Genomic DNA, 57,255 nt, shown 5'->3' with positions numbered 1-57,255 from the left:
CTTGAGCACATGTTCCAGATGGGCGAAGAAATCCTCCTCGGTGGCGCGCTTGATCGGGTAGCGCGCATCCAGCTCCTTGAGCGCGGCGCTCAGGGCCGTGCCGTCGGCGATCCTGACGTGCTCCCAACCGCCGTACTGGTCGGTCAGCGCCTTCTCGGCGGCCTTGCGCTCGGGGCTGGCGCCGCTGTCGACCAGATAGCCGCCGTAGGAGTTCACCTGGATCACCCCGCCGTGCTCGGCCAGCACCTTCAGCCGCGCGTCGTCGATATTGCGCGGATGGTCGAACACCGCACGCGCGCCGCTGTGCGAGAGCACGATCGGCACCGGCGAGAGCGCAATCAACTGATCGAACACCGCATCGGAGGCGTGCGATTGGTCGATCACGATGCCCAGCGCCTGCGCCTGCTGCACCAGTTGCTTGCCGGCTGGGCTCAGGCCCTTCCATTCCGGCCCCTTCGGGTCGGTGGCCGAGTCGGCGAACTCGTTGTTGAGAAAATGCACGGTGCTCATCAGGCGCAGGCCTTGCGCGTAGTAGAAGCGCAGCAGCGTCGGGTCGGCCACCAACGGGCTGGCGTTTTCCATGCTGATGTACACCACGCGCTTGCCAGCGACCTTGATGCGCGCCGCATCGGCCGGCGTAGTGGCCAGTGCAAAGCGCTGCGGTTGCGCGGCCAGCAGCGTGTGGATCTTCAACAGCCGCTGCAGACCGGCATCGCGATCGTCCAGGTGCGCGGCCGCACTGCGATTGCCCTGCCCGGTGTAGACCGCCCAGAAGCCGCCATCCAGCGCGCCTTCGACCATGCGCGGGTAATCCACCTGCGACAGCCGGTTGCCGGCATGCGCCTGCAGCACATCGAAGTCGGGGCGCTCCAGGTTGGCCGGCGTGTCCAGATGCGAATCCAGCGTGACCAGGCGCTGTTGCAATGCGGTGGCGCGCGCCAGTTCGGCCTTGGAAAACTCCAGCGCGTGTGCGGGCAGCGCAGCGGCCAGCAACAACGAGACAGACAGCGAAAGCGAGCGCAGATGCATGCGATCTCACAGGCAGTGGGGGGTGAGCCGATCATAGCGGCTCGCTGCACGCGCGCTGCGCCTCGCGTGGGACGCTGTAGCGCTGTCACTCCAACCGGCGCGATTGCGTGAGCGATGTACGCGTTGCGAGGCCGGTTCTACGGCGATACCCAAGGAGCGACCACGCGCAACGGTGCCGAGATACGCACCGCCATGCCGGCAACAACGGCGCGACCGGCCGCTTGTCATTGCGCATCGGTTTGATACGCCTTGGAGCCCAGCGCGCGTGGACCGCCACGCATGCCGCATCCCTCAGTCGTCCAGTTCTGCCAGACGCGCACGCACGCTTTCCACATCGATGTGCTCGCGTACATGCGGCCACTGCCGCGCCCATACCGAGCGGAACACGATCCACGCACCGAACACGCCCAGACAGGTCGACCCCAGCGCCAGCAGCAATGGGTGCAGCGGCGAGCCGTCGCCAGTCTGGAACAAATACATGAAGGCGCCGGAAAACAGCAGCCATACGCCGAACACCGGCCAATTGCTGGCCAGCAGGCTGGCATTGGGCCGTTCGATCTGCCGCAGCAGCCGGCGCAAGGTCTTGCGTTCGTCTTCGTCGCTGGACGTCATCGGCTGCCGGCTCCTGGTTGCATGACTGCGTTGATCCACTGCTTGCCGGCGATGGCATCGCGCCGAGGAAGACGCTGCCTGCAACGCGGCAGACCGCGTCCGCCGCCGCGACGCGCTGCTACATCACGCGGCAGAACACCGCCTTCAGATAGCGCGATTCCTGCACGTGCGCCATGAACGGGTGGTCCGGGCCGGCACCGGCCACCTTCAGGATCTGGATGGTGCGCCCGGAGAAATACGACGCACGCCGCAGCATGTCCAGGAACTCCTGCTCGGCGACCAGACCGGTGCAGGAGAACGTGGCAAACAGGCCGCCGGGCTTGACCACGCCCAGGGCCAACTTATTCATGTCCAGATACTTCTTCAGTGCCGGAATCACCTGCTCGCGGTCGCGGGTCATCTTGGCCGGATCCAGGATCACCACATCGAACTGGTCGCCGCGATTGGCCGCATCGCGCAGCCACGGAAAGATATCGGCCTGCACGAACTTGGGCCGCACGTTGTTGAGCTTGGCGTTGCCCTTGGCGATGGCAATCACGTCTTCGTCGATGTCCACGCCCAGCACTTCGGACGCGCCGCGCGCGGCTGCATACACGGCAAAGCCGCCGGTGTTGCAGCACAGGTCCAGCACGGTCTTGCCTTCCACCTGCTCGCTCAGCCACTGCCGGTTGTCGCGCTGATCGGCGAAGAAACCGGTCTTGTGCGCACCGGCCGGGTCGGCGCGGAACTTGATGCCGTGCTCGGTGATCACCGCCGCTTCGGTGGTGGTGTTGCTGTGGAAATCGAAACTCTCCTGCTTTTGCACGTGTTCGTCGGCAAAGCTGTGGAAGCGGCAGCCCGGGAACTGCTCGCGCAGCGCCTCGTAGATCCATTCGCGGTGACGGAACATGCCGGCAGCGAAGAACTCCACCACCACCAGGTCGCCGTAGCGGTCCACCACCAGGCCGGACAGGCCGTCGCCTTCGCTATGCACCACGCGCCAGGCATCGGACACCGCGTCGAGCTTGAGCCAGTCGCGGCGCAGGCTCACTGCGGCTGCGATCTTGCGCGAGAACCAGCCCGCATCCACCGGCACCGACTGGTCGGTTTCCAGGATGCGCACGGCAATGCGCGAATGCCCGTTGTAGAAGCCGCGGCCGATCCACTCCCCGTCCACGCCGACCACATCGACGATGGTGCCGGGTTTGGGCTTGGCGGCGGGCTTTTCCACCAGCTTCTGGAAGATCCACGGGTGGCTGGAGCGCCACGCATTCTTGAGTCGGACGACGGGGACAGGAGTATTCATTGACCTATTGTATCCGGCTGGATTGACGTGCCCGGCCCCTGCCCGCAGAATCGGCGCCAGAAGGGGAGTAGCTCCCAGCGTTGTCGCCGTCATTACGAGTCCTGTCCGTCAGGCGCTCCGGTGCAACGGCAACCGGCCCAGCCGGTTGCGAGCGAGACCTTCGCCGCGCAGGCGAAGGTCCGTTACCCGGAATCCACGACTTCCGTGTCACAAGACCTCAGCCCGCCGGCTGTCCAGGTCGTTTTCACTTTTCGGGATTCTTATGCAAACCATTGGCAATGTCTGGCTATGGGGTGGCTTCGCGGTGGTGGTGATCGCCGCGCTGCTGGTTGATCTGGTACTGATGCGCCACGGCGGCGCCCACAAGGTCACCTTCAAGGAAGCCACCTGGTGGAGCATCGGCTGGGTGCTGCTGGCTTTGGCCTTCAATGCCGGGCTGTGGTGGTACCTGCAGGGCAGCGTGGGCGACGCCCAGGCCGATCAGATCGGGCTGCAATTCCTCACCGGCTACCTGGTGGAAAAATCCCTGGCGGTCGACAACATCTTCGTGTTCCTGATGGTGATGACCTACTTCGGCGTGCCGGAGGAACAGCGCCAGCGCGTGCTGATCATCGGTGTGCTGGGCGCCATCGTGCTGCGCGCGATCATGATTTTCGCCGGCTCGATGTTGCTGGCCAAGTTCCATTGGCTGCTGTACGTGTTCGGCGCGTTCCTGCTGCTGACCGGTATCAAGATGTGGTTCTCCGCCGGCAAGGAGCCGGATCTGGAAACCAACCCGGTGTTGCGCTGGATGCGCAGCCATCTGCGCCTGAGCCCGCAGTATCACGGCAACCTGCTCAGCGTGATCAAGGATGGCAAACGCTGGTTTACCCCGCTGTTTGTGGTGTTGATCCTGATCGCGGTGATCGATGTGATCTTCGCGGTGGACAGCATCCCGGCGATCTTTGCGATCACCACCGACCCGTTCATCGTGCTCACCTCCAACGTGTTCGCGGTGCTGGGCCTGCGCGCGATGTTCTTCCTGCTGGCCGGCATGGCAGATCGCTTCCACCTGCTGCCCTATGGCCTGGCGGTGATCCTGGTGTTCATCGGCACCAAGATGATGATCATCGATCTCTACAAGATCCCGGTGCTGGTCTCGCTGGCGGTGGTGGTCACGATCCTGGTTGCCACCATCGTGCTGAGCCTGCTGCGCCCGCCCAAGCCGGCCGGGCACTGACCGGCCGGGATTCGGGATTCGGGATTCGGGGTTGTGATTGGCTGCAGGTGGTGGTGCAAGGGATGCCGCGGTTTCGCTTCGGCTCTAGCCACTGGGGCCGGTCGTGGTCTTCGGCCGTGATCGGTTGGCTCTGCCGCCCACTGCGCAGCTCGGCTGCAGCGCACCACAGGCGGTACCGGAACATCGGGACCGCGCCCTGGTTGCCATCCCATCTATCTGCGCTGCGTTATTTGCCGCCGCGGCCTGCCTGCCGGGCTTCGTATCAGCCCGGCAGGCGGCAGGATTGTCCCGCCGCCGGATCCGGTTATCCCGCGCAAACAGGGCTTGCAAAGGCAAAACCACGCCGCCATCCGGGAATGCATGACAACGCATTCCCTCGCCCCCGATTCCACCAACCAGAGCCACCTGGACCGTTCCCGGGTGCTGCGTGCCTTCAATCTCAGCCTGGCCGCCGTGGTGCTGCTGGTGGCGGTATTCACCGCCCAGGGCATGTTCGACTGGCGCGCCTGGGCAGTGGCGCCGCTGCAGGCCGACGGCCTGCTCGGCATCCTCACCGCACCGCTGCTGCATGGCTCGCTGGCGCACCTCGGCGCCAACGCCGCCGCGTTGTTGATCCTGGGCACGCTGGCCGGCAGCGTGTACCCGCGCGCCACTGTCATGGCGCTGCCGCTGTTATGGCTGGGATCGGGCCTGGGCGCATGGTTGCTGGGTGAGCCCGGCAGCCGGCATCTGGGTGCCAGCGGCGTCACCCACGGCCTGATGTTTCTGGTGTTCGTGCTCGGCTTACTACGTCGCGACCGCCCGGCGATCGCCACCAGCATGATCGCCTTCCTGTTCTACGGCGGCATGTTGGTGACCATCCTGCCGCATGAAGCAGGCGTGTCCTGGCAATCGCATCTGGGCGGTGCGGTGGCCGGGTTGATCGCGGCCCTGCTGCTGCGCCTGCGCGATCCGCAACAGGCCAAGCCGCGCTACAGCTGGGAAGACGAGGATGAAGATACGGCCTGGGAAGTGAGCAACCCCGAACACGCGATGCTGGAACCCCCACCGCCGCGTCAGGTACCGGTGCTCTGGCAACGCCAGGAAGATGGCTCGGAAAATGTGGTGCTGCACTTTCCGCCGCGCGAACGGCCACCGGGAACGTAAGCACGCGCGTGTGCGCGGTGGGGTGTCATCGGGAACGCCTCCTCGCGCGTTCCTACAAACCGCCTACACGTTTAACGCTCTGCACGTTCGTTCAACGCGCGCCGCGCCAGGCCCGGGTCATCGGCAAAGAACGCATCGATGCCGGCGGCCAGATACGCCTTCAACTCGACCAGCGCGCCGGCGTCGTTGCGCTCGGTCACTGCGCCGCTGCTGCGGTTGTTGGCGGCCAGGAAATAATTTTCCGGACGGAACGTATACGGCTGCACCTGCAGCCCGGCCGCATGTGCGTCGTGCACCAGGCTGGTGGGCGTGCCCAAGCGTTGCTGCGCATCCAGCGGGATGATGCTGCGAATGTCGGGGCCGATCGCATCGGCATACGTGGCGACCTGCTGCAGACCGTCGGGTGTGATCATCTGCCCATAGGTCTTCGGCGCACCTTCGGTGCCGGCATCGGGCAGCGCCATCTGCGCAGCACCGAGCAACTGCAGCAGACGGATGTTGCTGGTGCGCCCGATCTTGCTGCGCAAGTAGCGCAGATTGTTGGTCTCGAACGATTGGATGATGACCGGCGCGGTTTGTGTGTAGGCATGCGCATGCAAGGTGGCCAATACCTTGTCTTCCATCGGCAGGCCAAGCGCCTTGAAGTAACTCGGGTGCTTGATCTCCGGTATCAGCCCGATGGGACGCCCAGTCGCTGCCGATTCTGCGGCAACGAAATCGATGATCTCGTCGAACGTAACGATCTGGAATTGCCCGTCCCAACGCGTGCCGCGCAGCTGCGGCAACCGCTCGCGCGCACGTAGCGTCTTCAACTCGGCCAGGCTGAAATCTTCGGTAAACCAGCCTTCCATCGCCTGTCCGTCGATGGTCTTGCGCGTCTTGCGCGCAGCGAACTCCGGGTGGCTGGCCACATCGGTAGTGCCACCGATCTCGTTCTCATGCCGTGCGATGAGCACGCCATCCTTGGTCGACACCAGATCCGGCTCGACAAAATCGGCGCCATCGACAATGGCTTTGGCGTACGAGGCCAACGTGTGTTCCGGGCGCAGCGCACTGGCACCACGGTGCGCAAAGATCTGCACCGTCTTGGCCAGCGGTGCTTCGGCAACTGCAGGGCCGCTCATGCCAACTATCATCGCTCCCGCCAACCAGATACGACCGAACTGCATCATGCATCTCTCCAACGAAAAACAGTTACCGAATCGACACATGGCCGCCAGGCGAGTCTGGTCGATAAGCGGCGCGGGAGGCACGACTGTACATCCCGCTGACGCCGCATCGTCCGCACCCGCCGTAAAATCACTCGCGACGTCTTGTTGGCCAGCCTAAAACTGTCTACGTCGATCTAAACCGGAAATCGGTAAGCAACCGCAAGACCGGCTCTTACGATTCCCCAATCCCCAATCCCGATTCCCGATTTCCGTCCTCAGAACTTGGCATCCAAGGTCAAAAACACCTGCCGCGGCGCGCTGGCATGGAACGCCAGCTGACGCCCGTTCGGGTCGGTGTTGGCGAACGCGGTGAGGTTGGAGGCGTAGCGCTTGTCGGTGAGATTGGTGACGTTGAGCGAGAGTTTGAGCGCCTGCAGCACGCCGACCTGGCCAAACGCGTACCCGGCGCCGGCATCGAACGAGGTGTAGCCGCCAAAGCCTTGATCGTTGGTGTAGGTGTAATACCGCTGGCCGGTGTACTTGCCACGCAGGTTGATGTTCCAGTTTGCGTAGTTGAAGGCGATTTCGCTGGCGAACATGCGCTTGGGCGTATCCACCGTGGTCTTGCCGGCGGTGGGGATGGTCACGCCGTTCTGCACGTAGTTGTCGTCATAGGTGGAGCGATTGATCGACGCCGAGTTGTACCACTGCAGGTAGCTGGTCGGCTTCCAGATCACCGTCAGTTCGCCACCGCGGCTGCTCACCGAGCCCACGTTGAAGAAGCGCGTGGTGCAGGCCGGCGTGGTGCCCTGCTGGATGCTGGCGCAGGGGTTGAGCGAGAGCAGGCGGTTGTCGAAGGTGACGTCGTAACCGACCAGCGACGCTTCGAAACGGTCGCGTACGAAGCGATAGCCTGCTTCCAGCGTGCGCGATTTTTCCGGCTCCAATGCGCCGACGCTGGCATCGAACGATGCCTGGGTCACCAGCAACGGGCCACCGGCGCCGCCACCCTGGAACGCAGCGATGTTTTCCGCGTACGAGGCGAACACTTCCTGGCCTTCGGCGAGGCGATAGCCCAAGCCGATCTGCGGCAACACCGATTCGCTGGCCTTGAGCGAGCCGGTCGCCACCGGCGCTTCCACCGCCACGCCCGGCGTCTCGCGTGCGGTCATTTCGGTGCTCGGGCTCTTGATGCCCAGATCCAGGCTCAGGCGCTCATCGAGAAACTTGAAGTTGCCCTGTACATAGAACTGGCGGGTGGTGATGACGTAGTTCTGCGAGAACAGGCGACGGTTGGGGTTCTGCAGGAACTTGTCGTCGCTGACCGGGCCATCGATCCAGTAGAAGTTGCGCTCCACATCATGGTGATTGCGCTCGTACCACAGGCCGGCTTCCAGATGATGCGGACCCAGGTCCCAACCGAGCGAGGCGATGCCGCCAGTGCGGTTGATCCAGTAATTGGTGCTGCGGATGGAGATTGGCAATGCCTGCGGCGTGCCTGGATTGGACGCCTGTCCCGGCGACCACCAGTGGCCCTGGCCCTTGTTTTCATGGTGGTAGACCTGCGTGTGCAGGCTAATCGCATCGTTAGGCTGGAAGTCGCCGGCCACATAGAACAGGTCGTCGTCGCGCAACGCGCGGCTCTGGTAATACGCATCGTCGATGTTGTCGACACCGCCGCTGAAACCGCAACGCGCTGCGTTGCGCGTGGCTGGCGCGCAATACGCTGCGGCCAGTGCGCGGTTCCAGTCCGGTGCGTACAGATTCCAGTCCCAGCCCAGGCCACGCGCCATGCCGCTCTTGGACAGGTACGCATAGTCCGCCTGTGAGGTGCGCGAGGTATCGGCAAATGCGGTCAGCTTGCCACCGTCGAACTGGTACACACCCTTGGCGTTGAACTGCCGCGTGGTGGTCGGCGATTCCGGGCGTGCCCACATGTCGGCTTGGGCGTTGATGCCCGACAGATACGCCGAAAACCCATTGTAATCGCCGGTATCCACACGCAGGAAGGTACGGCGATTGGCATCGGAGCCCACCGTCTGCGACACCTGCCCGCCAAACACGCTGGACGGATCGGCCGAGTAATACTGGATGGTGCCGCCCAGGTTGCTGGTAGAGGCAGTGCCCAATGCACCGATGCCAGAAGCCAGCTCCACGCCGCCGAAGTTTTCCGCGATCAATGCGCGGCTGATGTTGAGACCGTTGTAGTTGCCATAGGCGTTGTCGCCCAGCGGCAGACCGTCGAGCGTATAGCCCAGGCGCGTACCGTTGAAGCCGCGCAGGCTGATCGTCTGCGACTCTTCGTTGGCACCGAAGGCATCATTGGATTGCACGTTCACGCCCGGCATGCGGTTGAGCAGCTTCTGGATGCTGGTGCCTGGCGGCAGCACCGGAATGTCCTGCTGGGTGATGCGCTGCACCTGGCGCGTTTCGCCCTGGCCAATCACCGACACCGCATCGAGTTGCTGCACGGTCGCACCGGTATCGGCTGACCCGTCGAGGTCGGCAGCGTAGGCGGCAGGCGCGAACACGAGCGCGGCGAGAACGGCGGCACTTAACTGATGGGTCTTGGGCATGAGCGGCGTTGGGGACGAGTCAAAAGATGACGGCAAGCGTGCGACAGTTGTCTTGCGTCGATGCGACAGAAAAATGACAGTGCGGCGACAACCCTTTCGCATCCCTCGCCGTCATTGCGTTGCGCTGGCATGCAGGTGTCATCTATGCGTCGTAATCTGCGAGCTCTTCCATTCGTGTTGGTTGAGGGTGTGTCCATGTCGCAACACAGTGCAGGTCTTTCTCGCGCAACACTGACGGGCGTGGCCATCGCCGCCTTGCTGGTCGGCAGCGGCGCTGCCGGTGCGCGACAAAGCGCGGCGCCAGCCGGCTCGGTGATCGCAACCGACGCGCATGGATACCTGGAAAAGAGCGAACTGCCCGACAGCCTGCAGCTGGTGCCACCGCCACCGCAGGATGGCAGCACCGCGCTCGCCAACGACGAGGCAGTTTCCAAGGCCATGCTGGCTCTGCGCGGCACGCCGCGCTGGGAGCTGGCCGCGCAGGACGCAGTGCTGCGCTTTCCGGCCGCGGCCACGCATTTCAGCTGCGCGCTCGGTATACAGATCGACCAGACCAGCACCCCGCATCTGATGCGCCTGCTCGAGCGCAGCCTGCGCGATGCCAGCACCGCCACCAGCGCCGCCAAGGCGCGCTATCAGCGTCCACGCCCGTTCATGCGCAACGCGCAACCGACGTGCAGCCCGGACGATGACGCAGCCCTGCGCAAGAACGGCTCTTACCCCTCTGGCCACACCGCCATCGGCTGGACCTGGGGCCTGATCCTGTCGGAAATCGCCCCCGCCCACCGCGACGCCCTGCTCGCCCGCGGCCGCGCCTTCGGCGATAGCCGCCTGGTCTGCAACGTGCACTGGCAGAGCGATGTCACCCAGGGCCGCATGGTGGGCGCCGCCACGGTCGCCGCCTTGCACGGCAATCCCGCATTTGAAAAAGACCTGGCCGCCGCACGCCGCGAAATTGAGAAGGCGCAGGCAAAGCGGCCAACGGCATCTGCGATGGCTGCGTGTGATGCGGAAAGCCAAGCGCTGAAGACGGTGTTGCCTGGCGTGATGTAGCGCAGCAGACGTCGACGGCTGGTGCGCCTGTGGCACTTGCGCGATATCCGACAGATGCCGCCTGCAGCACTCCCAATGCAGGTGGCGTGCTAAGCGAGTGCGCACTTGTGTCGCGCGCCGACTCTGAGAACCTCAGCGCGTATCAACGCGCTGAGCACCACCGCATCACTTGCCGATACAAAAACTCGAAAAGATCTTGCCGAGCAAATCATCGGCGCTGATCTTTCCGGTGATCTCGCCGAGTGCTTCGTGTGCCAGGCGCAGCTCTTCGGCGGCCAGTTCGAGTTGTTCGAAACCCAGTTCCAGATCGGCGGCGTCCACGTGTTGTTCGGCGCGACGCAGTGTCTCGACGTGGCGGGTGCGGGCAGAAAATTCGCCATCGACGCTGTCCACGCCATCGCCGAGCGCAAGGTCGCGCAGTCTGTTGTGCAACTGATCGAGTCCTTGCCCGGTCACCGCCGACACTGCGATCGCATTGGCATCAAGGGGCGCGGCATCGCTGAGCAGATCGTATTTGTTGTGGATCCACAGATGCCGTGGCACGGCATCGATGGCGTCGCCGATCGCCTCGCGAGCCGCCTGCGGGTCGCGTGCATCCAGCACCACCAATGCCAGATCGGCGCGCTCCAATTCGGCGCGGGCGCGACGCATACCTTCGCGTTCGATCGCATCGCCGCCGTCGCGCAGGCCTGCGGTATCGACCAGGGTCAACTCGAAGCCGTCGAGCTGGATCGCTTCGTGCAAGGTGTCGCGGGTGGTGCCGGCGACATCGGTGACGATCGCGCGGTCGCTACCGGCCAGTGCATTGAGCAACGAACTCTTGCCGGCATTGGGCGGGCCGATCAACACCGCATGCAGGCCGTCGCGCAACTTACGTCCGCGTTCGGCATCGCGCAGCAACTGGGCGAGCAAGTTGCGCGCCTGGGTCAAGCCGTCGCGTACCTGGTTGCCGCCCAAGGTATCGAGCGGCTCGTCGGCAAAGTCGATGGCCGCCTCGACATGGATACGCAAGCGGGTCAGGTTGTCCGCCACCGCATCGACACGTCGCGAAAATACGCCATCCAACGCACGCCGCGCGGCGCGTGCTGCACGCAGATCGCCGGCCGCGATCAAGTCGGCGATGGCTTCGGCCTGCGCAAGATCGAGTTTGCCATTGAGAAACGCACGTTCGCTGAATTCGCCGGCACGTGCCTGGCGCGCGCCCAATTCGACGCAACGGGCAACCAGCTGCCGCAACAGCACCGGACTGCCATGGCCTTGCAGCTCGACGACATCGTCGCCGGTAAAGCTGTGCGGCGCGTTGAACCACAGTGCGATGCCGTCATCGATCACCGCGCCCTGCGCGTCGCGGAAGCGCGCGTAGTGCGCATGCCGCGGCTGCAGACGCGCGACACCTAATTGCGCTGCGATCTGCACCGACTGCGGCCCGGACAAACGCACGATACCCACGCCACCGATTCCGGCAGCACTGGCGATGGCAACGATGGTCGAGGTGAAAGACGACATGGGCGTGGCTCTAACGTGGATTGAAAGACAAGTGGAGTTTAAGCGGCGCGGCCACCGGCGCCGACCTGCCTGTTCGCGGTTTTTTTTTGGATCACCTCCCCGCTCCGGCAATCGCGGTGTCCTGGCGTGTGCATGCAGGATCTTGTCAGCTACCTTGCGTCATAGCGATTGCAGCTGCGCGCGCGCCTGCGCCGCACCACTTCCCTGTGGCTGCAATTCCAGATACGTCGAATAGGCCTTGCGCGCCTTGTCCCGATCGCCGGCCTTTGCATACGCGTCGCCGAGATTGAGATAGGCCACCGCGCGCGACGGATCAATCTTCAAGGTGTTTTCCAGCCAGCGCGCCGATTCGGCGAAGCGCCCCTGACGGTAATACACAAAGCCCAGGTTATTGGCCGCCAGCGCAAAATCCGGACGTCGCTTGAGCGCTTCGGCAAATTGCTCGGCCGCATCGGCGTAGCGCTTTTCCTTGTACAGCTGCAGACCGCGTTCGTTGGCCAGTTGTGCGCGTTGGCGGTCGCTGCTGTTCACTGCCGTGGGCAATACCAGCGTGGCCTCGCCACCTTGCAGGGTTTTCACCGTCACCGGCGCTGCAGTCGCTACCGCACCGGCTACGGCCGGCGCAGGGCGCGCGGCATCCATGCGTCCGTTGAGCGCAATCGCATCGGCCGACAGCTGCGCGGTATCTGCAGTGAGAAATTCTTCGCCGCTGGGAACATGGAACACGAACTCGCCGCCTTGCGAACCCGGCAGGCTGCCGAATGCCGGTGTCTGCGCCGAGACTGCCGACACCGCAGGCGCGATATACGCGGCCAGTTCGGTTCCGGTGATCAAACCATCGCCATTGAGGTCGCCCTTGCCTGCCAATGCCTGCAGCAACACCCAGGTGAACACCGAATGCCCATTGGGCCCACTATCGGCCACCTGTTGATCGGCGCCACCGGCGGTGAGCATCTGGCGTGCAATGCGCCGTGCGTTCTCGCGCAAATACGCGCTGGAAGTCGGCCCGCCGCGTGTCAATCCCAAGCCGCTGTAGCACGCATCCATCACGAACAACACGTGTTTGGCTTGCAGGCTTTCGGCAATGTTCTGCAGATCGCTCATCGCGATCGCATCGCTGGCCAGATGTTGCGGATCCGAATCGACCGGAATGATGTAGCCCAGGTCGCGTCCAGAGGCGAGCCGGCGCGTGGCGCCGTGCCCGGCGAAGAAGACGAACACGCGGTCGTTGGTCTGCGCACGGCCTTCGCCGAGGCGGTCATGGAATGCGGCAAGGATAGTGTTGCGCGTTGCCTCGCCGTTCTTGAGCACGATCACCTGCGAGGACGGAAATCCCAGCGGCCCGGTCAAGGTACTGGCGATCGCCTGCGCATCGTTGGCCGCGTATTCCAGCTTGGGCCAATGCGCGTAGTCGTCGATACCGATCACGATCGCCCACGATTTCGCGTAGCCGGTGGTCACCGTGGCATCGGCCGCCGCGCTGGGTGCACGCGCCACTGAAAAGTCGCGGCCATTCCAGCCAGCGAACTGGTAGCCGTCGGCGATGAGACGATCGAGAATCTGCGGTAGCGCTTTCACCGCGCGGTCGTGAATATCATGGAACAGCACGATGCCGCGCCGTTCCTTGTTGACCTGGTCGAGCACGCGCTGCACGATCGATTCGGGCACCGGGTCGGCCCAGTCCAGCGAATCGATGTTCCACATGATCGATTTCAGCCCGGCTTCGCCCAGGAGCTGCAGCCCCTCCGCATTGCGCGCGCCATACGGAAACCGGAACAGCGGCGCACGTTTGTCGTCCACCGCGCGCAGCAGGGTATCGGTATCGAGCACCTGGCTGCGCAGCGCATCGCCGGTGGTCTTGGACAACTGCGCATGGGTCAGGCTGTGATTGCCCACCGCATAACCTTCCTCCATCAGCGTGTGGCTGATCTTGGACAAGGGCGCCAGCTTCGGTTTGCCATCGGCATCCAGGCTGCCGAGATTCCGCCCCACTTCGAAGAACACTCCAGGCACGTCGTAGCGTTTGAGGATCGCCACGATCTCTTCGGTATAGGCCTTGTGCGGGCCGTCGTCGAAAGTCAGCACCACCGTCTTGGGCGGCAGATCGCGTCCGAACACTTCGCTGTCGCTATCGCGCGCCGAAAATGGGTAAGGCTCCACCACACCGTGGTCGCGCAGGATGGTCTCGCGCGTGTACAACGTGCGCAGATGCGCCACGTAGTCGTCCCACTTTTCGCGCTTGGGCACGATCGCCCGGCTACGATCGAAGCGACTGAAGATCTGCGTCAGTTCCTTGTTGTAAGTGCGCTCTATCTCGTCCAGTGCCTCCAGATCCTCACCGATGCGCTGGTGCAGTTTCACCGCTGGCAATGCAGAGTCGCGGCCGATGCGCGCATGCAGATCGCGCAACACCTCGCCAAACGCCAGGCGGTCTGCATCGAAGAGATCCGGCGCCGATTCCACTTCGTCCAGCACTGCGGCAATCGTTGCGAACCGACTTGCATCCTTGGACGTCAGAACGGTGTCGAATGCTGCGGCGATGCGTTCGCGCTGCTCGAGATTTTCATGGAACAACTGCTGTCCCACGCTGCTGGAGGTGGCGCGATCGCGCGGCGTCTGTTTGTTCTCATCGGCCAGCAGCACGATGATGCGGCGGTGCCGGTCCAGCTGTTGGCGTAGTTGCGCGATCACTGCCCGCGCAGAGTCAACGGTTTTGTCGGCCTGCGTGCCTGCGGTCGTTGCAGCAGCGGGTTTCGCTGTGGAGGCTGCATCGCTCGCAGCCTGCTTCCCACAGCCGGCCAGCGCCAGCACTCCCACGCAACTTGCGCACAGCAACAGGCGATGCAACGGCAATGTGGTCACGACGGCGTCCTTGGCGAAAGAAACAACAGCTACGGGCTGACATGCAGAAAGCCCGCCTTGCGGCGGGCCTTCTTCAACTCACTTGGCGTTGGCCTGGATGATCTTGCTTGGCTTCTCGCCGTGCTGGCGGATCATCCACCACTGGATCAACAGGCCCAGACCGCCGTTGACCACCCAGTACAACACCAAGCCGGCCGGCATGAAGGCCATCATGACGCCGAACACCAGCGGCATGAACTGCATCATCTTGGCCTGCATCGGGTCCATGCCCGGGGTCGGGGTCAGCTTCTGGGTCGCCCACATGATCGAGATGTTGAGCACCGGCAAAATGAAGTACGGGTCGCGCGCGGTCAGGTCCTGGATCCAGCCCAGCCACGGTGCCTGACGCAGCTCCACCGACTCCACCAACACCCAGTACAGCGCGAAGAAGATCGGCATCTGGATCAACAACGGCAGGCAGCCGCCCATCGGGTTGATCTTTTCCTTCTTGAACAGCTCCATCGTCGCCTGCTGGTACTTGACGCGATCGTCGCCGTAACGCTCCTTCAGCTGTGCCAGGCGCGGCTGGAAACGGCGCATCTTGGCACCGGACTTGTACTGCGCGGCCGACAGCGGGTACAGCGCCAGACGCAGCAGCACCACCAGTCCGATGATGGACCAGCCCCAGTTGTGCAGGAAGCTGTGCAGGTGGCTCAGCACCCAGAACAGGCCCTGGCCGATGATGGCCATGATCGAGAAGCGGCTGTAATCGACCACACGGTCCAGGCCCTTCACGTCTTCCTTGGCGATCAGGCTGACCAGCTTGGGGCCCACCCACAGGCGCGCTTCGGTGCTGGCGGTCTGACCCGGCGCCACGGTGAAGGCCGGGCCACGCAGTTCGGCCACGTCACGCGGGCCGTCCTGGTTCAGCACATACAGCGAGGCCTGGTCCTTTTGCGGGATCCACGCAGTGAAGAAGTGGTGCTGCAGTAACGCCACCCAACCGCCGGTGATCTGGCGATTCAGGCCGCCGTCGTCCATGTAGTCCTTGAACGCGCGACGCTCGTAGCCTTCCTGGGGGCTGTACCAGGTCGCACCGTTGAAGCTGAAGGAATCCGGATTGGTCATGCCGCGGCTGAGGATGGTCGGCACCCGGCTCAGCTTGCGGAACACATAACCGTTCCACGGCGCGCCGCTCTTGTTGATCACCTCATCCTTGATCGAGATCGCATAGCGGCCGCGTTCCAGGGTGAAGGTGCGGCGGATCGACACGCCATTGGGGCCATTCCATACGAACGGCACTACCAGGGTGTTCTGACCCTTGGCCAGCTCGAATGCGGTGCCCGGCTGTTCGGCACGGAAGCCGCCCACGCCCGGTACCGGCGAATGCTCGCTGGCCCAACCGCTGGTGGCGTTGTACGGATGCGCCGCATCTTCGGTCAGCAGACTGACCGGCGCGGTGCCGTCCTTGGTTTGCGGAAACTGCAGCAGCTCGGCATCGAGCACGCTGCGGCCATCCAGCTTCAGGCGCAGCACATCCGAGGTCAGCGTGATGACCGGCGCGGCGCCGGCAGCAGCAGGGGGCGCGGTGGTGGTGCTGGTCGCCGGGACCGCACCCGGCGCGCCAGCCTGCGGAATCGCCTGAGCAGCGGGCACGTTGGCAGCGCTCGGCGTTGCCGCATCCAGATCACGTGCCGCCGGCACCGACTGCGTCGCAGCCGCCACGGGCGCATTGGCAGCGGTCTTCTCTTTGCCCCACTCCATCCACAGCAGCGCCGCGACCATCAGCCAGGCAAAGATCAGGAAAACACGGGTCTGGTTCATCGGGCAGCAACTCGCTCAGTCGGAACTACAGTTCCGGCTCTGTCGGGGAAAGGGAGGATGGGTGCATCGTCCTGGCGGGCGGCATTGTGCCGGGCGCAGCAGGTAGGGGCAATGCGCCGGCACGGCGCAGCAGACGCAGGAAGGCGTCGCGGATCTGTGGATTGGTCGCTTTTGCGGCTGCCGAGCGCGCCACGATGACGTAATCGCCACCGGCCAGCTCAGGTAAGAGATGCCGCATGGCATCGCGCAACACACGTTTGATGCGGTTACGTCCGACCGCGCGGGTATCGACCTTGCGCGACACCGCCATTCCCAGGCGCGGCGGCGTCTCGCCAGTGCGCCAGTGCAGGCTCAGTAGCGGATCGGAGGTGCGACGCGCGTTATCGAAGACAACCGTATATTGCGCACGCGTACGAACCCGCGCAGAGCGAGGAAATCGCCTGCACGGGTTCGATGCGTTCACGGTAAGGACTGCCTCGGCCGCAGGGAGCGGCGCGGCAATCAAGCGCTCAGGCGCTTGCGGCCCTTGGCGCGGCGGCGAGCCAGGATCTTGCGGCCGTCGGCGGTTGCCATACGTGCGCGGAAGCCATGGTCGCGTGCTCGCTTGAGGTTGCTGGGTTGGAAAGTACGCTTGGTGGCCATGGGGCCCTCTGCATGAATGGAGACGAATAGAACCGGCAATTCTATAGGTCCGCGACATCCCGGGTCAACACCCCGCAGGCTTTACCGCAGGTGATGATGACCGCCACCTGTGGATGGACCTGTGAATAACTCTGGGAAAACCGTGTTCCCGGTGCTAGTCTGGCTCATCCTCTTTTCACTACCGGGCTGCGTGCACGGCGCCTTGCTGCGCGCCGCAGCCAGCAACAGATGATCACACTTTGATGGATGCTTGGCCCCGCTGTCTGGAACGTCTCGAAGCCGAATTCCCGCCCGAAGACGTTCACACCTGGTTGAAACCCCTGCAAGCCGAAGACCGCGGCGACAGCATCGTGCTGTACGCCCCGAACGCCTTCATCGTCGACCAGGTCCGCGAACGCTACCTGCCGCGCATCCGCGAGCTGCTGGCGTACTTCGCCGGCAATGGCGAGGTGGCGCTGGCGGTGGGCTCACGTCCACGCGCGCCGGAACCTGCTCCGGCACCGATGGCCGTGCCCAGTGCGCCGGTCGCCGCGCCGACCGTGCCGTTTGCCGGCAACCTGGATTCGCATTACACCTTCGCCAACTTCGTCGAAGGCCGCAGCAACCAGCTTGGTCTTGCAGCGGCGATCCAGGCTGCGCAGAAGCCCGGCGACCGTGCGCACAACCCGTTGCTGTTGTACGGCAGCACCGGCCTGGGCAAGACCCACCTGATGTTCGCCGCGGGCAATGCGCTGCGGCAGGCCAATCCGGCTGCCAAGGTGATGTATCTGCGTTCGGAACAGTTCTTCAGCGCGATGATCCGGGCGCTGCAGGACAAGGCGATGGACCAGTTCAAGCGCCAGTTCCAGCAGATCGACGCGTTGCTGATCGACGACATCCAGTTCTTTGCCGGCAAGGACCGCACCCAGGAAGAGTTCTTCCACACCTTCAACGCGCTGTTCGACGGCCGCCAGCAGATCATCCTGACCTGCGATCGCTACCCGCGCGAAGTGGAAGGCCTGGAGCCGCGGCTGAAGTCGCGCCTGGCCTGGGGTTTGTCGGTCGCGATCGATCCGCCGGATTTCGAAACCCGCGCAGCCATCGTGCTCGCCAAGGCGCGCGAACGCGGCGCCGAGATTCCCGATGACGTGGCGTTCCTGATTGCCAAGAAGATGCGCTCCAACGTGCGCGACCTCGAAGGCGCGCTCAACACGCTGGTGGCGCGTGCCAATTTCACCGGGCGTTCGATCACGGTGGAATTCGCCCAGGAGACGCTGCGCGATCTGCTGCGCGCCCAGCAACAAGCGATCGGCATCCCCAACATCCAGAAGACCGTTGCGGACTACTACGGCCTGCAGATGAAGGATTTGCTCTCCAAGCGGCGGACCCGTTCGCTGGCACGCCCGCGCCAGGTCGCGATGGCGCTGGCCAAGGAGCTCACCGAACACAGCCTGCCGGAGATCGGCGACGCGTTTGCCGGCCGCGACCACACCACCGTGCTGCATGCCTGCCGGCAGATCCGCACGCTGATGGAGGCCGACGGCAAGCTGCGCGAGGACTGGGAAAAGCTGATTCGCAAGCTCAGTGAGTAGGCCGTTGACCTCGATTGTGACCTTGCTGGAAAAAAGCATGGAAACGTTGGGGTCAAATGCGGGAGAATCTGTGGATAACGTTGCGCCGCGGTTCGGCTTGAAAACTATCCACAGGTTTTCCCACCAGATCAGGCGGACTAGTCCCAAGAGTTTCAGGCGCTGAAATGTCTTTGGAAACAAACAGTTATGGTGGTTATCCGCTGAAAACGGCCCTACCATCACCACCAAGCTTTTGATTTATTCCATTATCTTTTAAAGCATAGGGGCACGGAACCACATGCGTTTTACACTGCAGCGCGAAGCCTTCCTCAAACCGTTGGCCCAGGTGGTCAATGTGGTCGAACGCCGTCAAACCCTGCCTGTTCTGGCCAACTTGCTGGTGCAGGTCAAGGACGGACAGGTGTCGTTGACCGGCACGGACCTGGAAGTGGAAATGATCTCGCGCACGATGGTGGAGGACGCGCAGGACGGCGAAACCACGATTCCTGCACGCAAGTTGTTCGACATCCTGCGTGCCCTGCCCGATGGTAGCCGCGTCACCATCTCGCAGACCGGCGACAAGGTCACCGTGCAGGCAGGGCGTAGCCGCTTCACGCTGGCGACGCTGCCGGCCAACGACTTCCCGTCCGTGGACGAAGTCGAGGCGACCGAGCGCGTGGTGGTGCCCGAGGCTGGGCTGAAGGAGCTGATCGAGCGCACCGCGTTCGCGATGGCGCAGCAAGACGTGCGGTATTACCTCAACGGTCTGTTGTTCGATCTGCGCGACGGTTTGCTTCGCTGCGTGGCGACCGACGGACACCGTTTGGCCTTGTGCGAGATGGAGCTGGAGAAGGCTGGCGGCGCCAAGCGCCAGATCATCGTGCCCCGTAAGGGTGTGACCGAGCTGCAGCGCCTGTTGGAAGGCGCCGATCGCGAAGTGGAACTGGAAGTCGGTCGTAGCCATATCCGCGTTAAGCGCGGCGATGTGACGTTCACCTCGAAACTGATCGACGGGCGTTTCCCCGACTACGAGGCGGTGATTCCGATTGGTGCCGATCGAGAGGTCAAGGTTGATCGCGAAGCGCTGCGCGCATCGCTGCAGCGTGCGGCCATTCTTTCGAACGAGAAGTACCGCGGCGTACGTGTGGAAGTGTCGCCAGGCCAGTTGAAGATCAGCGCGCATAACCCCGAGCAAGAAGAAGCACAGGAAGAAATTGAAGCGGATACCAAGGTCGATGACCTGGCCATTGGCTTCAACGTCAACTATCTGCTTGACGCGTTGTCGGCGCTACGCGATGAGCACGTGGTCATCCAGTTGCGGGATGCGAATTCGTCCGCATTGGTGCGTGAGGCCAGCAGCGAGAAGTCGCGTCACGTGGTGATGCCACTGCGTCTCTGACGCTTCGTTCCACGTGGAACACGAGAGCCCGGCGAAAGCCGGGCTTTTTGTTGCGTTGTGCTGCAACTTGTTGGGCCTAGCGTGCGTGAGTCGGCTTGGCGTGATCGCCTAAACGTGCAAACACGGCGCTGCTGAGCGGCGGTTTTAGCAGAAGACGCAAAGCGCGTTACGGACTCATCTGAACTGCGTCTTCAACGCGTATTTTCAGTTGGCCCCAATCTTGACACCGCTGATTGACGGCCTGCATCAGGCAGGCACTGATACATGTCCCCCGCAATCCCCATTCGGTTAGCGCGCCCTTTTCCGATGATAGTTAAGCCAGTTTCCAGACGAGGCGGGTGCGGGATGCAATCCAGACGCGCGCGCGTCTCGGGCAGACCTGCGTGGAACCCAGAGGAGATCTTGCTTACGCAACGCTACGGCTAGTGGCCTGCACAGGTCCCCATTGGCCAGATAAGGCCGCGGCTGACAAGCCAGTTTCAACGCACCGGCACTCTCAACCGAGTTCGGCGATGCGTCCGAGTTCGTGCAGATGCTCTGGCTCTCGACGGGTGCAACGCGTTCCGTTGAAGGTTGGTGCGAGCTTCAGCTTCCATGAGATCAAGTCTCTTTTGTTGGACACTCCCATGAAGTGCAACTCGCTTTTGGAACTGAATCAGTTCAGCAGATAGTGGCGAGACGCGCACTGTCGGTGTGACTCGCTGGTTGGTTGGCCAGGCTCTGGTTGTTCCCCGAAGACCGTTTTTGACTTATGCACATCGTGCTTTGCTTTTAAATCTAGAAATAATTTAAGAGCTTGGTGGTGATGGTAGGGGCAGATTTCACCAAAAAGTAGATCAAGTCATTGTTTATGAACGCTTTTGCAGCCACGAAACCCTGTGTTTATAAGCCTGGTTGCACGCCTACAAGCTGTGGATAAGGCGAAAGCGGCTTCAGTGTCTTGTTTTTATCCACAGGTTATCCCCTTTCTGTCCAAGACCGTCCCTGCGCATGTCTGCACGGCTTTCATGCCGATCACGTATCCTTCGACCCGACCGGCATGCCGGATTACACGCCAGAGCACACCGATCAATGCATGTAGTGCGGTTGTCCATTCATCGGCTTCGTCGCTTCCAAACGGTCGAGCTGCATCCCGCCAGTGCGTTGAATCTGCTGACCGGCGATAACGGCGCGGGCAAGACCAGCGTGCTCGAAGCGCTGCACCTGATGGCCTACGGGCGTAGCTTCCGTGGCCGAGTCCGCGACGGCCTGATTCAACAGGGCACACCTGACCTTGAAGTGTTCGTGGAGTGGAAGGAAGGCGGCGCTGTGGGTGAGCGGACACGTCGTGCCGGCTTGCGTCATAGCGGGCAGGAATGGACGGGGCGCCTGGATGGCGAGGACGTGGCGCAGTTGGGATCTTTGTGTGCCGCGTTGGCCGTGGTGACCTTCGAGCCGGGTAGTCACGTGTTGATTAGCGGTGGTGGTGAACCACGGCGCCGCTTCCTGGATTGGGGGCTGTTCCACGTGGAACCCGATTTCCTGGCCCTGTGGCGCCGCTACGCCCGAGCGCTCAAGCAGCGCAATGCACTGCTCAAGCAAGGCGCGCAGCCTCGCATGCTGGATGCTTGGGATCACGAACTTGCCGAATCCGGGGAAACGCTGACGTCCCGGCGCGTACGCTACCTGGAGCGGTTGCAGGAACGGCTGATTCCAGTGGCTGAGGCGATCGCGCCATCGCTTGGCTTGTCCTCATTGACGTTTGCTCCCGGGTGGAAGCGCCACGACGTTTCTCTTGCCGATGCCCTGTTGCTTGCCCGCGAGCGCGATCGCCAGAACGGTTACACCTCACAAGGTCCGCACCGTGCGGATTGGATGCCCAGCTTCGACGTGCTTCCTGGCAAGGACGCGCTTTCCCGCGGCCAAGCCAAGCTCACTGCCCTGGCCTGTCTACTCGCACAGGCCGAAGACTTTGCCTTCGAGCGCGGCGAATGGCCGGTCATCGCGTTGGATGACCTGGGTTCGGAGCTGGATCGGCATCACCAGGCGCGCGTCTTGCAGCGGCTTGTTGCCGCGCCAGCGCAAGTGCTGATCACCGCGACCGAGACCCCGCCCGGGCTGGCAGACGCTGGTGCGCTGTTGCACCGGTTCCACGTGGAACACGGCCAGGTCGCGCTGCAGGCGTCCCAGGATTGAGCTCAACGGCCGGGGTGGGCCGGCTGGTATAATTTGTCTCGCTATCCCCCTTTTCCCACGGTGCAAAGTGGCTACTGCCGTCTTTGCCCGTGTTGTGGAGCCAACGGCACGCGCATGACCGACGAACAAAACACCCCGCCAACACCCAACGGCACTTACGACTCCAGCAAGATCACCGTGCTGCGTGGCCTGGAAGCCGTCCGCAAGCGCCCCGGCATGTATATCGGCGACGTCCATGACGGCACCGGCTTGCACCACATGGTGTTCGAAGTGGTCGACAACTCGGTCGACGAAGCCCTGGCCGGCCATGCCGACGACATCGTGGTGAAAATCCTGGTCGATGGCTCGGTGGCGGTGTCCGACAACGGTCGCGGCGTGCCGGTCGACATCCACAAGGAAGAAGGCGTCTCGGCCGCCGAGGTCATCCTCACCGTGCTGCATGCCGGCGGCAAGTTCGACGACAACAGCTACAAGGTGTCCGGCGGCCTGCATGGCGTGGGCGTGTCGGTGGTCAACGCGCTGTCCGAGCACCTGTGGCTGGACATCTGGCGCGACGGTTTCCACTACCAGCAGGAATACGCGCTGGGCGAGCCGCAGTACCCGCTCAAGCAGCTCGAAGCCTCGACCAAGCGCGGCACGACACTGCGGTTCAAGCCGGCCGTGGCCATCTTCAGCGATGTCGAATTCCACTACGACATCCTGGCGCGCCGCCTGCGCGAGCTGTCGTTCCTCAATTCCGGGGTCAAGATCGCGCTGATCGACGAGCGCGGCGAAGGCCGTCGCGACGATTTCCATTACGAAGGTGGCATCCGCAGCTTCGTCGAGCATCTGGCGCAGCTCAAGTCGCCGCTGCACCCCAACGTGATTTCGGTGACCGGCGAGCACAACGGCATCGTGGTGGACGTGGCCCTGCAATGGACCGACGCCTACCAGGAAACCATGTACTGCTTCACCAACAACATCCCGCAGAAGGATGGCGGCACCCACCTGGCAGGTTTCCGCGCGGCGCTGACGCGTGTGCTCAGCAACTACATCGAGCAGAACGGCATCGCCAAGCAGGCGAAGGTCGCCCTGACCGGCGACGACATGCGCGAAGGCATGATCGCGGTGCTGTCGGTGAAGGTGCCCGACCCCAGTTTCTCCTCGCAGACCAAGGAAAAGCTGGTCAGCTCGGATGTGCGCCCGGCGGTGGAAAACGCCTTCGGTGCGCGCCTGCAGGAGTTCCTGCAGGAAAATCCGAACGAAGCCAAGGCCATCACCGGCAAGATTGTCGATGCCGCACGCGCGCGCGAAGCCGCCCGCAAGGCGCGCGACCTGACCCGCCGCAAGGGCGCGCTGGACATCGCCGGCCTGCCCGGCAAGCTCGCCGACTGCCAGGAAAAGGATCCGGCACTGTCGGAGCTGTTCATCGTCGAGGGTGACTCGGCAGGTGGCTCGGCCAAGCAGGGACGCAACCGCAAGAACCAGGCGGTGCTGCCGTTGCGCGGCAAGATCCTCAATGTCGAACGCGCGCGCTTCGACCGCATGCTGGCGTCCGACCAGGTCGGCACGCTCATCACTGCGCTGGGCACCGGTATCGGCCGCGACGAGTACAACCCGGACAAGCTGCGCTACCACCGCATCATCCTGATGACCGACGCCGACGTCGACGGCTCGCACATCCGCACCCTGCTGCTGACCTTCTTCTACCGGCAGATGCCGGAGCTGATCGAGCGCGGCTACATCTACATCGGCCTACCGCCGCTGTACAAGCTCAAGCAGGGCAAGAGCGAGCTGTATCTAAAGGACGACGCGGCGCTCAACGCCTACCTGGCCAGCAATGCGGTCGAAGGTGCGGCGCTGATTCCGGCCACCGACGAGCCGCCGATCACCGGCGAAGCGCTGGAAAAACTGCTGATGCTGTTCACCAGCGCCAACGAAGCGATCGCGCGCAACGCGCACCGCTACGACCCGGCGCTGCTCACCGCATTGATCGACCTGCCGCCGCTGGATGTGGAAAAACTGCAGGCCGAAGGCGACCAGCACCCCACCCTGGATGCGCTGCAGGCAGTCCTCAACCGCGGCACCCTGGGCACCGCGCGTTACCAGCTGCGCTTCGATCCGGGCACTGAGACCGCGCCTGCCACGCTGGTGGCCATCCGCCGGCACATGGGCGAGGAGTTCACCCAGGTGCTGCCGATGGGCGCGTTCGAAAGCGGCGAGTTGCGTCCGCTGCGGGAAGTGTCGCTGGCGCTGAACGACCTGATCCGCGAAGGCGCGCAGATCGTGCGTGGCAACAAGACCCACCCGATCACCAGCTTCGCCCAGGCGCACGCCTGGTTGCTGGACGAGGCCAAGCGCGGCCGCCAGGTACAGCGCTTCAAGGGCCTGGGCGAAATGAATGCCGAACAGCTGTGGGAAACCACGGTCAACCCGGACACGCGCCGCTTGTTGCAGGTGCGGATCGAGGATGCGGTGGCCGCCGACCAGATCTTCAGCACCCTGATGGGCGATGTGGTCGAACCACGCCGCGACTTCATCGAGGACAACGCGCTGAAGGTGTCCAACCTGGATATCTGAGCCGCCAGCCCCGACCAGCACAGCGCGATCGCGGCGTGTTGGTCGGGGCTGTGTTCGCAGGACGACGATGAGCACAGATCTTTCACCGCCCCCGGCACCGCGCTCGGTTGCCGGCAAGCCGCCCCTGCTGCCCGTGCTCGTGGGGTTTTGGGTCGACGCGCTCATCGCCGCCGGCCTGTTGCTAACGCTCAGCGTGGCGGGCTTTGCGTTGTGGGGCGCGATGCGTGGCTTTAGCCATGTGCAGGCGGCCAGGGCGCAAGGCCTGACGCCGTCCTCTACCGAAGTCATGGCCGCCATCGGCCAGCCCGGTGTACTGGTGCAGCTGCTCACCGCGCTGGTCAGCACGGCCACGCCGGCGCTGCTGCTGTACTACTGGCGTCGCCGTGCCACTGCTGCCGAACAAACCGCCTCGCGGGCTGCCGCGCGGCGCGCTTCCACCTGGGGCTGGACTGCCCTGATTGCCGCTGCCGTATTCCTGCTCAGCAATCTGGTCAGCGTGGCGGCTTCGGCGCTGGGCATCAAACCGGTGCCGACCAACCTGCCGTTGATGGAAGAAGCGCTCCAACACTGGCCGCTGGCATTGACGCTGTTTGCGGTGGTCATCGCGCCGGCCTACGAGGAATTGCTGTTCCGGCGCGTGCTGTTCGGGCGCCTGCTCAGTGCCGGCCGCCCATGGCTGGGCATCGTGCTGAGCGGCGCGATTTTCGCCCTGGTGCATGAAGTTCCCGGCATCAGCGGAAACGGCCCTGCCGCCATCGCCCAGCTGTGGCTGGTGTACGGCAGTATGGGCGCGGCGTTCGCGTGGCTGTATTGGCGCACCGGCACGCTGTGGGCACCGATCGCCGCGCATGGCATCAATAACGCCACTGCGCTGGCAGCCTTGTACTTTTTCGGGCTTGGCTGAGCCCAATAGCGGCTACCCGCGACTGCGCTGCCACCGCAGCGCGACGGGACCTGACGACAGAAGTGACCCGCACTCTCCGCAGTCCCAATCGCTACCGCACACGTGCGCGTTATGGGCCGCACGGGCCGTTTGACGAAAAGTTAAGACGAGCCTGCCAAAATGCCTCCATGGTTCTAGGGGGATCGAATGAAAGCCAAGCTGTTGACCGTTGTTGCCGTGCTTGCACTGACGGCGTGTGCCACCACAACTTCGCCAACCGGCCGCCGACAGGTGGTGGGTGGCGTGTCGCAACAGCAATTGGACCAGTTGGGCGCGCAGTCTTTCGCGCAGACCAAGGCCAAGGAAAAAGTCAGTACCGACGCCAAGCAGAACGCTTACGTGCAGTGCGTAGTCAATTCGCTGGTGGCGCAACTGCCGCCGCAATGGCGCCAGACCAAGTGGGAAACCGCGCTGTTCGTGGATAACGAAGCCAATGCGTTCGCCCTGCCCGGTGGAAAGGTTGGTGTGAACACCGGTATCTTCACCGTGGCCAAGACGCAGGATCAGCTCGCCGCTGTGCTCGGGCACGAGATCGGCCACGTCATCTCGCGCCATCACGAAGAGCGCATCACCCGTCAGCTCGGTGCGCAGACCGGCCTGGGCATCATCGGCGCGCTCGCCGGCGCCGCCTATGGCGACGGGGCGGCCAGCGCGGTCAATCAGGTTGGCGGTATGACTGCCCAGACAGTGTTCCTGCTGCCCGGTTCGCGCACCCAGGAAAGCGAAGCCGATGTCGTTGGCCAACGTCTGATGGCCCAGGCGGGGTTCGATCCGGCCCAGGCGGTGACGCTGTGGCAGAACATGATGGCCGCCAGCGGCAATCGCCAACCCCAGTGGTTGTCGACCCACCCAGACCCTGCCAACCGCATCCGCGAACTGCAGGCCGACGTTGGCCAGCTCGAACCGGTCTACCAGCAGGCCAAGCAGGCCGGGCGCGTGCCGCGTTGTGGCTAGAGCCGCTAACAGCATCTGCCCGGCTTTCCTGAATCCGTGCGGCGACTGACCTGGATCCAACGCCTGCCCGATTACACTGCGGCAGCAGACGTCGCGACCAATGACTGGCTGTTAGTTGCGCTAAGACGTCTGTTCCACCTTCCCGCTTGTCGCACCACAACATGGAAACCGTTTTCGGGAACTGAGACTTTCTGCTAAGTTTGCCGGCTCAGATTTTTCGTACAGCGCCTATTCCGCTTTTCGTACCGCCCGACGGCGGATCGTCCGAGGTGAAACATGAAACTGCTCAACCGCAAGCAAGCCCTGTTGTCCCTGTTCATTGCCGCGTCGCTGGGTGGGGCTGTCGTCACCGATGCGGTCGCGCAGTCGGACCGTTCCTCCGAACGCGCCAGCCGCAAATCCAAAAGCGGCAAGGCGGAGGAGCTGTACCCGCAGTCGACCCGTCAGGCACCGACGATCAAGCCGTCCTCGAAGTTGAGCAGCAAGCTGCAGAAGCTGATCGAAACCTTCAACAAGGGCGAAGACTATCCGGGCGTGCGCACCCAGGCCGATGAGATCCTGGCCAACAGCGCTGCCAACGACGCTGACAAAGCGCTGGCCGCACAGCTCGCTGCGCAGGCTGCTTACAACCTGGACGACACCGCTGCTGCCAAGAAGTATCTGCAGCAGGCCATCGGCCTGAACGCGCTGGACAACAATGGCCAGTTCCAGTCGATGCTGATGCTGGCGCAGTTGCAGATGCAGGACGACCAGCAGGCCGAAGGTCTGGCCACGCTGGACAAGTACCTGGAAGAGAGCAAGTCGCAGCGTCCGGAAGATCTGATCCTAAAGGGCCAGGCGCTGTACCAGGCCGAGCGCTACAAGGAAGCGATTCCGGTGTTGAAGCAGGCCATTGCTGCCTCGCCCGAACCCAAGGACACCTGGAACCAGTTGCTGATGGCGTCCTACGCCGAAGCCGGCCAGACCGGTGAAGCCGTCGCGGCCGCCGAGGCGCTCGCCGCCAAGACGCCGAACGACAAGAAGGCCCAGCTCAACCTGGCCAGCATGTACATGCAGGCCGACCAGATGGACAAGGCCGCAGCCGTGATGGACAAGCTGCGTGCCGCCGGGCAGTTGACCGAAGAAAAGGAATACAAGCAGTTGTATTCCATCTACGCCAACACCGAGAACAAAGAAAAGGACGTCATCGCCGTCATCAATGAGGGTATGCAAAAAGGCATCCTCAAGCCTGATTATCAGACATACCTCGCGCTGGCACAGTCGTATTACTACAGCGACGATGTGCCGAAGGCGATCGAAAACTGGCAGAAGGCCGCACCGCTTTCCAAGGATGGCGAGACGTATTTGAACCTTGCCAAGGTGCTGCACTCGGAAGGTCGCATCCCGGAGGCCAAGCAGGCCGCACAGCAGGCGATCGCCAAGGGTGTTAAAAAACCCGAAGACGCCAAGAAGATCATCAACCTGAAGTAAAAAAGAAAATAAACCCCCGAAATCCCTGTGTTTTTAGTGGTTACAGGACTCGGGATTGGTATAAGCTTGGGAGTTCCTGCGGTGTCAAAGCCGTCCGAAAACCTGGGGATCATCACAGTGATCCGGGCCCCCACTGAAAGAGCCATTGGCGCATGACGGAACAACTCGTTATCCACAGGCATGACTATGATGCCGGGAACCAGGGTCTGAGCTGGGCCCGCATTATCGGCATTGCTTTTGTAATTGCTTTGCACCTCACTGCACTGATGATGTTGCTGATCCCTGCAGTGGCGCCGAAGGCTCCGGCAGAGAAGGAGCGCACCACCATGGTCACCTTGGTGGATGCACCGCCTCCTCCCCCGCCGCCGCCGCCGCCGCCGCCGCCGGAAGACAAGCCGCCGCCGCCGGTCAAGAATCTGTCGCCGCCGAAGCCGTCACCGGTTCCGCCGCCGCCGGAAGCTCCGGTCGTCGACGTTCCCGAACCGCGTCCGAGCGATATCGTCACGCCGCCGAGCCCGCCGAGCCCGCCGGCTCCGCCGAGCGACATTGGCGCCAGCGTCGATATCTCGTCCAAGAACATGAACCCACCGAAGTATCCGCCGGCTGCATTCCGTGCCGGTGTCCAAGGTGAGGTCATCCTGATCGTGGATGTGGATGCCAGCGGCAACGTGACCAACGTGTCGGTCGAAAAGTCCAGCCGCAACCGCGACCTTGACCGTGCCGCGATGGACGCAGCACGCAAGTGGAAGTTCAACGCCTCCACTGTCAACGGGCAGAAAGCCGCCGGACGTGTCCGCGTCCCGGTCAACTTTGCTCTGAACTGATCCACGGGCCGGCCACGGTCGGCCCAGGATCCTGTCTTCCTTTCGCTCCACCCTTCATCACCACACACAACAAAGGTAAGCGTCATGCTGCAGGAATTCTTTATCGCCGCCGCTGCAGGGGGCTCCAATCCGTCGGCCGCTCTGTCGCAGATGGGCTTCGAGCACTTGATCACCGAAATGACCTCCAGCCCCGGCGACTTCGCCGTGTCTTGGGTCGTGTTGATCACCCTGATCGCCATGTCCGCTGCCTCCTGGTACTGGACTGTCATCAACATCTTCCGCGCCACCCGTCTGAAGAGCGCGGCTGACCGCGTCACCACCGCGTTCTGGGATGCCCCGAATGCACAGGACGCGATCCGCGCCATGGAAGAACAGCCGGCTTCCGAGCCGTTCTCCAAGATCGCACTGGACGCAGCCCAGGCTGCTGCTCACCACCAGCGCGCCGAAGGCAGCACCGGTGGCCTGGGCGAGAGCCTGAGCCGTTCGGAATTCGTCGATCGCGCCCTGCGTCAGGCCGTGACCCGCGAAAGCACCAAGCTGCAGTCGGGCATGACCCTGCTGGCCACCGTCGGTGCGACCGCGCCGTTCGTCGGTCTGCTCGGTACGGTGTGGGGCATCTACGGCGCGCTGATCAAGATCGGTGCAACCGGTTCGGCCTCCATCGACGCCGTTGCCGGCCCGGTGGGTGAAGCGCTGATCATGACCGCGATCGGTCTGTTCGTCGCAATCCCGGCCGTGTTCGCGTTCAACTTCTTCTCCAAGGTCAACAGCTCGGTGATCGCCAAGTTCGACACCTTTGCCCACGACCTGCACGACTTCTTCGCCACTGGTTCGCGCGTTCGCTAATCCGGTTGTCAAGAACGCCTTCGCAACGATTTAGACGGAGCCCGTTATGGCCTTCAGTAGTGGAAACAGCGGTGGCCCGATGGCCGACATCAACGTGACGCCCCTCGTGGACGTCATGCTGGTGCTGCTGATCATCTTCATCATTACGGCGCCGCTGATGTCCCATAAGATCAAGGTGGACCTGCCACAGGCCAACTTGATCCAGAAGGAAGATGCGGAGAAGCGCGCCGCGCCGATCACCCTGGCCGTCAAGGAAGATGGGTCGCTGTACTGGAACGACGAGCCGATTTCCAAGGAAGCCTTGGAGTCGCGCCTGTCCACCGCTGCGCAGCAGACCCCGCAGCCGCCGCTCAATTTGCGTGGCGATCGCACGACCAAGATGCGTACGATCAACGAGATCACCAAGATCGCGCAGGGTCAGGGCATGCTGGACGTCGGTTTCGTTGCAACCAAAGTGAAGGGGCAGTAAGCCATGGCATTTAGTACTGGTGGAAGCCGTGGGCCGATGGCCGACATCAACGTCACGCCCCTCGTGGACGTGATGCTGGTGCTGCTGATCATCTTCATCGTCACCGCGCCGATCATGACCTACCCGATCGCCGTGGATCTGCCGCAGCGGGTGCTCAACCCGCCACCGCAGACGACCGAACCGCCGCCGCCGATCGAATTGCGGATCGACGCCAGCAACCAGGTGTTCTGGAACAACAGTCCGACTCCGGTCGATGTGTTGCAACAGAAGATGGAAGAAGTGGTGCAGGCCGATCCGACCAATCAGCCGGAACTGCGCATCGATGCAAATCCGGATGCGGAGTACGAAGTGATGGCCAAGGTGCTGGCCGCTGCGAAGAACTCGCAGATGAAGAAAATCGGCTTCATGCAGCAGTAAACGTATCTGCAAGACCGCAACACAACAGTCATGACGCGACTGCAACGCCACCGGAAACGGTGGCGTTTTTTTTTGCTGTGTGCGTAGTGCAACCATGCCTGTGGTGCAGCGATCTCGATCACATTGCGCCCTAGCCAATGAGCGAGAGCTGCAGTAAAGCGCTGCGGTGATTCGCTTTCAGATGGTGAGCAGCCCAGTGGGCACGCAATGATTGGATTGGCGCGAAAACCAGCCCCTACGCGCATTAATTATGCGAAGGCTTTTTGCCGTGTCGTCTGCCAGCGAGACGTATGACGGGTGGATCTTTCGCTGCTGCATAGCGTGACATCACCCCGACGTCCGTCTGCCAGCCAGCGAGTCGTGAACGATCGACAGCCGACGTGATCGTCTTATCGTTCCTGCATGGATTTGCCCCAGCCCTTCGATGCATTCAACAACGAGCAGGTCTCCCGTTGCCCTGACGATGCTGCGCTCTGCAGGGAGCCGCTGGGCTTGAGTGCGGTCTTGCGTTTGAGTTGCTGGCGTTGGTGGCAGGTGTATGCTCGGCCATGCAGCACCCACGATCACAACAGCACCGGAGGCAGTCATGGCTTTCAGTATGGCAGGGAATCGGGGACCACTGGCGGAGATCAATGTCACGCCGTTGGTGGATGTCATGTTGGTGTTGTTGATTATCTTCATCGTGACCGCGCCGATGGTGACGCGAACCATCACGGTCGATTTGCCGCAGCACAGTTCGCAAGCGACGACACGGCCGGAGCCACCCGCACCCATCGCATTGCGCGTGGATGCCGACGGCCAACTGTTCTGGAATGCCAGTCCAGTGACGCTGCAGCAACTCCAGTCCAGGCTAATCGAGCAGATGCAGGAAACCGCCGGAAATCAGCCAGAACTACGCATCGCGGCAAGTGCGGATGCCGAGTATGCAGCGATGGCTGGCGTGCTGGCGGCCGCAAAGAACGCGCAGGTGCAGCGCATCGCCTTCGTGCAGTAATGGTGTTCCCAGAGCGCGTTGCACTGATCACGCGCAGTGAATGCAACAACGCGCGATGCGGTCGCCCAGGCGCCGCATCGCGTCTTTGAACGCTCCCAGGCACGGCGAGCGATTAACGGTGTTACTCGCAGGTCGCAATAACTAACGAAACGCCCGTCGTCATGTTCCTGTCCAGCACACACCGCACGTAGATGCATGGATCGTCAACACAGGGATGGATCAGCGGACACCGACGTTACCGCATGAACTCAAGCGCTGACGTGGCTGCCATGCAGAATGTCGACGTAGCCGCGCACGCTCGCCTCCAATCCTTGATACAGGGCTTCGCTGATCAAGGCGTGGCCAATGGACACTTCGAGCACACCCGGCACAGCGGCGAGAAAATCGCCGAGATTGGTTTGCGATAAATCGTGTCCGGCATTGACGCCCAGGCCGGCGGCACCGGCATGCTGCGCGGCATCGGCGAACAGTGCCAATGCGGTAGCTGCCTGCCCGCTGGCATGCGCGTGGGCATACGGGCCGGTGTACAACTCGATGCGATCTGCGCCAAGTGCGGCCGCGCGGGCGATGTCCGGGTTGCCGGCATCCACGAACAGGCTGACACGGCTACCGAGGGCCTTGAACGTGGCGATCAGCGCGGCAAGTTGGGTGGTGTCCTGCGTAAAATCGAAGCCGTGGTCGGAGGTCAGTTGCCCGTCGCCATCCGGTACCAGGGTGATCTGCTCCGGGCGCGTGGCACGGCATAACGCCAGCAACCCCGGATAGCCCGCGCGTGGCGGTGCGAACGGGTTGCCTTCGATATTGAATTCCACCGCATGCTCACGCGTCAGCGCGCTGAGTGCGAAGACGTCGTCGGCACGGATATGACGTTGGTCCGGGCGCGGGTGCACGGTGATGCCGTGCGCACCGGCGGCGATGCAGGTGCGTGCAGCCTGCACCACGTCCGGGTCGGTGCCGCCGCGCGAATTGCGCAGCACCGCGATCTTGTTGACGTTGACGCTGAGCTGGGTGGTCATGCGGTCGCCGTCAGGCCTGCGGCTCGCTGTCGCGCGCAGCGGCCAGCGCGGCCGACTTGCGTGCTTCTGCCAGCTCGCGCAGGCGGCGCAGCTCGGCCGGATCGATCATGCTGCGGGTATCGCGCTGGGTGTCGTCCATGCGCGAGGCGAACCAGCCGCGCGTCCACAACAGCAGCAGCAGCAACGCCACCAGCAGCGAAACCACCAGCAACCACACGTGCGGCGTGCTGAAGGCCAGCACCAGCGCACCCAGTGCCATAAGCAGAAACAGCCAGTGCATGACGAGCTCCCCGTTGAGTGGCCGCAGTGTAGCGCCGGGCACGGCGCGGTTCCATGTGGGCGCCGCGCCGTTGGTCAGAGCAGCGGCGACAACAGCCGCGCGAACGCTTCCGGCAGGCGTGAACGCCATAACGGCCGATGCCGCACAAAGCGCACTTCCTGCGCCTGTGCCATGTCGGTGCCGATCAGCCCGGCCATCTCCGCCGCCACCGCCTGGTCGCGGAACAGCATCGACAATTCGAAATTGAGCCGGAAGCTGCGGCTGTCGAAATTGGCGCTGCCGACGATGCAGACGTCGTTGTCGGCCAATAGCGCCTTGGTATGCAGCATGCGCGGACCGTATTCGTAGATGCGCACGCCGGCTTCCAGCAGCTCGTCGAAATACGAGCGTGCCGCATAAGTGACCAGGCGCGAATCGCTCACCCGCGGCACCAGCAGGCGCACGTCCAGCCCGCCGAGCGCGGCCGAGGTCAGCGCCATGCGCGCGGCTTCGCCGGGCACGAAATACGGGGTAACCAGCCACACCCGGTGCTTGGCCTCATGGATGGCTGCGACCATCAGGCGGTGGATCGCTTCCCAGGACGAATCCGGGCCGGACACCAGCACCTGCGCATCCACCGTGCCCTGCGCACGGGTGGGCACATCGTCGGGCCATAGCTGCTGGCCGTGGAAGGCCGCGCGGCCCTGGCCGGTGGCATAGAGCCAGTCTTCCAGGAACACCAGCTGCAGGCTGCGCACCACATGGCCCTGCAGGCGCACGTGCAGATCGCGATAGGCATCGTGACGCACCTGCTCGTTCTCGTCGTCGGTGACGTTGATGCCGCCGGTGAAGCCGACGCGGCCATCGATCACGATCACCTTGCGGTGGGTGCGCAGGTTCAACCACGGCCGCTTGAATGGCTTGAGCAACTGCGAGGGATGGAACCAGGCGGTTTCTACCCCGGCCTCGCGCAGCGTGCGCAAGGCGCGTCGGGTCATCGCCGATGAGCCGATCGCATCCATCAGCAGGCGCACCTTGACCCCGGCACGGGCACGTTCCATCAGCGCATCGCAGATCGCGGTGCCGCTGTGGTCGGGCTGGAAGATGTAGTACTCCAGATGGATATGGTCGCGCGCATGACCAATCGCTTCGATGATGGCGCCGTACGTGGCAGCGCCATCGACCAGCCAATGCACTTCGGTGGCGCTGCTGGGCGCCAGCCCGGTGGTGGACTGGGCGATCTTGGCCAGCTCGGTGCAGTCGGCATCCGGAGGGCAGACGCTGCTGTAGCTCTCCATGCCCGAGCGCGAGCGTCCGCGCCGCAGCCGCTGCCGTTTGACCTTTTGCGGACCCAGCCAGTAGTAGATCAGCAGTCCCAAGTACGGCAATGCCGCCAGCGACAGCACCCAGCTCAGCGTGGCCACCGGCTCGCGCTTTTGCAGCACGATCCAGCCGGCGATCCACAGCAGGTACAGCACATAGGCGGCGAGAAGGAGCGCTTCAAGGTGGGGAGCGTTGGCCAGCCAATCCCACGCGCTCTGTGCAAATGCGAACATGCGCGGATTCTACGGGGCGCACGCCGCGTTGCGATGACCGCAGGCTGCCCGTGTGACCGACGCGACGGCAGCAGCAGAGCCTCCCCAACGCTGCCAATACCGCTTTGCTCGTCCTGCCGCCCATCAGGCAGGCGCTACACGTGCCCCCTCCGGTACCGTCGGCCTCTTGCCCATGCCTATCTCAGCGTGCATGTCACCCGCTAGGCATCGCTGGATCGCGCTGCATCGAAGATCGACAAACGCGCGGCAGCGCTGCGGTGACAACCAAGGCCGGCCTTGCCGGCACGCTACGATGCGCGCGGGAAACAAGGCTGCCGCGCGAAGGCTGATGGATGTCCAGGACAACTCGCCTGTTTGAATTGCTCGGCCTGTTGCGTGCGCATAGATTGCCGGTGTCGGCAGCTGCGTTGGCCTCCGAGTTGGGTGTATCGCAGCGGAGCGTCTACCGGGATATCGACACCTTGCGCGCGCTCGGTGCGCCGTTGGAGGGACAAGCCGGCGTTGGCTATTATCTGAAACCGGGATTTTTCCTGCCGCCGCTCGCCTTCTCGCAGGAGGAACTGGATGCGGTCATGCTTGGCCTGGATTGGGTCAGACAACGGGCCGATCCTGCATTGGCCACATGCGGTGAAAGCGCTTTGACGAAGATCCTATCGGCCAGAAAGCATGGCGCGGGCACAGACATGGCGCCGCCGGCGATTCTCACCGCCGCCTCCACATCCGAGCGGACCGACCACCCGCAAACTGCCGTATTGCGCGATGCCATCCGTCGGCAATGCAAACTCGCGATTGGCTATGTCGATGCGCAAAACGCGCCGTCGGAGCGCATCGTCTGGCCGATCGCCCTGGTCTACTTCGACGAGGTACGCGTCCTGGCGGCCTGGTGTGAGCGCCGTGTCGCCTTTCGGCATTTCCGTGTCGATCGCTTGCATGTGCAGGCACTGCTGGAAGAGCGTTATCCGCAGTCGCGCCAAGCGCTGGTGAAACAATGGCGGCAACAGGATCGGGACTGGCGTTCGCTGCTGACAGTTTCTGGCACGACGCAACGCTAGCGTTTGTTGGCCGCTTCCCTTCCGAGGAAGCCAGACCAAGGAGATCTACATGGTTGCGTTTTCACCTGATGCGCTCGGTGCATTCCTGGACAACGAGGACACTTTGGCGATCGGCATGTTGAACCTGATTCGCTTCGAGCCCGATGGTGGCCGCCAGCGCTATCACCAGTATCTACGACTGGCCGAGCCGATTCTTGCCCGGTTTGGCGCACGCATCGTCTTCAGCGGCGATGGCCTGCCGGTGCTGACCGCGGGACAGGCGCAGGCGTGGGATGCGGTGACGCTGGTGCAGTACCCGAGTCGATCTGCCTTCAAGCACATGATTGCCGACGCGCAGTATCAAGAAGCGTTCGAGGTCGGACGTTCGGCCATTGCCGATATCGTGCTGCAACCCTTCCACGGCATCACGTTGTAGCCACCTGCTGGACGTGTTGCAGGGTGTTGCCGGCGATCGCGCAACGTTGCCGTCTTCGGGTCGAACCTACGGCGCACGCGTGTCGAAGCCCATGTCGAAGCGGGCACCGCAGCACCGACAAGATCAAAACAAATCCAATTGCGGCGTGTCCGGTTTGGGCGGACGGAACTGCGTGGTATCGAGCCTTGGCAATCGCCCGAATCCAAGGCGCCGATACGCGATGGAAAACCGTTGCGCGATCAGCTCTGCAAACGGGCCTTCGCCAACCATGCGCTTGCCGAAGCGACTGTCGTAGTCCTTGCCGCCACGCATCTGCTGGATCAGGCTCATGACATGCTTGGCGCGATCCGGGTAATGCAGCTCAAGCCACTCGCGCCATACCTGGGTGAGCTCGTGCGGCAAGCGCAGCAACACGTATCCGGCCGAGCGTGCGCCATGGGCCGCGGCCGCTTCCAGGATGCGCTCGAGTTCCTTGTCGTTGATCATCGGGATCACCGGAGCGACCAGGACGCCGACCGGCACGCCGGCAGCGTGTAGCGTCTGCATGGCGCGTAGCCGTGCGTGCGGCCCCGCGGCGCGCGGCTCCATCTTTGCCGCAAGACGATTGTCGAGCGTGGTGACCGAGAAATACACCGACACCAGGTTGTGCTGCGCCATCCCGGCAAGCACATCGAGGTCGCGTTCGATCAATGCTGCCTTGGTCACGAAGCTGACGGGATGCCGGGCCTCTGCCAGGACGTCCAGGCATTGCCGGGAAATACCCAGGCGCCGCTCGGTCGGCTGGTAGGCATCGGTATTGATCCCCAACGCGATCGGCGAGCACTGGTAGGACGGGCGTGCGATTTCTGCACGCAGCAGGGCTGCAGCGTTGGGCTTGGCGAAGATCCGCGTTTCGAAATCCAGGCCGGGCGACAGATCCAGATACGCGTGCGATGGCCTGGCAAAGCAGTACACGCAGCCGTGCTCACAGCCGCGGTACGGGTTCACCGACTGCGAAAACCCAATGTCGGGCGAGTTGTTGCGGCTGATGATGCTGCGTGCGACTTCTTCGGCCACCACGGTCTTGGGACGAACGGCAGTCTCGGCCTCGGCGTCGAAGGTGTCCCACCCGTCGTCGATCTCCGTGGCAGTGGTGACCGAGAAGCGACCGGGCACGTAGGCAGTGGTGCCGCGGCCCTTGATCACCGTTCGCGAGCTGCGGACATCTCGATCGGTTGGATTGGGCGTGCTCGCGTTGGGAAGCTTCGTTCGCATGTTGTTAGTATTAATGCTAACAACGCGTACCGCAAGTCAGACACTCCGCAATGAAGCGGACCCATCGTGCGACCGCACAGGCAGCGCGACGGTGCGCAAAGCAAACGTGAGCACGCCGTGTGTCGGCACTCAGCTCGCAGTGCCCATCGGTCTTCAAAACACATCGCGTCGCTGCAACAGTGGCCAGACCGGATGCTCAACAAACCGACCATGCGCGCTTAGCCAATCCCGAATCACTGCGCCGAGCCATACAGCGCTTGCGCCGACTGAAACAGGATCCAGCTCGTCGCGATGAACTTGTCGCCGCCGACCGGGCGGTTGCCGCGGTGGGTATGGGTGAAGGCGGTCGGGGCGATCAGCAGGCTGCCGGTGCGTGGGCGGGCCTTGCGTTGCTGGAACAGGAATTCGGTTTCGCCCTGTTCGAACTCGTCGTTGAGATACAGCGTCCATAGCAGGTGCCGGTGCAGCGTGTCGGCGCTGGCATCGCGCGGATACAGCTCGCAATGCCAATACGGGTAGCCACCCTGGTCGGCCGTATACCACTGCAGATTGATCGCGCCCGGGCGCAGGCAGGTGCGCGCCAGATTGCCCAACGCCTGCTCGCTCATCTGCACGATGTCCTCGGCCACCAGGCGATGTGGTGTGCCATCGGCGGTGGTCACTTGCAGCATCAGCGGTGAGATCAAGGCCTGCGGATACTGCCGGAGATAGGTGAGCACGCCGTCGAACACCGCCTGCTGCAGGCGGCTTTCCACTTCAGCCCATCCGGCCACGCCACTGATGCGCAGGTCGCGGCTGTGTTTGAGGTCTGGGAACACACCGCCACCGATGCGGCCCGGATGCAGTTGCTGGCTCTGGCGCATGCGTTGCACGATGGCGGCGCACTCTTCGCGCGAGATGGCGTCGTCGGTGATCTGGATGAAGTCGGGTTGGCTCATGCGCTTGACCATAGCAATCTGGCGCGTCGGCTGCAGCGTCCGCCAAGCAGTGCGCACAGGTTGGAGCAGCACACGAGGTTGTCGACAGCGCCAGCGCGTGGCGAGGTTGCGACACCGGGCATGGTGGTGAAGCGCTGCACGGATGCGGGGTGTCCTGCCAGCCTCGCGTGCTGCCGGCTGCCGGCTGCCGGCTGCCGGTGTCGCGTGTGGGCGTACAAAGCGGCAAAGAAAAACCCCGCCGAAGCGGGGTTTTTCGTCAAACCATGCGTGCTGCGACGATCAGAACTTGTAATTGATCGACGCGGCCAGCACGTCGCCCTTCACGTGGTAGCTGCCAGCCAGACGGTCGCCGGTGGCGCTGCGGGTGTCGCTGGTCGGGTCGCTGGTGAACAGGTGGGTGTAACCGAAGTTGTATTCGGTCTGCGCCGACGGACGCCAGCTCATACCCAGCGACACCCACTTGCGGCTCGCGTCCGGCACGCGCACGTCGCGGTGGTCGGCCGTGGTCGGGGTCTGGTCGTATGCCAAGCCGCCGCGCAGGGTCACCGTATCGCTCATGCGGTAGTCGGCACCGATGGAGGCGAAGGTGGTGTCGCGGTAGGAGAAGTCCAACACGCTGTCGGGTTGGTTGGAGGCGAAATCCACGGTCACCTGGTCGAACTTGCTCCAGGCGGTGCGGGTGACGTCGGCCATGATCGACCACTGCTCGTTCACGTTGTGGGTGAAGCTGGCGGTGGCGCTGGCCGGCAATTTGACGGTGGCGCGGCCCTTGGTGTCGACGAAGGTGCCCGGTGCGGCCACGCTCAGCACGGCGGCAGCACTGCCCGGCACGGTGAAGTCGGCGGTGCCGTCGGTGATCTTGTGTTCCACCTGCGAGCGGTAGCTGAAGCCGATGTGGGTATTCTCATCGATGCTGAACAAGCCACCCAGGGTGAAGCCCACTTCGGTACTGTCGCCCTTGATGCGCGAGTAGCCATCGGCGCTGCCCGGCGCGAAGCCCGGCACGCGGCGCGCAGCCAGCACGCTGCCGAAATCCACCGCGTTGGCCAGGTCGATATCCAGACGCTCGGCGAACACCGAGGCGCCGAAGGACACGTACGGGTTCACGTCATAGGAGAACGCGACGTTGAAGTCGATCGCCTGCAGCTCGGTCTTGGTGCCGTGGTAGCGGCCGACCCAGTCGCGGTCGTATTCGGTCTTGAAGCCGAACGGCACGGTCAGCGAGGTGCCCAGGTGCATGTTGTCGTTCTCGCCGAACGGCACGTGGAAGTACATCGCCGGGACCGGCGCGATCATGCCGGCATCGCCGCCGTTGCCGCCGGAAACCGGAGCGCCGTTGGCGTAGTTGGCCGACTCAGGCTGGAATTTGGCCGAGAAGCTGATGGCGCTGACGTCGGCCTGGAACAGGCGACCGTCCAGCTGGCGCATACCGGCCGGGTTGTTGACCATGATGGAGGCATCGTCCGGGGCGCTGCCCGAACCTGCGAATGCGCGGCCGAGGCCCTTGGCGCTGTTTTCCTTCAGCTGGAATGCGGCGCCGTGCGCCTGACCAACGGCCAGCACGCCGGCGATACCGACGGCCAACAGGGTGGCGCGGCTGAGAGTGGAAGCGGTAGACATAAGTTGTAGCTCTCCGGATAAGGACTGCAATGGTCGATTCAGCGCCCGCGTCCAGCACCAATCCAGGCCCGGAGCGCGCCGGAGACCCCCCCCCGACATACGACGCCGTACGCAGTATACCTATGACGATTAACCGAACAATAACGAGTCGCGCGCTGAACGCGCTGTCAGGTTAGGGTTGGGTTCAGCAGCGTGGACCGGCTATTGTCCCCCTCCGATGTTTGTCTCTCTCCCCTCCCGCAAGAAACCCACACCACGCTGGGCGGTGCCGCTGCTGTTTGCGACGGTGTGGCTGGCTTATCTGTGGTCGATCAGCCGGCCGGGCGAGGCACGCAATACGCTGTGGCTGGACTGGGGCGCACTCTCCAGCGGCGTTTCCAATCTGGGCGACTGGTGGGCCACCTTGCGCGACGGCAGCGTGTTGCGCCTGTTCACTGCGCTGTTCCTGCACGCCGACTGGTCGCATCTGCTCGGCAATCTGGTGTTCCTGCTGATCTTCGGGTTGCCGGCCGAGCGCATCCTGGGCCCGTGGCGGTTATTGCTGCTGTTTCTGGTTGGCGGCGCCGCCTCCAACCTGGCGGCGATCTTTGCCATCGGCACGCCGGACCGGGTGATCATCGGTGCCTCGGGCGCGGTGTCGGCGTTGATCGGCACGTACCTGGCGCTGTTTCCGGGTGCCAAGCTGGGCGTGGTGCTGCCGCTGGGCGTGTTTCTGGAATTCATCCGGGTGCCGGCGCCCCTGCTGATCGGTGTCTGGGCGATGCTGCAGGTGGTGTTCGCCTACATCGGCCCGGCCTTCGGCATGGTGGCGTGGTCGGCACATATCGCCGGCTTTGTGTTCGGCATCGTCTACGGCTTGTACGTGCGCGCGGCGATCGCACGGCGGCTGCGCAAGCGCCATGGCTTCTGAGGCGCGCAGCACGCCTGGTGTCGAGCTGGGCAGGCGCTGATCGCTGCGCGGCTGAGCCAGCAACGCGCGATGCTGCGCACGTCGGCGGCCAGGCGTGCGTGCCTATAATCGCGGCATGTCCAAGTCTCTGTACAAAGTCACCTTCCTCAATCACGGCAAGGTGTACGAGCTCTACGCGCGTGAGGTCACCGGCAGCCATCTGTGGGGCTTCAATCAGATCGGCGAGCTGGTGTTCGACGTGCACGATGGCCTGGTGGTGGACCCCACCGAAGAACGCCTGCGCGAAGAATTCGGCAACACCAAGACCCTGCACCTGCCGATGCAGAGCATCGTGCGGATCGAAGAGGTCGAGAAAAAAGGCCAGTCGGTGATTCGCGATGCCACCACCGGCGACAAGGTGGTTACCCCCTTCCCCTCGCCGATCAAACCACGCTGATGCGCATTCTGGTGCCCGACGATTACCAGGGCGCCGTCGCGCAGCTGCCGTGCGTGCAGCGGATGCAACGCCACCAGGTGCAGGTACTGGGCGCACTGGACGAGGATCTCGATGCGCGCGTCGCGTGTCTGGCCGACGCCGATGCGCTGGTGCTGATCCGCGAACGCACGCGGATGGATGCGGCGCTGCTGCAACGACTGCCACGGCTGAAACTGATCAGCCAGACCGGGCGCGTGGGCGCGCATGTGGATGTGGCGGCGTGCACCGCGCTGGGTGTGGCGGTCGCTGAAGGCGTCGGCTCACCGGTAGCACCGGCAGAGCTGACCTGGGCATTGATCCTGTCGGCCAGCCGTCGGCTGACGGAGTACCAGCATGCATTGCAACAGGGCCGCTGGCAGGCACTTGGCGATCCCGGCTTGGGGCGCGTGCTGCATGGGCGCACGTTGGGGATCTGGAGTTACGGACGGATCGGCCAACGCGTGGCCAGCATCGGGCGCGTCTTTGGCATGCAGGTGGTGGTGTGGGGGGGCGAAGCGTCCTGTGCGCAGGCAGCGCGCGACGGGTTCGCGATTGCGGGCAGCCGAGAGGAGTTGTTCGAATGCAGCGATGTGTTATCGCTGCATCGGCGCCTGACCGCGCAGACACGTCACGACGTCACCGCACAGGATCTGGCGCGCATGCGCAACGACGCGTTGCTGGTCAACACCAGCCGTGCCGAGTTGATCGTCCCTGGCGCCTTGCTGGCGGGGTTGGATGCTGGCCGGCCGGGGTACGCCGCGCTGGATGTGTTCGAGCATGAGCCGGTGCTGGACCCGCGCGATCGGCTGCTGCTCCATCCACGCGTGTTGGCAACACCGCATCTTGGCTATGTGGAACGCGACAGCTACGCGCTGTATTTCGACGCGGCGTTCGACAACGTGCTGGCGTTTGCCGCGGGTACACCGCGCAACCTGGTCAACCCCGAGGTGTGGGCAACACCGCAGCGGGTGTGATTCCCCGCTGCGTTATCGCGGCCTTGAAGCACCCGACAAAAACGCGTGCGCTGCCGCCAGGTACGCGGCGGCCAGTGTTCGGTGCGGCATGTACCGCTCTCCCACCGATTCCTGTGCGCCGACCAGACCGACGTCACAACGACGCGCGCAGGTCTGTTGCCTACGCTTAGTTGACCGGCTCGGCGGGCTTGTCCGCTGGCGGCGTCGGCTGTGCCGGTTCGACTGGCGCAACAGGTGCGGCAGTCGGCTTGGCTTTGCCTGCCGGTTCGGCCGATTTGGGCGTGTTCGTGGTTGCCGGGCGCGCTGTCGCCGGCTTGGACTCGGCACCGGTCTTGGCGGCCTTGGCCTTCTGCGCTGCCTGCGCCTTGGCCTTGCGTGCAGCTTGCGCCTTGGCGGCGGAGCCGGGTTGCTTGAGTTCGGCCAGGGCTTCGTTGATCGGGCCGTCGCCCGGCAACACGTCGCCAGCGCTATAGCCCTCTTCGCCTTCGTCGTCGCCGCGCAGATGGCCGGGCAAGGTGGCTTCGCTGTAGTCGGTCAGGCTGGCCGGCACATCGGCATCGCCCGGCTGGGGCTCGGGGGTGAGCATCACCTCCGGCACGATGCCGCTGGCCTGAATCGACTTGCCGCTAGGCGTGTAATAACGCGCGGTGGTGAGCTTGACCGAGTCGCCGTTGTCCAGCGGCAGCACGGTCTGCACCGAGCCCTTACCGAAGGTGCGGCTGCCGATGATGCGTGCGCGCTTGTTGTCGCGCAGCGCACCGGCCAGCACCTCCGAGGCGCTGGCCGAGCCGGCGTCCACCAGCACCACCACCGGTGCGCCGCTCAGCAGATCACCCGGGGTGGCGTCGAACTTGGCATCGCTGATGGAGATGCGTCCGCGCGTGCTGACGATATTGCCCTTGTCGAGCAGATCGTCGGCCACCTGCACCGCCGAGGTCAGCAGACCGCCGGGATTGCTGCGCAGATCCAGCACCAAGCCGCGCAACTTGCCGCCGGCCTGCAGCTGCTTGAGGTTCTTCTGGAAGTCGGCACCGGTGTCGGCCTGGAAGGTGCTGATGCGGATGTAGCCGTAGCCGGGTTCCAGCATCTTGCTACGCACGCTGGCCACGCGGATGGTTTCGCGCTGCAGGGTCACATCGAACGGCTTGGGCGTCTTGTCACGCACGATGGTCAGGACCACCTTGCTGCCGGATTCGCCGCGCAGCGGCTCCATCGCCTTGCTCGCATCGATCGGCTTGCCGTCGATGGCCACGATCACATCGCCGGCGCGGATGCCGGCGCGCGCAGCCGGGGTGTCGTCGATCGGCGCGATCACCTTCAGCGTGTTGTCCTGCTGCTGCAGCAATTCCACGCCAATACCGTCGTAGGCGCCGGTGGCCTGTTCGTCGAAGGCTTCGGCGTCTTCCTTGTCGAAATAGGTGCTGTGCGGGTCCAGGTCCGAGAGCAGGCCGCGCACGGCGGCGTGCATCAGCTTCTTGTCTTCGACCGGGTCGACGTAGGCCTGCTTGACCGCGTTGTAGACCGCCACGAAGCGGCGGATCTCATCCAGCGGCACCTTGGAGACAGCGGCTTCATTGGCTTCCGGATCGTCCGCGGTGGCCTGGGCGGCGGCGGGGCCGGCCTTCTGCGCCCAACCGGGCGACGCGAACAGGGCCAGCGACAGGGCAACGGACAGGACGGCTACGCGCATGAAGCACTCCGACAAAGAGATAAGGCGCCCCGCAGCGCGGAGCTGACCGGATTATGCGCGAAGCAGCGGTAAATCCGCGTTGAATTGCGGGCGGTGCGCTGCGCTTAGCGGCGTTGCAGCCAGCTCGATGGATCTACCGGCTGCCCGTTGCGACGCAATTCGAAGTACAGCGCCGGCACGCCCTGCCCGCCCGAACTGCCGACCTTTGCCACCGCTTCGCCGCGTTTGATCGACGCGCCGGCATCGCGCAGCAAGGTGTCGTTATGCGCGTACAGGCTCATGTAGCCGTTGCCGTGGTCCACGATCAGGATCATGCCGTAGCCGGTCATCCAGTCGGAAAACACCACCGTGCCATCGGCCACTGCGGTGACGGTGGTGCCCTTGGGCGCGCCGATCAGTACACCCTTGCTGGTGTGGCCATCGGGCAAGGTGGCATTGAAGCGCGCCAGCAGATTGCCCGACACCGGCCAGCTGAGTCCGCCGACCTTGGGGGCCGGTGCACTGGCGACGACCTTCGGTGGCGTCTTGCCTGGGCGATCGGGGCGCTCGGTTTTGCCGCGTTTTGCCTGCGCAGCGGCTTCGGCGGCAGCGCGTTTGGCGGCAGCGCGACGTTCGGCTTCGGCCTTGGCGGCGGCGGCGCGCAGATTGGCAAGCAGCTGCTCCAGCGCTTTTGCGTCCTGGCCGATCGCCTTTTCGCGTTCGGCGCGTTGTTTGTAGCGATCGTCCAGTTGCGCGACGGTGGCCGCTTGCTGCGAGCGATCCTTCTGCAACGTGGCGGCCTGCGCTTTTTGCTGTGCGCGCGCTGCATCCAGCGCCTGGCGGCGGGTGGCGATGTCCTGTTCCACTTTCGTCAGGGCATCCAGCTGCGTGGTCAAGGCGTGGATGCGCTGCGCACGCGCGTTCTGCACATAGCGGTGGTCGGCCAGCATGCGCGTGGCATCGCCCACCGTGTCCTGCGAGAGCAGCACTTTCAGCGGCGCGTTGCGGCCCACCTGATCGGCAGCGCGCAACAATGCCGCCAGCTGCGCGCGCTGGTTTTGCAGGCCGCGCTGCAACTGCGCGCGTTCCTGCTGCAGGGTGGAAAGATGTTGTTCCTGCGCGCGCATCGCCGCTTCGGTCTCGCTCAGGGCGCGTGCGGTCCTGGCCACTTTCTCGTCGGCTTGGCGCAACTGTTGTGCAGCGGTGCCGCGCTTGCCTTCCAGCTCGCGCCGATCGGCGCTGATGGTCTTGAGCTCATCGCGTAGCTGCTGCAGTTTGCGCTCGGTGTCGCGTTGGCTCTGCGCGCTTGCGCCCACGCTGCCGAGCAATGTGCAGGCCAGCACGCACGCCGCCAGCCACCTCTGGCCACGTCCGGTGGCAGGGGCGAGCAGCAAGCGCGGCGGCAGTGCGGGCGAAGGGGGCAACGAAAGATCCAGTGACTTCAGGCAGGTGCGCGATTGTAGCCAAGCATGATGTTATCGCCGCCACGCCCCAGACAACCGCCGCCGCGCGAGGTTCAGCATGAAGCCCCAAATTCTTCTCCTGGCACTGTCCCTGGTCTGTACGAGCGCCTGGGCCGACGACGACGTCAGCAAGGTCAACGGCCGCATCAGCGCAGACGCCGGCAAGTCCTATGGCGCACTGGAAACGGTGAACGGCTCCATCGAGATCGGTGCCGGTGCGCAAACCAAGAGCGTGGAGACCGTCAATGGCGGCATCCGCATCGGCGATAACGCGCGCACCGGTGGCGTGGAAACCGTCAACGGCGCAATTACGTTGGGTCAGAAGGTGACCGTGTCCGGCGGGCTGGAGACGGTCAACGGCAGCATCCTCTCCGAGCGCGGAAGCCAGATCAGCGGTGGCATGGAAACCGTCAACGGCAGTATCGGATTGGTGGGAACCGAGCTCGGCAAGGGCATCGAGACCGTCAACGGCGATATCACGGTCGGGGTGGGCTCGCATGTGCGCGGCGGCATCAAGGTGACCAAGCCAAACTTCGGTTTTTCGTTCCAGACCTCGCGCACGCCGCGCGTGGTAATCGGCCCGGGCGCGGTGGTCGATGGACCGCTGCACTTCGAGCGCGAGGTCACCCTGTACGTGCACCGCAGCGCCAAGATCGGCGCGGTGAGCGGCGCCACGGCACGCAGCTTCGACGGCGACGTGGCGCCGAAAGACTGACGCGTTCGGCACCCACCCGCCCGTGCGTGCGTCGGACCGAGGGCGCCTGCTTCAGGCGCCCTGCCCGGCGTGCATTGCCGACTGCAGCACATCCAATCGCGCGCTCACCTCACCATGCGGCGTACGCACTAAGATCGGGATTCCGCCGCACGAGGAGTTCCGATGCCCCGCAAGATTCTGTTGTGCCTGGCCGCGACGCTGGCCCTGGCCGGCTGCAAACGCGAACCCGCCGATGCGCCCAGCGCGCCTGCCACGCAGACGCCGACCGATAGCGCGCCCAGTGCGCCGGTCAGCCGCCACACCTTCTCGCCGGAACTGACCACCGGCGATTTCGCCGAACTGGTCAAGACGCTGGCGTCGGACGACTTCGAAGGCCGCGGCCCGGGTACGCCCGGCGAAGAAAAGACCGTGACCTATATCCGCGACCAGATGCAGCGCATCGGGCTGCAGCCGGGCAATGGCGACAGTTGGTTCCAGGAGGTGCCGATGGTGGAAACCACCGCCGATGCATCCACCGCGCCCAGCCTGCGCAGCGGCGACAAGACCCGTGCCCTCGCCTTCGGCACCGACATCGTGGTCGGTACGCGGACCGGCCAAGCCGAGGTCAAGCTGGACAACAGCGAGCTGGTGTTCGTCGGTTACGGCGTGGATGCGCCCGAGCAGCAATGGAACGACTACGCCGGCCAGGATTGGAAGGGCAAGACGGTGGTGATGTTCGTCAACGACCCGGGCTTCCACACCGACGATCCCAAGTTGTTCGACGGCAAGCGCATGACCTACTACGGGCGCTGGACCTACAAGTTCGAAGAAGCCGCACGCAAGGGCGCGGCTGCGGCGTTGATCGTGCACGACACCCCCGGTGCCAGTTACGGCTGGGACGTGGTGAAAAATTCCTGGTCCGGCCCGCAATACGACTTGCCGGCCAAGGACGACCCGGACCCGCGCCTACCCGTGCAGGGCTGGATCAGCGCCGACACCGCCAAGCAGCTGTTCGCCAACGCCGGGCTCGATCTGGCCCAGGCCTACAAGGATGCCAGCAAGCGTGGTTTCAAGCCGGTGCCGTTGAAGGCCAGCTGGTCGGTAGACCTCAAGAGCACCATCGCGGCGAAGACCTCGCGCAACGTGGTCGGCGTGCTGCCGGGCACCAGCCACGCCGATGAAGCGGTGCTGTACATGGCGCACTGGGATCACCTGGGCAAGCATCCGGGCGAAAGCGGCGACAACATCTACAACGGCGCGGTGGACAACGCCACCGGCGTGGCTGGCATTCTGGAAATTGCCGATGCATTCGCGCATCAGGATCCCAAGCCGGCGCGGTCGGTGGTGTTCCTGGCCGTGACGCTGGAAGAATCCGGCCTGCTCGGTTCCAAGTACTACGTGGCCAACCCGAGCTTCCCGCTGGACAAGATCGCTGCGGTGATCAATCTGGATGCCATGTCGGTCGCTGGACGCGCGCGCGATGTCACCGTGGTGGGCATGGGGAGCTCGGAGCTGGAGGACATCCTCAAGCCGATCGCCGCGATGCAGGGCCGCACCCTGCATGCCGAAGCCACGCCGCAAAGCGGCTCGTATTTCCGTTCGGATCACTTCAACTTCGCCAAGGCTGGCGTGCCGGCGTTGTATGCCGACGGTGGTGAAGACCTGCGAGAAGGCGGCACCGCCGCCGGACGTGCCGCGGCGGAGGACTATGGACGCCACCGCTACCACGCCCCCGGCGACGAATACGACGCCGCCACCTGGAAGCTCGATGGCACCATCGAAGACCTGCAGGTGGTCTATGGGGTGGGTAAGGATGTGGCGGCCGGCGAACGTTGGCCCAATTGGTACCCCGGCAACCCGTTCAAGGCCGCGCGCGACCGCATGATGGCCAACAAGCCCGGTGCAAGCGCGGCGACTGCGCAGCCGGCTGGCGCAGACGCCAGCGACGCTGGCACCACGGGCTCGACGACGACCAAGGCCAAGTCCCCACGCTGAGGCCTGCGGTGGCATTGCTGCCACGCGTTGGCAGCAATGCACCAGCAAGGCGATTCGCCACCGGCAGTGAGCAACAGCTCTCACGCAAACGGCCTCCAATCGGAGGCCCTTTGCGTTGCTGCGTCATGTCAGGCGTTTGGCCAATGGCCTGGCCACGTGATCCAAACATGATCTCGCGCTATCGCTTGAGTGCGGCAGTTGCATGTACTTGCCAATACGTGCACGCCGAATCGATCAGTGGAGTGGCAATGGCGGCGGTGGCACTGCATCTGCACCCACCGACCTGCCCTACCCGCTCAGCACGCAAGCGCGATGCGCTTCCCCTCAATCGCCATCCACGCTCACCACGTGTCCATCGTCCGGATCCACGTGCAGTTCGACCTTCTGCCCATTGCGCTTGGCATCGGCCTTCCACAAGCCGTCCTTGAATTTGAGGTCGTGCACGTCGGCATAGCCACCGGTGGAGAGCGCTGCGCGCACATCGGCTTCGCTGAGCTTGGACGTGGTCTGGTCCCCGTAGACGCGGCCAGTGACCGGATCGATGTGCACGTCCACGTCCTTGCCATCGCCACTGCGCGCATCTGCGGTCCATACGCCATGCTCGAACTTGACGTCGTGCACCTTGGTGTAGCCCTTGGCGGTGAGCATGCTGGTGACCTCAACGGAGGTGAGCGCCTTGGCCGGCTTGTCGGCCGTCGCCTGCGCGAACGCTCCGTGCGACACCAGGGAAAGTGCGCCGATCAGCGCGGTTTTCATCAATCGCTGTGTCATGAGAATGCTCCTGCAGTGAAGTGCGTCCATGCTGGCCGGCAAGCGATTGCCATCAGGTGAAAACACGCAAGCAGTCACGACGCAGATTCAGTTAGCTGAAATGCAAAGTCGTCCATTCACTCCCGCTACACGCATCTTTTACGTTGCGGATTATTCACACGGTGAGCCTGCATCTACCGTGCACGGCTGTAACGCTGCGACCACGCAGTGCCTGCTCGCCTTATCGCAGGCGATTCACGTCCACACGCGCTGTGCGTTCCCCAAAAAACACAGCCGCCTTACGGCGGCTGTGTGGTTCGTCAGCGTGTGGTGCGTGCAGCAGAAATTCCTGCGGCGGTAGCGCCAGCAGCGCGCGTCGCCAGCGCAGCCTGCGGCGACAGGATCGACATCTGCGGTTTGTCGGTGCCGTCCTTGTTGGGATGCACGTTGTACGAATAGGTGATGTTCCACCACGAACCGGCTGCCCACCAGGTCCAACCCAGCCACACATCTGCGTTGGTCTCCATGTGCGCCAACATGCCTTGCAGCGCGTGGTTGCAGACCGCGTTGCTGGCGGTACCGAATTCGGCCAGGAAGCCTCGCTTGTGGTTGGTACGCAGCCACTGGGTGAAGTTACGCAAGCGATCTGCGCCAATCGTGGCACTGACACAGGTGGTGCTGGTGCCGCTGGAATCGGCATCCAGGTACTGATGCACTTCGAAGGCATAGCGATTGAGCGGGTCGTAGATCGACGCCAGCGCAGTGGCGTTGGAGTAGCCATCGGACGTGAGGGAATACCAACTATGCGCGCCTGTCCACAATGCGCCTGGCACCAGAATCAGGTTGTTGGCGCCGGTCCTGCGGATCGCATCAATGGCAGCCTGCGCTGCGCCGGCCCATTCGCTGGCCGAAATATTGTTGGGCTCATTCATCAGCCCGAACATCACCGCAGTGTCGCTCTTGAACGCCAGCGCGAGGCGACGCCATACATCGGTGAACGTGGACACCGGTACTTCCGGGCTGCCGATCTTGTAGCCGTAATACTTGGCGTAGTTATGGATATCGATCACCAGATACATGCCGGCTGCCTTGGCGCGTGCCACGGCCTGTTGCACCAACGCCAGCTGCGTCGGATCCAGCTCACCACGCGCGGTAGGCTGCAGCCGTTCCCACAGGATCGGCAGGCGAATGGTGTTCATGCCGACGCCGGCGAAATAGGTGTAATCGCTGGCCGGGGCATACATATAGTCCTTGTTGAGAACGCCGGGCTTTTTGGACGATGCGAACTCGGCACCCGAGAGATTGACCCCGGCATAGGTGAGCGCGCGCGTCTGCGCGTGGGCAAGCGGCAGGCTGCCTAACACGATGAAAAGCAGCGCATAGCGCACCAGCGTGCGCATCGAGAAAGACACAGCAGACATGAAACAACTCCTTCGACGGCGGGGAAGATGCAGGTCTGTGCTTACGCGTTATGCGATGCGCTGCATCCACCGGAATCAATGCATCAGCTGTGCCCATTTGCTGCGTGCAGTCCATAGAACACCAATCTGCGAACTGCATCGCAGTCACACTCTGGTAGGTGCGCTTTTAAGATTGATAGGCTGCACAAAAATTGCGGCAAATCGCGTCGTGCTTTTGCAATTGGGGCGTGCGCTTGGCAGCGCTGTCGATTTTGCGTCGTATGGACGTGTTCGCCGCCAGCGGCATGACGTCATCTCCATGACGCCCTGCCGTTTTGAAAAAGGCGAGGACGATGCGGCAACGAATGCATCGACCTGTTTCCTGCAGGAGCGACGCAATCGCTGCCGAAACTCTGCAACGCTCAAACCGGTGAGAAGTGCGCGCTCGCAGCTGGATATACGAGTGATGTGTGTTGCGCCAATTGCGTGGTTTGTTGCTGTGCGTAAACCAGCCGAAGAAACGATGGTGCAGCCACCAGGCGGGCACGGCCGGGACCCGGCGTGCACCACGCGTCTGCTCCGGCTGCTGCGCCATCCACACCGCCTGACGACGACTGGCTAGTTGCGTTGGCCGCGCTTAATCGGTGATCCGATGCGCATGCGCGCTCAATATCGACATCTGCGGCTTGTCGCGGCCTTGCGCATCCGGATGCACGTTGAACGGATAGGTCGCAGGCCACCACGCACCTGCCGCCCACCAGGACCAGCCCAGCCAGACATCGCTGTTGGATTCGATGTAGCCGAGCATGCCGTTGAGCGCGAGATTGCAGGTGACATTGTTGCCGGTGCCGAATTCACCAAGAAATCCGCGTTTTTTGTTCAGACGCAGCCATTCGGTGAAGCTGCGCAGCCGCTCGACCCCGACCGTGGGGCTGACGCAACCGCCGCTGGTGCCGCTGGAATCGGTATCCAAGTATTGATGGACTTCGATGGCATAGCGGTTGAGTGGATCGCCAATGGATGCCAGCGCCACCGCATTGGACTGCCCGGCCACGGTGGAGTACCAGCTATGCGCACCAGTCCAGAGCGCACCTGGCACCAGAATCAGATTATTGGCGCCGGTTTTGCGAATGGTGTCGATCGATGCCTGTGCGGCCGCCGCCCACGACTGTGGATTGATGTCGTAAGGCTCATTCATCAGCCCGAAGATCACGGCGTTGTCGCTCTTGAAGGCGATCGCCAGTCGACGCCACAGATCGTTGAAGGTGCTGATCGGTACTTTGGTGCTGCCGATGGTGTGGCCGTAATATTTGGCGTAGTTGTGCACGTCCACGATCACGTACATGTTTGCCGCCTTGGCATTGGCGACCGCTTGCCGGATCAGGGCCAGCTGTGCCGGGTCCAGCTCGCCACCAGCCCTGGGCTGCAGGCGTTCCCACAGGATCGGCAAGCGAACGATGTTCATGTGCTTGCCGGCGAAGTAGGCGTACTCATCGGCCGCCGGGTAGTGGTAATCGACGTTGATCACGCCTGGTTTTTGCGAGGATTTGATTTCGGCGCCGGAGAGGTTGACGCCTGCATATTTGAGGCTGTTGCTCTGCGCCTGCGCGAGCGGCATGACGGCAAGCAATAGCAGAGACAGCGCCCGGCAAGGCGGCCGGCGCGTACGCGTGGTGGGGGATGGCATGGGGGACTCCTGAGACTTCTGCGTGCGAGAGACGTGTGCAAGGACGTCGCGCTGATGCGAGCATGAGCTGGCTCGATGTAAGGCAGCAACGCGTCCATCACCAGACTAGGCGTAAGCGCCCGCACAAACTACGGGTGTGAGGGATCAATGCACCAAGCTGTGCAGTGACGCGCAGTTATTCTGTCGGCACGCGCACGCATGGCGCGACAACGCAGCGATTTCTTGCTAACGCTTCAATCGGAATAACAGCGCACCATGATGTACTCAATGACGTACTGCACATCGCGAACGCATGCTGCTGTTTCCGTGCAACCTTTCGCTCCTCCGATGTTTCGATCGCGATACGTCGCTCCACTGGCAATGCAACGTTTCCGTGCATTGCGCACATCGCACTTGGAGGCAGTGCTTAGGCGAGCGTGCGCAAGTAGATGCGATGGGCGACATCGGATGACATCGCTTGCAAGCAGCGCACGTACATCGGCACCAGTGCGTCGCACCAGGCCATAGGGAGGATCAGCGTTGTCCTGCCACTTGCGCGCGCGCATGGGAGATATCGCCGACACGCATGCCTAGCTATCTCAAGTCATCGAGAGCGTATGTGGGCAACTGCAGCGCGTTGGGCTGGTGATAGATCACCCACATCTTCTGCGATGTGCACGCCAGCCAGCTGCTGCCCGCTTTCTCTTCGTCAGAGACTGCGCCGCGCGGCACAGGAGAAGAGACACACAAAAAAGTGGCCGCAACAGCAGTTGCGACCACTGTCTAGCTGCGTCGCAGATTACTTGCCGGCGCGGCGTGCGTACTTGCTCAGGATCGCCATCTGCGGTTTGTCGCTACCGTCCTTGCCCGGCTGCACGGTGAAGGGGTAGTCCGGCTTCCACCAGGAACCTGCCGCCCACCACGTCCAGCCCAGCCACACGTCGCTGTTCTGTTCCATGTAGGTCAGCATGCCTTCCAGCGCCTTGTCGCAGACGGGATTGTTGGCTGTGGCGAACTCGCCCAGGAAGCCCTTCTGCTTGTTCTCGCGCAACCACGAGGTAAAGCCCTGCAGCTTTTCCTGGCCGACCGAATCGCTGGTGCACACCGGCTTGGTGCCGCTGTAGTCCTTATCCAGGTACTGGTGCGCTTCGAAGGCCAGGTTGTTGCCCGGGTCCTTGAGGATTTCCAGCGCCTTCGCATTGGAGACGCCGTAGCTGGTGCTGCGCCAGCTGTGTGCGCCGGTGTAGGCGGTGCCCGGCACCAGGATCAGATTCTTCGCGCCGGTCTTGCGGATCGCATCGATCGCCCCCTGCGCAGCATTGGCCCAGTCGGGTGCGGAGATGCCATTGGGCTCGTTCATCAGCCCGAAGATCACCGCCTTGTCGTCCTTGAACTCCAGCGCCAGCCGGCGCCACAGATCGGCCAACGCGCTGGCCGGCACATCGTTGGTGCCGATGCGCTGGCCGTTGTACGTGGCATAGTTGTGCAGATCCAGAATCAGGTACTGCTTGTTGGCCTTCGCTGCCTCAAGCGACTTCTTGATCAAGCCCAATTGCGCCTGGTCCAGCGGGCCATTGAGCTCGGGCTGCACGCGTTCCCACAGGAAGGGCAGGCGGATCGTATTCATGCCCTTGCCTGCGAAATAGCTGAAGTCCGAGGGGGCAGGGTAGGTGTAGTCCTTGAACAAGGTGCCGGGCTTCTTGCGCGAGTTGAACTCGGCGCCGGACAAATTGACGCCGACATACTTCAGGGCAGTGGTGTCCTTCTTGGGGCCGCCAGGTTCCTTGGCCTGGACCAACGGACTGGCAGCGAGCAAGGTCAGCGCGAGCGCAGCGCTGCGCAAGCGGGGAAAGTGCGGGGGAGTGCGGAACATGGGAGTCTCCTTCGGCATCGACATGGGCGGCCGCGGGGGAGGGTACGGCCAGTGCAGATGGTGCAGGGCGATCAGCTGCTGCGTGAGCCCAGGAACTCGCACGTTAGCGTGCCATTCACGCGCATCGCGTGGATTTGACCGCATCCGAACACGCGAAAGGCGCATCATGCCGCCGCGGCCGCCTTCGCAAGAGACCAGGTAAGACGCACTGTCGCAGGAGTGCGACGTTGCTGCGTTTTAAGCTACCGATCCTTTCTTTCTGTTGTCGGCGCACCTTGCCGACGACGCAACGCCCCGGAGTCTTCCCCATGAGTACTGCCCACGCCTACGCTGCCCAGGCCGCCGATCAACCACTGGCCCCGTTCGTGTTTGAACGCCGCGCGCCCGGCCCCGATGATGTGCAGATCGACATCGCCTACTGCGGCGTGTGTCACTCGGATCTGCATACCGCACGCAACGAATGGCACAACACGCGGTATCCGTCGGTGCCGGGCCACGAAATCGTCGGCCGTGTGACCGCCGTCGGTAATGCCGTCACCGGCTTCAAGGTCGGCGACCTGGCTGGCGTCGGCTGCATGGTCGACAGCTGCCGCAGCTGCACTTCCTGCCAGGAAGGCGAAGAGCAGTACTGCGAAGCCGGTTTCACCGGCACCTATAACGGTCCGATGTTCGGCGGCGGCGAGAACACCTACGGCGGTTACTCGGACCATATCGTGGTCGACCAGAAATACGTGCTGCGCATCTCGCACACCGACAACCTGGCTGCCGTGGCGCCGCTGCTATGTGCCGGCATCACCACCTATTCGCCGCTGGCGCATTGGAAGGTGGGTCCGGGCCAGAAGGTGGGCGTGGTCGGCCTGGGCGGCCTGGGCCACATGGGCGTGAAGATCGCCAAGGCGATGGGCGCCACCGTGGTGCTGTTCACCACCTCCGAGAGCAAGCGCGCCGATGCGATCCGCCTGGGCGCCAGCGAAGTGGTGATCTCCAAGGACGAGGCGCAGATGGCGGCGCAGTACAACACCCTGGACTTCATCCTCAACACCGTAGCCGCACCGCACAACCTGGACCCGTTCCTCAATGCGCTCAAGCGCGACGGCGCCATGGTGCTGGTGGGCGTGCCCGAGGAATCGCATCCGTCGCCGGCGGTGTTCAACCTGATCATGAAGCGCCGCACCCTGGCCGGCTCGCTGATCGGCGGCATTCGCCAGACCCAGGAAATGCTGGATTTCTGCGCCAAGCACAACATCGTCTCGGACATCGAAACCATCCGCGCCGACGAAATCAACGCCGCCTACGAGCGCATGCTCAAGAGCGACGTGAAGTACCGCTTCGTGATCGACATGGCCACGCTGGACAAGGCGGCCTGATTGGTGCTCCGTTAGGCTCATGTGATACCGCTTGCGTCCTCGCAGGGCGCAAGCGTTAGCCAATAGCAGAATTACAGCCTTAAAGCTGAGGGCGCTGCCTTAAAGGTGAGTTACTAGCCACTGCTACTAAAATAATACTGCCCGGCGCTAAGTACTGCTTTGGAGAGTAATTTTGACTGCTGTGCTGAGTAAGCAATCGCAAAGATCATATGGCGAGGATGCTTTCAAGAAATGGAAACTCGCATAAGCAAAAAACGTCAATTTGAGAACGAATTAGCTCGTCACCGGTATCGTGCTTTCCAAGGCTGAGGTAGTAATTTTCTTCGTTGTATTTAGCGAAGATTAGCCACTCGCCAGTAAGTGATGAGTCAACCCTAAGACGTTCGAAGTTAAACACAACTATATCATGGGCGAACTCTTCTATGTCCGCCTCAGTGACATACCTTTCCTCCCCAGAGGCTGCCGCATCTGCAATTTTCTTCTTGAAAGAAGGGATGCCAAATCTACCCATGCCTTTTCTGATATTGATAACCAGGCTTGGTAAATCGTCTTCGAGGTAATGTTGATGCCAAAGACCTTGAAGCGGGGGATGCTTGAATCGAGTGGCCGCTTTTAACCCATTGGCCGCCGCAACGCCCTCCAGTACTCGAATTTGGCTCACAACTTTCGCTGGATTAAGTATCCCGGATTTAGCTGCCCCAAATAACTGAAGCACAAGCAAAAAACTATATCGTCCCGTAACTAATGATTCGAGGCCGATTGACTCGGCGAAATAAAGCAACTCCGGCGTAGCATCGCTGCCATCACTACGGGTTGCTTTAAATTGCGACATATACATTGCGTGCGCTGCCTGACGGCTTAGTTGAGTCGTGCGCGATGCAGCGCTTTCTCTCTTATGCCCTATGCCGCAGCCGGCTCCTTGACCTGCGCTTTCACGCCCAGCAGATGCACGATGCTGCCGGCCGCGTCGCGGCCTTCGGCCACGGCGGTGACCACCAGGTCGGCGCCGCGCACGCAATCGCCGCCGGCGAACAGGCGCGGGTTACTGGTCTGGTAGGGCAGGCGGCCGTTGCCGTCGGATGGGGCGACGATGCGGCCGTTGCTGCCGGCTTCCACGCCTTGCGAGGCCAACCAGTCCGGCAGGGTCGGCGAGAAGCCGAAGGCGATGATCACCACGTCCGCTTCCAGCAGCGATTCGCTGCCTTCCACCGGCACCGCGTTGCGGCGGCCGCTGGCGTCGGGTTCGCCCAGCTTGGTTTCCACCACGGTCACGCCGATGGCTTCGTCGTCGGCGCCGGATTCGATCGACAGCGGCTGGCGGTTGAACAAAAAGCGCACGCCTTCTTCGCGCGCGTTGGCCACCTCGCGCGCCGAGCCGGGCATGCTGGCTTCGTCGCGGCGGTAGGCGCAGGTGACCTTGGCCGCGCCCAGGCGGATGGCGCTGCGCACGCAGTCCATGCCGGTGTCGCCGCCGCCCAGCACCACTACGCGCTTACCGTTGAGGTCGGGCAGGGCCATCTGGTCTTCCCAGCCGGCGATCGGGCGGCCGTGCGGGTCGTTGCCGCCGACGATGCGGCTGTTCTGCACCAGGAACGGCAGTGCCGGCAGGACGTTCTTCAGGTCCTGGCCGGGCAGGCCGCCATCGGTGTAGCGGTAGGCGCCGGTGCCCAGGAACACGGCATCGTATTCGCTCAGCAGCTGCTCGATGCTGACGTCGCGGCCCACTTCCACGCCCAGGCGGAACTGCACGCCCATGCCTTCGAGGATCTCGCGGCGCTTGCCGATCACCGACTTGTCCAGCTTGAAGCTGGGGATGCCGAACTGCAGCAGGCCGCCGATCTGCTCGTAGCGGTCGTAGACCACCGCCTCGATCCCGGCACGCACCAGGCGGTCCGCGCAGGACAGGCCGGCCGGGCCGGCGCCGATCACTGCCACCCGCCAGCCGCTCGGCTGCACGTTGCCCAGGTCCGGGCGCCAGCCCATCTTGAAGGCGGTGTCGACGATGTATTTTTCCACCGCGCCGATGGTGACCGCGCCGAATTCCTCCAGCGTGCAGCTGCCTTCGCACAGGCGGTCCTGCGGACACACCCGCCCGCACACTTCCGGCAGCGGATTGGTGGAGTGGCACAGCGCGGCGGCTTCTTCGATGCGGTTTTCCTGCACCAATTGCAGCCACTGCGGGATCGCGTTGTGCACCGGGCATTTCCAGCTGCAATACGGGTTGCCACAGTCCAGGCAGCGGCCGGACTGGTACTGCGCGTCGGCCTTGTCGAACTTGCCGTACAACTCGCCCCAGTCACCGGACGTGCGCAGCTCCACCGGAATGCGCGTGGGCATGGTCCGGGGCAGGTCGAGGAATTGGAAGGCTTGCTTGCGGCTCATAAGAACATCCGTGGCTGATTCCCTTCTCCCGCGTGCGGGAGACGGTGCCCCCGAAGGAGCGGAT

48 protein-coding genes (1 of these 48 only partly in view) are annotated in these 57,255 nt (G+C 63.5%); 23 read left to right on the top strand and 25 right to left on the bottom strand.

What is annotated here, in order from left to right; translation table 11 throughout:
- The 3 genes from XpruCFBP8353_RS21360 to XpruCFBP8353_RS21350 form a co-directional block, all read right to left on the bottom strand.
- Window positions 1-1,029, bottom strand: the 5' portion of a protein-coding gene (locus XpruCFBP8353_RS21360; protein ID WP_162301148.1) for a dipeptidase. Its footprint begins 228 nt before the window's first position; only the first 1,029 of its 1,257 coding nucleotides appear in the window; the start codon lies at window positions 1,027-1,029; its stop codon lies beyond the left edge, outside the window.
- A gap of 291 nt (window positions 1,030-1,320) precedes the next feature.
- On the bottom strand, window positions 1,321-1,641 hold the full coding sequence (locus tag XpruCFBP8353_RS21355) for a hypothetical protein (protein ID WP_101365018.1): 321 nt from the start codon (window positions 1,639-1,641) through the stop codon (window positions 1,321-1,323).
- Window positions 1,642-1,759: 118 nt separating this feature from the next.
- Window positions 1,760-2,926 (bottom strand): class I SAM-dependent rRNA methyltransferase, encoded by a 1,167-nt coding sequence (locus tag XpruCFBP8353_RS21350; protein ID WP_101365017.1) that lies wholly within the window; start codon window positions 2,924-2,926, stop codon window positions 1,760-1,762.
- A gap of 262 nt (window positions 2,927-3,188) precedes the next feature.
- On the opposite strand from XpruCFBP8353_RS21350, the gene XpruCFBP8353_RS21340 reads away from it, so the two are divergent.
- Window positions 3,189-4,145 carry a TerC family protein gene (locus tag XpruCFBP8353_RS21340; RefSeq protein WP_101365016.1) on the top strand — a complete coding sequence of 319 codons (957 nt, stop codon included), beginning with the start codon at window positions 3,189-3,191 and terminating at the stop codon, window positions 4,143-4,145.
- A gap of 360 nt (window positions 4,146-4,505) precedes the next feature.
- Complete coding sequence (locus XpruCFBP8353_RS21335; protein WP_101365015.1) at window positions 4,506-5,291, top strand: rhomboid family intramembrane serine protease; 786 nt, start codon at window positions 4,506-4,508, stop codon at window positions 5,289-5,291.
- Between the two features lie 71 nt (window positions 5,292-5,362).
- Here the strand turns inward: XpruCFBP8353_RS21335 and XpruCFBP8353_RS21330 are convergent, their stop codons facing one another.
- Together XpruCFBP8353_RS21330 and XpruCFBP8353_RS21325 are read right to left on the bottom strand one after the other, a co-directional pair.
- Window positions 5,363-6,463: a glycerophosphodiester phosphodiesterase gene (locus XpruCFBP8353_RS21330; RefSeq protein ID WP_101365014.1), complete on the bottom strand. Its 1,101-nt coding sequence runs from the start codon at window positions 6,461-6,463 to the stop codon at window positions 5,363-5,365.
- A 254-nt stretch (window positions 6,464-6,717) separates the two neighbouring features.
- Complete coding sequence (locus XpruCFBP8353_RS21325; RefSeq protein WP_101365013.1) at window positions 6,718-9,018, bottom strand: TonB-dependent receptor; 2,301 nt, start codon at window positions 9,016-9,018, stop codon at window positions 6,718-6,720.
- Between the two features lie 195 nt (window positions 9,019-9,213).
- On the opposite strand from XpruCFBP8353_RS21325, the gene XpruCFBP8353_RS21320 reads away from it, so the two are divergent.
- Window positions 9,214-10,071: an acid phosphatase gene (locus tag XpruCFBP8353_RS21320; RefSeq protein WP_101365012.1), complete on the top strand. Its 858-nt coding sequence runs from the start codon at window positions 9,214-9,216 to the stop codon at window positions 10,069-10,071.
- 165 nt (window positions 10,072-10,236) lie between these two features.
- Here the strand turns inward: XpruCFBP8353_RS21320 and mnmE are convergent, their stop codons facing one another.
- From mnmE to rpmH, 5 genes are all read right to left on the bottom strand, one after another.
- Window positions 10,237-11,577, bottom strand: a complete 1,341-nt coding sequence (gene mnmE, locus XpruCFBP8353_RS21315) for a tRNA uridine-5-carboxymethylaminomethyl(34) synthesis GTPase MnmE (RefSeq protein WP_101365011.1) — start codon at window positions 11,575-11,577, stop codon at window positions 10,237-10,239.
- 159 nt (window positions 11,578-11,736) lie between these two features.
- A complete protein-coding gene (locus tag XpruCFBP8353_RS21310) occupies window positions 11,737-14,439 on the bottom strand; it encodes a polysaccharide deacetylase family protein (protein ID WP_101365010.1) in 2,703 nt (900 codons plus the stop codon).
- 78 nt (window positions 14,440-14,517) lie between these two features.
- The gene (gene yidC, locus XpruCFBP8353_RS21305) at window positions 14,518-16,242 is read right to left on the bottom strand and encodes a membrane protein insertase YidC (RefSeq protein WP_101365009.1); all 1,725 of its coding nucleotides are present in this window, start codon (window positions 16,240-16,242) and stop codon (window positions 14,518-14,520) included.
- Between the two features lie 25 nt (window positions 16,243-16,267).
- A complete protein-coding gene (gene rnpA, locus XpruCFBP8353_RS21300) occupies window positions 16,268-16,705 on the bottom strand; it encodes a ribonuclease P protein component (RefSeq protein ID WP_101365027.1) in 438 nt (145 codons plus the stop codon).
- 38 nt (window positions 16,706-16,743) lie between these two features.
- Window positions 16,744-16,884: a 50S ribosomal protein L34 gene (gene rpmH, locus XpruCFBP8353_RS21295; RefSeq protein WP_002805908.1), complete on the bottom strand. Its 141-nt coding sequence runs from the start codon at window positions 16,882-16,884 to the stop codon at window positions 16,744-16,746.
- Window positions 16,885-17,126: 242 nt separating this feature from the next.
- On the opposite strand from rpmH, the gene dnaA reads away from it, so the two are divergent.
- The 12 genes from dnaA to XpruCFBP8353_RS21230 all read left to right on the top strand — a co-directional run bounded on the left by dnaA (window position 17,127) and on the right by XpruCFBP8353_RS21230 (window position 31,484).
- The gene (dnaA, locus tag XpruCFBP8353_RS21285) at window positions 17,127-18,455 is read left to right on the top strand and encodes a chromosomal replication initiator protein DnaA (RefSeq protein WP_101365008.1); all 1,329 of its coding nucleotides are present in this window, start codon (window positions 17,127-17,129) and stop codon (window positions 18,453-18,455) included.
- Between the two features lie 277 nt (window positions 18,456-18,732).
- The gene (dnaN, locus tag XpruCFBP8353_RS21280; RefSeq protein WP_010364809.1) at window positions 18,733-19,833 is read left to right on the top strand and encodes a DNA polymerase III subunit beta; all 1,101 of its coding nucleotides are present in this window, start codon (window positions 18,733-18,735) and stop codon (window positions 19,831-19,833) included.
- Between the two features lie 1,071 nt (window positions 19,834-20,904).
- Window positions 20,905-22,008 (top strand): DNA replication/repair protein RecF, encoded by a 1,104-nt coding sequence (gene recF, locus XpruCFBP8353_RS21275; RefSeq protein ID WP_101365007.1) that lies wholly within the window; start codon window positions 20,905-20,907, stop codon window positions 22,006-22,008.
- Window positions 22,009-22,122: 114 nt separating this feature from the next.
- Window positions 22,123-24,567, top strand: coding sequence for a DNA topoisomerase (ATP-hydrolyzing) subunit B (gyrB, locus tag XpruCFBP8353_RS21270; RefSeq protein ID WP_101365006.1), 2,445 nt, complete (start codon window positions 22,123-22,125; stop codon window positions 24,565-24,567).
- Between the two features lie 67 nt (window positions 24,568-24,634).
- A complete protein-coding gene (locus XpruCFBP8353_RS21265; RefSeq protein WP_101365005.1) occupies window positions 24,635-25,471 on the top strand; it encodes a CPBP family intramembrane glutamic endopeptidase in 837 nt (278 codons plus the stop codon).
- Between the two features lie 186 nt (window positions 25,472-25,657).
- Window positions 25,658-26,464, top strand: a complete 807-nt coding sequence (locus XpruCFBP8353_RS21260) for a M48 family metallopeptidase (protein ID WP_101365004.1) — start codon at window positions 25,658-25,660, stop codon at window positions 26,462-26,464.
- Window positions 26,465-26,740: 276 nt separating this feature from the next.
- Window positions 26,741-27,934 (top strand): tetratricopeptide repeat protein, encoded by a 1,194-nt coding sequence (locus XpruCFBP8353_RS21255; protein ID WP_101365003.1) that lies wholly within the window; start codon window positions 26,741-26,743, stop codon window positions 27,932-27,934.
- Window positions 27,935-28,086: 152 nt separating this feature from the next.
- Entirely contained in the window at window positions 28,087-28,758 is a 672-nt protein-coding gene (locus tag XpruCFBP8353_RS21250; protein ID WP_005912443.1) for an energy transducer TonB, read from the top strand.
- 84 nt (window positions 28,759-28,842) lie between these two features.
- On the top strand, window positions 28,843-29,604 hold the full coding sequence (gene exbB / locus XpruCFBP8353_RS21245; RefSeq protein WP_005912445.1) for a TonB-system energizer ExbB: 762 nt from the start codon (window positions 28,843-28,845) through the stop codon (window positions 29,602-29,604).
- A 46-nt stretch (window positions 29,605-29,650) separates the two neighbouring features.
- Window positions 29,651-30,073: an ExbD/TolR family protein gene (locus XpruCFBP8353_RS21240; protein ID WP_101365002.1), complete on the top strand. Its 423-nt coding sequence runs from the start codon at window positions 29,651-29,653 to the stop codon at window positions 30,071-30,073.
- A gap of 3 nt (window positions 30,074-30,076) precedes the next feature.
- On the top strand, window positions 30,077-30,490 hold the full coding sequence (locus XpruCFBP8353_RS21235) for an ExbD/TolR family protein (protein ID WP_005912449.1): 414 nt from the start codon (window positions 30,077-30,079) through the stop codon (window positions 30,488-30,490).
- Between the two features lie 586 nt (window positions 30,491-31,076).
- On the top strand, window positions 31,077-31,484 hold the full coding sequence (locus XpruCFBP8353_RS21230) for an ExbD/TolR family protein (RefSeq protein ID WP_101365001.1): 408 nt from the start codon (window positions 31,077-31,079) through the stop codon (window positions 31,482-31,484).
- 248 nt (window positions 31,485-31,732) lie between these two features.
- Here XpruCFBP8353_RS21230 and XpruCFBP8353_RS21225 read toward each other — a convergent pair whose 3' ends face one another.
- From XpruCFBP8353_RS21225 to cls, 3 genes are all read right to left on the bottom strand, one after another.
- Window positions 31,733-32,500, bottom strand: a complete 768-nt coding sequence (locus tag XpruCFBP8353_RS21225; RefSeq protein ID WP_101365000.1) for a pyridoxine 5'-phosphate synthase — start codon at window positions 32,498-32,500, stop codon at window positions 31,733-31,735.
- Between the two features lie 10 nt (window positions 32,501-32,510).
- Entirely contained in the window at window positions 32,511-32,780 is a 270-nt protein-coding gene (locus XpruCFBP8353_RS21220) for a hypothetical protein (RefSeq protein WP_019301610.1), read from the bottom strand.
- Window positions 32,781-32,854: 74 nt separating this feature from the next.
- Window positions 32,855-34,315 (bottom strand): cardiolipin synthase, encoded by a 1,461-nt coding sequence (cls, locus tag XpruCFBP8353_RS21215; protein WP_101364999.1) that lies wholly within the window; start codon window positions 34,313-34,315, stop codon window positions 32,855-32,857.
- Window positions 34,316-34,647: 332 nt separating this feature from the next.
- Between cls and XpruCFBP8353_RS21210 the strand changes: the two genes are divergently transcribed.
- The gene (locus XpruCFBP8353_RS21210) at window positions 34,648-35,367 is read left to right on the top strand and encodes a helix-turn-helix transcriptional regulator (protein ID WP_101364998.1); all 720 of its coding nucleotides are present in this window, start codon (window positions 34,648-34,650) and stop codon (window positions 35,365-35,367) included.
- Window positions 35,368-35,416: 49 nt separating this feature from the next.
- A complete protein-coding gene (locus XpruCFBP8353_RS21205; protein ID WP_101364997.1) occupies window positions 35,417-35,782 on the top strand; it encodes a DUF1330 domain-containing protein in 366 nt (121 codons plus the stop codon).
- 123 nt (window positions 35,783-35,905) lie between these two features.
- On the opposite strand, the gene XpruCFBP8353_RS21200 is transcribed toward XpruCFBP8353_RS21205, so the two are convergent.
- The 3 genes from XpruCFBP8353_RS21200 to XpruCFBP8353_RS21190 all read right to left on the bottom strand — a co-directional run bounded on the left by XpruCFBP8353_RS21200 (window position 35,906) and on the right by XpruCFBP8353_RS21190 (window position 39,594).
- A complete protein-coding gene (locus XpruCFBP8353_RS21200; RefSeq protein WP_101364996.1) occupies window positions 35,906-37,036 on the bottom strand; it encodes a PA0069 family radical SAM protein in 1,131 nt (376 codons plus the stop codon).
- Between the two features lie 233 nt (window positions 37,037-37,269).
- Window positions 37,270-37,974 carry a 2OG-Fe(II) oxygenase gene (locus XpruCFBP8353_RS21195; RefSeq protein ID WP_101365026.1) on the bottom strand — a complete coding sequence of 235 codons (705 nt, stop codon included), beginning with the start codon at window positions 37,972-37,974 and terminating at the stop codon, window positions 37,270-37,272.
- A gap of 279 nt (window positions 37,975-38,253) precedes the next feature.
- Window positions 38,254-39,594, bottom strand: a complete 1,341-nt coding sequence (locus tag XpruCFBP8353_RS21190) for an outer membrane protein transport protein (protein WP_101364995.1) — start codon at window positions 39,592-39,594, stop codon at window positions 38,254-38,256.
- Window positions 39,595-39,811: 217 nt separating this feature from the next.
- Between XpruCFBP8353_RS21190 and XpruCFBP8353_RS21185 the strand changes: the two genes are divergently transcribed.
- From XpruCFBP8353_RS21185 to XpruCFBP8353_RS21175, 3 genes are all read left to right on the top strand, one after another.
- Window positions 39,812-40,504 (top strand): rhomboid family intramembrane serine protease, encoded by a 693-nt coding sequence (locus XpruCFBP8353_RS21185; protein ID WP_023901941.1) that lies wholly within the window; start codon window positions 39,812-39,814, stop codon window positions 40,502-40,504.
- A gap of 115 nt (window positions 40,505-40,619) precedes the next feature.
- Complete coding sequence (locus XpruCFBP8353_RS21180; protein WP_008572943.1) at window positions 40,620-40,940, top strand: DUF1820 family protein; 321 nt, start codon at window positions 40,620-40,622, stop codon at window positions 40,938-40,940.
- Window positions 40,940-41,932 (top strand): D-2-hydroxyacid dehydrogenase family protein, encoded by a 993-nt coding sequence (locus tag XpruCFBP8353_RS21175; RefSeq protein ID WP_101364994.1) that lies wholly within the window; start codon window positions 40,940-40,942, stop codon window positions 41,930-41,932. The genes XpruCFBP8353_RS21180 and XpruCFBP8353_RS21175 overlap by 1 nt, the downstream gene beginning before the upstream one ends.
- A 166-nt stretch (window positions 41,933-42,098) precedes the next feature.
- On the opposite strand, the gene XpruCFBP8353_RS21170 is transcribed toward XpruCFBP8353_RS21175, so the two are convergent.
- Both XpruCFBP8353_RS21170 and XpruCFBP8353_RS21165 read right to left on the bottom strand, forming a co-directional pair.
- The gene (locus XpruCFBP8353_RS21170; protein ID WP_101364993.1) at window positions 42,099-43,622 is read right to left on the bottom strand and encodes a S41 family peptidase; all 1,524 of its coding nucleotides are present in this window, start codon (window positions 43,620-43,622) and stop codon (window positions 42,099-42,101) included.
- 104 nt (window positions 43,623-43,726) lie between these two features.
- Complete coding sequence (locus tag XpruCFBP8353_RS21165; protein WP_207759699.1) at window positions 43,727-45,025, bottom strand: murein hydrolase activator EnvC family protein; 1,299 nt, start codon at window positions 45,023-45,025, stop codon at window positions 43,727-43,729.
- Between the two features lie 97 nt (window positions 45,026-45,122).
- Between XpruCFBP8353_RS21165 and XpruCFBP8353_RS21160 the strand changes: the two genes are divergently transcribed.
- Together XpruCFBP8353_RS21160 and XpruCFBP8353_RS21155 are read left to right on the top strand one after the other, a co-directional pair.
- Entirely contained in the window at window positions 45,123-45,779 is a 657-nt protein-coding gene (locus tag XpruCFBP8353_RS21160) for a DUF4097 family beta strand repeat-containing protein (RefSeq protein WP_101364992.1), read from the top strand.
- Window positions 45,780-45,941: 162 nt separating this feature from the next.
- Complete coding sequence (locus XpruCFBP8353_RS21155; protein ID WP_101364991.1) at window positions 45,942-47,753, top strand: M28 family metallopeptidase; 1,812 nt, start codon at window positions 45,942-45,944, stop codon at window positions 47,751-47,753.
- A 324-nt stretch (window positions 47,754-48,077) separates the two neighbouring features.
- Here XpruCFBP8353_RS21155 and XpruCFBP8353_RS21150 read toward each other — a convergent pair whose 3' ends face one another.
- The 5 genes from XpruCFBP8353_RS21150 to XpruCFBP8353_RS21135 all read right to left on the bottom strand — a co-directional run bounded on the left by XpruCFBP8353_RS21150 (window position 48,078) and on the right by XpruCFBP8353_RS21135 (window position 53,442).
- Window positions 48,078-48,524, bottom strand: coding sequence for a PepSY domain-containing protein (locus XpruCFBP8353_RS21150; protein WP_101364990.1), 447 nt, complete (start codon window positions 48,522-48,524; stop codon window positions 48,078-48,080).
- A 299-nt stretch (window positions 48,525-48,823) separates the two neighbouring features.
- Window positions 48,824-49,924: a glycoside hydrolase family 5 protein gene (locus XpruCFBP8353_RS21145; protein ID WP_101364989.1), complete on the bottom strand. Its 1,101-nt coding sequence runs from the start codon at window positions 49,922-49,924 to the stop codon at window positions 48,824-48,826.
- A gap of 166 nt (window positions 49,925-50,090) precedes the next feature.
- The gene (locus XpruCFBP8353_RS23575) at window positions 50,091-50,498 is read right to left on the bottom strand and encodes a hypothetical protein (RefSeq protein WP_133125691.1); all 408 of its coding nucleotides are present in this window, start codon (window positions 50,496-50,498) and stop codon (window positions 50,091-50,093) included.
- Between the two features lie 42 nt (window positions 50,499-50,540).
- Window positions 50,541-51,590 (bottom strand): glycoside hydrolase family 5 protein, encoded by a 1,050-nt coding sequence (locus XpruCFBP8353_RS21140; RefSeq protein WP_101364988.1) that lies wholly within the window; start codon window positions 51,588-51,590, stop codon window positions 50,541-50,543.
- Between the two features lie 778 nt (window positions 51,591-52,368).
- Window positions 52,369-53,442 carry a glycoside hydrolase family 5 protein gene (locus XpruCFBP8353_RS21135; protein WP_101364987.1) on the bottom strand — a complete coding sequence of 358 codons (1,074 nt, stop codon included), beginning with the start codon at window positions 53,440-53,442 and terminating at the stop codon, window positions 52,369-52,371.
- Window positions 53,443-53,750: 308 nt separating this feature from the next.
- Here XpruCFBP8353_RS21135 and XpruCFBP8353_RS21125 point away from each other — a divergent pair, with 308 nt between their 5' ends.
- Window positions 53,751-54,809, top strand: a complete 1,059-nt coding sequence (locus tag XpruCFBP8353_RS21125) for an NAD(P)-dependent alcohol dehydrogenase (RefSeq protein WP_101364985.1) — start codon at window positions 53,751-53,753, stop codon at window positions 54,807-54,809.
- Between the two features lie 205 nt (window positions 54,810-55,014).
- On the opposite strand, the gene XpruCFBP8353_RS23570 is transcribed toward XpruCFBP8353_RS21125, so the two are convergent.
- Complete coding sequence (locus XpruCFBP8353_RS23570) at window positions 55,015-55,647, bottom strand: hypothetical protein (RefSeq protein ID WP_133125690.1); 633 nt, start codon at window positions 55,645-55,647, stop codon at window positions 55,015-55,017.
- A 62-nt stretch (window positions 55,648-55,709) separates the two neighbouring features.
- Window positions 55,710-57,191, bottom strand: coding sequence for an FAD-dependent oxidoreductase (locus XpruCFBP8353_RS21115; RefSeq protein WP_101364983.1), 1,482 nt, complete (start codon window positions 57,189-57,191; stop codon window positions 55,710-55,712).
- Between the last annotated feature and the right edge of the window lie 64 nt (window positions 57,192-57,255).

The sequence above is a fragment of the Xanthomonas prunicola genome (assembly GCF_002846205.1).
GTDB classification, from domain to species: Bacteria; Pseudomonadota; Gammaproteobacteria; order Xanthomonadales; family Xanthomonadaceae; genus Xanthomonas; species Xanthomonas prunicola.
The sequence above is the reverse complement of the archived record's forward strand: the minus strand, read 5'-3'. Positions and strand labels throughout refer to the sequence as shown.

Bases quoted from the DNA above. Each gene is read 5' to 3' on its own strand.
- XpruCFBP8353_RS21355 (WP_101365018.1), bottom strand. From the start codon at position 1,641: ATGACGTCCAGCGACGAAGACGAACGCAAGACCTTGCGCCGGCTGCTG.
- XpruCFBP8353_RS21350 (WP_101365017.1), bottom strand. From the start codon at position 2,926: ATGAATACTCCTGTCCCCGTCGTCCGACTCAAGAATGCGTGGCGCTCC.
- XpruCFBP8353_RS21340 (WP_101365016.1), top strand. From the start codon at position 3,189: ATGCAAACCATTGGCAATGTCTGGCTATGGGGTGGCTTCGCGGTGGTG.
- XpruCFBP8353_RS21335 (WP_101365015.1), top strand. From the start codon at position 4,506: ATGACAACGCATTCCCTCGCCCCCGATTCCACCAACCAGAGCCACCTG.
- XpruCFBP8353_RS21330 (WP_101365014.1), bottom strand. From the start codon at position 6,463: ATGATGCAGTTCGGTCGTATCTGGTTGGCGGGAGCGATGATAGTTGGC.
- XpruCFBP8353_RS21325 (WP_101365013.1), bottom strand. From the start codon at position 9,018: ATGCCCAAGACCCATCAGTTAAGTGCCGCCGTTCTCGCCGCGCTCGTG.
- XpruCFBP8353_RS21320 (WP_101365012.1), top strand. From the start codon at position 9,214: ATGTCGCAACACAGTGCAGGTCTTTCTCGCGCAACACTGACGGGCGTG.
- mnmE (WP_101365011.1), bottom strand. From the start codon at position 11,577: ATGTCGTCTTTCACCTCGACCATCGTTGCCATCGCCAGTGCTGCCGGA.
- yidC (WP_101365009.1), bottom strand. From the start codon at position 16,242: ATGAACCAGACCCGTGTTTTCCTGATCTTTGCCTGGCTGATGGTCGCG.
- rpmH (WP_002805908.1), bottom strand. From the start codon at position 16,884: ATGGCCACCAAGCGTACTTTCCAACCCAGCAACCTCAAGCGAGCACGC.
- dnaA (WP_101365008.1), top strand. From the start codon at position 17,127: ATGGATGCTTGGCCCCGCTGTCTGGAACGTCTCGAAGCCGAATTCCCG.
- dnaN (WP_010364809.1), top strand. From the start codon at position 18,733: ATGCGTTTTACACTGCAGCGCGAAGCCTTCCTCAAACCGTTGGCCCAG.
- recF (WP_101365007.1), top strand. From the start codon at position 20,905: ATGCATGTAGTGCGGTTGTCCATTCATCGGCTTCGTCGCTTCCAAACG.
- gyrB (WP_101365006.1), top strand. From the start codon at position 22,123: ATGACCGACGAACAAAACACCCCGCCAACACCCAACGGCACTTACGAC.
- XpruCFBP8353_RS21265 (WP_101365005.1), top strand. From the start codon at position 24,635: ATGAGCACAGATCTTTCACCGCCCCCGGCACCGCGCTCGGTTGCCGGC.
- XpruCFBP8353_RS21260 (WP_101365004.1), top strand. From the start codon at position 25,658: ATGAAAGCCAAGCTGTTGACCGTTGTTGCCGTGCTTGCACTGACGGCG.
- XpruCFBP8353_RS21255 (WP_101365003.1), top strand. From the start codon at position 26,741: ATGAAACTGCTCAACCGCAAGCAAGCCCTGTTGTCCCTGTTCATTGCC.
- XpruCFBP8353_RS21250 (WP_005912443.1), top strand. From the start codon at position 28,087: ATGACGGAACAACTCGTTATCCACAGGCATGACTATGATGCCGGGAAC.
- exbB (WP_005912445.1), top strand. From the start codon at position 28,843: ATGCTGCAGGAATTCTTTATCGCCGCCGCTGCAGGGGGCTCCAATCCG.
- XpruCFBP8353_RS21240 (WP_101365002.1), top strand. From the start codon at position 29,651: ATGGCCTTCAGTAGTGGAAACAGCGGTGGCCCGATGGCCGACATCAAC.
- XpruCFBP8353_RS21235 (WP_005912449.1), top strand. From the start codon at position 30,077: ATGGCATTTAGTACTGGTGGAAGCCGTGGGCCGATGGCCGACATCAAC.
- XpruCFBP8353_RS21230 (WP_101365001.1), top strand. From the start codon at position 31,077: ATGGCTTTCAGTATGGCAGGGAATCGGGGACCACTGGCGGAGATCAAT.
- XpruCFBP8353_RS21225 (WP_101365000.1), bottom strand. From the start codon at position 32,500: ATGACCACCCAGCTCAGCGTCAACGTCAACAAGATCGCGGTGCTGCGC.
- XpruCFBP8353_RS21220 (WP_019301610.1), bottom strand. From the start codon at position 32,780: ATGCACTGGCTGTTTCTGCTTATGGCACTGGGTGCGCTGGTGCTGGCC.
- cls (WP_101364999.1), bottom strand. From the start codon at position 34,315: ATGTTCGCATTTGCACAGAGCGCGTGGGATTGGCTGGCCAACGCTCCC.
- XpruCFBP8353_RS21210 (WP_101364998.1), top strand. From the start codon at position 34,648: ATGTCCAGGACAACTCGCCTGTTTGAATTGCTCGGCCTGTTGCGTGCG.
- XpruCFBP8353_RS21205 (WP_101364997.1), top strand. From the start codon at position 35,417: ATGGTTGCGTTTTCACCTGATGCGCTCGGTGCATTCCTGGACAACGAG.
- XpruCFBP8353_RS21200 (WP_101364996.1), bottom strand. From the start codon at position 37,036: ATGCGAACGAAGCTTCCCAACGCGAGCACGCCCAATCCAACCGATCGA.
- XpruCFBP8353_RS21195 (WP_101365026.1), bottom strand. From the start codon at position 37,974: ATGAGCCAACCCGACTTCATCCAGATCACCGACGACGCCATCTCGCGC.
- XpruCFBP8353_RS21190 (WP_101364995.1), bottom strand. From the start codon at position 39,594: ATGTCTACCGCTTCCACTCTCAGCCGCGCCACCCTGTTGGCCGTCGGT.
- XpruCFBP8353_RS21185 (WP_023901941.1), top strand. From the start codon at position 39,812: ATGTTTGTCTCTCTCCCCTCCCGCAAGAAACCCACACCACGCTGGGCG.
- XpruCFBP8353_RS21180 (WP_008572943.1), top strand. From the start codon at position 40,620: ATGTCCAAGTCTCTGTACAAAGTCACCTTCCTCAATCACGGCAAGGTG.
- XpruCFBP8353_RS21175 (WP_101364994.1), top strand. From the start codon at position 40,940: ATGCGCATTCTGGTGCCCGACGATTACCAGGGCGCCGTCGCGCAGCTG.
- XpruCFBP8353_RS21170 (WP_101364993.1), bottom strand. From the start codon at position 43,622: ATGCGCGTAGCCGTCCTGTCCGTTGCCCTGTCGCTGGCCCTGTTCGCG.
- XpruCFBP8353_RS21160 (WP_101364992.1), top strand. From the start codon at position 45,123: ATGAAGCCCCAAATTCTTCTCCTGGCACTGTCCCTGGTCTGTACGAGC.
- XpruCFBP8353_RS21155 (WP_101364991.1), top strand. From the start codon at position 45,942: ATGCCCCGCAAGATTCTGTTGTGCCTGGCCGCGACGCTGGCCCTGGCC.
- XpruCFBP8353_RS21150 (WP_101364990.1), bottom strand. From the start codon at position 48,524: ATGACACAGCGATTGATGAAAACCGCGCTGATCGGCGCACTTTCCCTG.
- XpruCFBP8353_RS21145 (WP_101364989.1), bottom strand. From the start codon at position 49,924: ATGTCTGCTGTGTCTTTCTCGATGCGCACGCTGGTGCGCTATGCGCTG.
- XpruCFBP8353_RS23575 (WP_133125691.1), bottom strand. From the start codon at position 50,498: ATGGCGCAGCAGCCGGAGCAGACGCGTGGTGCACGCCGGGTCCCGGCC.
- XpruCFBP8353_RS21140 (WP_101364988.1), bottom strand. From the start codon at position 51,590: ATGCCATCCCCCACCACGCGTACGCGCCGGCCGCCTTGCCGGGCGCTG.
- XpruCFBP8353_RS21135 (WP_101364987.1), bottom strand. From the start codon at position 53,442: ATGTTCCGCACTCCCCCGCACTTTCCCCGCTTGCGCAGCGCTGCGCTC.
- XpruCFBP8353_RS21125 (WP_101364985.1), top strand. From the start codon at position 53,751: ATGAGTACTGCCCACGCCTACGCTGCCCAGGCCGCCGATCAACCACTG.
- XpruCFBP8353_RS23570 (WP_133125690.1), bottom strand. From the start codon at position 55,647: ATGTATATGTCGCAATTTAAAGCAACCCGTAGTGATGGCAGCGATGCT.
- XpruCFBP8353_RS21115 (WP_101364983.1), bottom strand. From the start codon at position 57,191: ATGAGCCGCAAGCAAGCCTTCCAATTCCTCGACCTGCCCCGGACCATG.